Raw genomic sequence first — 57671 nt, forward strand, 5'->3', positions numbered from 1 at the left:
GATCTTCGCGAGGACTGGGAATGTAAGAACCTTTCCCCATTCGATAGCGTTCATTTTACAGTGCCATTGCCGCATTTGGAGTCTTTTGCCAGAGAGTCCGGGCGGGCTAATTTTGAAGGTCTGACTTGTCCTTGCGACGTAGTCGACAATGTGGTTCTGGGGCTGGCTCAGGCTTTGTTACCGGCGCTCCAAAATCCCGAGAAGTCAAGTAAGCTTTTCTTGGAGCAAATTGTCCTCGCGCTTCTGACGCACCTAATGCAGACTTATGGCGGCGTGTATTTTCCGACGCGGAAAAAAGGTTTGCTTGCTCCGTGGCAGCAACGCTGCTCGACGGAACTGCTAGCGACCCACATGGAATCCCAAGTCTCCATATCGGAGTTGGCACAGGCATGTGAATTGTCGCGAAGCTACTTCGTCAAGGCCTTCAAAGAGACATTTGGACGGACCCCGCATCGCTGGCTACTAGAACATCGAATATCGTGCGCCAAAGACCTTCTGCGGACGAATGCACCAATTGTTGAGGTCGCCATAAGCTGCGGTTTCGCCGATCAAAGCCATTTGACCAGAGTGTTTTCCGATTTCACCGGAGTATCACCAGGAACCTGGCGTCGCCGACACAATGGGCGCTCGTAGCGGCATTGCGATGTGATCGCGAAATTTGGATACGTGGCCGAAGATGGGGTGATTGCCATCGAGCCTTCTCGGGTCTCCTGGCGTTGGGGCCGTTACTGCATTTACCGTCTGCACCACCAATTCGGCCCACGTCGAATGATCTCGGGTTGCCGCGCACATTTTGGACTCACGCTGAAAAAATTGCGTCCGGCGAACCTCCAGAATGACGCTATCTCCCAAGTGCGGGACGTTGCGATGCGGGCGATGCGTTACCAAGTTGGCCTTGTCGACAAGAGCGAGCTTCGCGGGCTTCAAATCGCCTCCACTCTGGAAAGCACCATCAGCGAAGTCCAAAGTTGCGCAACGCGCGGCCTCCGGAAGATCATTTAGATGTCGGCAGATGACGTGAAAATGGGCATGGAAGGCGTGCTGGCAACCGGCTGCACCAACATTCCTACCAATGAATGTCCTGCTAGATAAGACCGAACCAATGGAGTGCAGACGAGCAGTCCATGGCGAACGGGCCGACGTACCGCTGAGTCTGGGCATACCTATACCTTGATCTGGTTTCGCCCCGATCGAGGTTGGCCTAACCTCCTCATCGCCGATGTCGTCGGCACAACAGACAAGCTAAAGCCACAGCATGCAATTTTTGAACGGCCGTCGCTACGCCGAACGATGCCGCGTGCCAAGAAGATTTGCATGATTTTGTAATGCTAAACTCGATTCAAATCGGATCGGCGACAGCCTTTCGAAAGCAGCAACAAAGGAACCTTGATCATGCGATACGTGACTGCATGTTTGGCTCTTGCCGCACTCCTTCCACTCACGTCACTGGCCAACCGCGCCGCCGCTGAGCCCGTTGAAAACTTCGTTCCTGTGCACGGCCCGTGGGTCGGCGGTCCCCGATGGAAGGCGATCTTTCGGCTCCAGACGGAGGAAGGGTTCCACGTTTCTATGGTGCAGGAACCCGAGAGTTCCTTCACCCACTACGTGGCTGCAACCAAGCGCGTTCTAGACATGCAGGACGACCCACGCTCCTGGTCGGCCAAAGTTATGGAGGCTCCATTGTGACGGAAGCCGGTGTCTATCCATCCGTGGTTGGTTTGGTCAACGTCGCCGCCCACGCGCCGGATGTCGGAGAAGACGAGGGATCGATCGGCAAGAAGACACCCAGCGTGCTCGCCAAGACCCCGGGCGCGATCAAGGAGACGCCTGATGGTTACACCTACCTGGACCCGGAGCAGTTTCCCAAGTTGTTCGTTCCTGATCTGCCCCGCGAACAGGCACTCTTCGGCGCACACTCCCGGGTCCTTGCTTCAGCCGAAGTATTCACCCCACCACTGATGGCGACCGCGTGGAAGACCAAGCTCAGCCGGGTCATCGTCGCCGCTAACGACACGATCATCAAGCCTGACCTTGAGCGGCGGTACTACAAATACGCCAAGAGCCAATGGCAAAGGCATTCACCAGGGGGATATCTTGAAAACGTCTAGCGCTCTCGCTGCAGCAACTCTGCGCCTCGAACCTCATCCTGGTTCGAGGATCGATCCAACGCTCGCCGCTCCGGCGACGGGCAATTATAGTTTCGCCGACGATTTTGAGGGTGGCAACTTTTCCCTGTGGAATACGGACCGACTAAAAGGTCCATGGTCGGCTACTTTGGTGCCCTCACCAGGCCGAAGTGGGTCTACGGCCGCCCGCTTTGAACTACGTCCCGGCGATTTCCTTCACGATGGGTATCGCTCCGAACTCAAGGAGAAATTCTATCCGGTGCTCGAGAGCGTGCAACACTACGAGATCACTTCAATGATATCACCGGACTATCCGCTGGACGAAGGCTCGGTAAGTTTGATTCACCAATGGCACAACGTTCAGGACGAAACCAAGCCCGTCGGCTTCCAGTATGCGCGTGAACCCGTGTTTGCGAGCTACTATCGCTGTGGTTCACTGGAAGTTTATATCAAGGTTCTGAAAGACCCGAGCCAGTATGGCTCGCCTGCAGAATTCATCGAAGCCAACTACCGCGCTAACGATCAGACGGATAGAGGTGATCTAGTCGGACGCATTCCGGATTTCAGGCAAGGCGTCTGGCACGACTTCGTTTACCAAGCAAAGTACTCGCTCACCGATGGTTGGTTGAAGGGCTGGATCGACGGAGTGCCGTTTGTCGATTACACGGGTCCGCTGGGCTATTATGACGAGCCCACCGGTCCGTATCTGAAGATCGGCATCTACTGTAAGCAAGAACCGCGCAAGCCGCATATCATCTTCCACGACCGCTATCAGCACCAGCAGCTTGCGCCGGGAAAGAGTTTTTCACCAAACGCCAGCGGCAAGGTCAGTGTGGTCGGCCCCCGACGTTCAATTTTTGTCGGATGAGGCATTTACCCTGGTGCAGACAACGCTGGTTGCCTGCCCCGCAACCAAATAATTCAAAAGCCCGCAGCTCGAAAGGTCCGCGGGCTTTCTTGCGTCCGGATGAGTGGGAGGCCCGACGTGCGTCGGCTGATGATGCAAGGCCTGAACAACCAACCGATCAAGCGTCACCGGCCGTCTTGCGATCGCCCTTACGGTTGCTTGACGATCCAGCGTTAGCTTTTGCCATCCACAGTGCCTCCCGGTGCGCTGGTCAGCATCGACTTCTATCGGCCCCGAAATATTTGTGCATACATATCGGCCATGAGTGACGCTGCCAACACATCGACCATCCGCAATCCTCCGGCCGCGTTCGGCGCGGGAGCAATCATTGGCGCTCTCGGAGGCTTGATCGGCCTGGGAGGGGCGGAGTTCCGCCTTCCACTGCTGATCGGTGTTTTTAACTTTGCAGCTCTGGAAGCCGTTATCCTCAACAAGGCTATGAGCCTCGTCGTCGTCGCGACTGCACTGCCATTCCGCGCCGCAACCATTTCCTTTGGCACTCTTGCCGACAACTGGGCAATCGTCGTTAACCTGCTCGCCGGAAGCCTACTCGGTGCGTGGTTTGGTGCTGGCTGGGCAACGCGTCTCAAATCGGAGACTCTCTACAAAGTTATCGCGGTCGTGCTCGTTGCAATCGCCGTCGTGCTGCTTCTCGGGCATAACGCGACTGCAGGACAGCCATTGTTGGCGGGATTGGCGCAACTCGTCGCGGGCGTGGTCGCGGGCTTCATCATTGGCATCGTGGCCGCGTTACTTGGCGTGGCGGGTGGGGAATTGTTAATTCCAACCTTGGTGCTTTTGTTTGGTGCCGACATCAAACTTGCGGGAAGCCTGTCCCTCGCGATTAGTCTGCCTACAATGCTGGTCGGCTTCACCCGCTACAGCCGCGATCAGAGCTTTTCCGTGCTGGGGCGCAACAAGGCATTCCTTCTCGTGATGGCGGCCGGATCAGCTGTCGGGACGTTTATCGGCGGCTTGCTTCTCGACCTTGTCCCGAACGGGGTCCTCCTACCTGCGCTGGCCATGATTTTGCTGATCTCGGCGGTGAAGGTTTGGCGACACTCGTGAGTTGGGTGAGGTCTTGAATAACGGTTGCAGGACCCGTCACAATCAGAGCAGTTTGCCCCGGTGTGTATGCCCCAAGGGTCGATCAAAGATAAAGGGCCGCTCCCTCGGACAAAGGAGCGGCCTTAGCGGACCATGAAGATCCGCCACTTCGGCGGAGGGTAGGGCACCGAAGCTATGTAGCATGAAGATGCTCGCCTCACGCAGCGAGGCGATTGGATAAAACTACAGCTCGCGAGTCTCGTTTGTAACTATACTTAAGTGTCACCCTTACTAGACAACGATTGAATTCTCACGCGGTCGGCCTGCCACTATCCTTCATCGCAGTGAAACTGAATGGAGCGCCGAATTATGCGAACGATAAAAATCGGACTGATCGCTGCAACAGCCTTCGCAATTCGAATTTTGAAAAACGCAACGAACCAATCACGTTCGATTGCGTACGCCTGCTCTATGACGTGCTCGGTGCCAGTGCCCGTAAGGGTGCCAATCCGCGTTTCCCGCCGATTTTAAACTCCACCTCACCTGGAATTTTGACAAATCACCTTGAAAAAATTCGGGCGGATCCGCCTGAACTTTAATAAACGGAGAACCTGATGACGAATACGTCGCCCACCTTTCGACAATCGCAATTGGCCACACCGACAGACTTGGAAACCAATGCCACCAGAGACATTGCCGCAGCGCTCACCGCGCTACTGGCAGACACATTTGCGCTGTATCTGAAAACGAAGAACTTTCACTGGCACATGTCAGGGCCGCATTTTCGCGACTATCATCTCATGCTCGACGATCAGGGAGCACAAATCTTTGCTACCACTGACGACATCGCTGAACGCGCTCGCAAGATCGGGGGCACAACATTGCGTTCCATCGGCCATATTAGCCGCCTGCAGCGTCTGCTGGATAACGATGCCGAATACGTAACGCCAATGGACATGCTCGCGGAGCTCAGGGACGACAACAAACAGCTGGTCGCCATCCTCCGGGAGGTCCACGAGCTTGCGTCTAGCTACAATGACTACGCCACGACCAGTGTTATTGAGGTTTGGATCGACGAAGCCGAACGCCGTACGTGGTTTCTTTTCGAGGCTTCGCGACGTTCCGAGTAAGGCCTGAACTCGGGCCGCCTCTCATCACTTTAAGAATACCGCACTTGTCCAAAAGGAATTCCAGAATGCGTAAGCTTCTTATACTCACCACGTTTTCGATCGTCGCTCTGATGGGCCTCCGCAACGCTGATGCTGCTCGTAGTGAGGTCGGCACCCTAAATTGCGACATATCTGCAGGTCTGGGTGTGATCATCGGAGCAAAGCAGGATGTCAGTTGTATATTCAAGCCGTCGGCTGGCGGCGCTTCCGAACGTTACGTCGGCAATATCACCGAGTTCGGATTGGACTTGGGGGAAGTCGACAAGGGAAAAATGACGTGGCTTGTCTACACGGCCACTGATCGGAATAAGGACGCATTAACGGGCTCGTATCGAGGCGCGACGGCAGAGGCCAGCCTTGGGCTTGGGGCTGGCGTGAATATCCTGGTGGGCGGCAATGACAATAGTTTGTCCCTGCAGCCGCTTTCGATACAAGGCGAGGAAGGCGTAAATCTGGCCATTGGTGTCGCCGCACTCACGCTTCGTCCCGCAGCTTAGTCATTGTCTGCTTGAGCCGACTGTAGCGGTGACCCAGTTCATTTTGCGGGGTCACTGCACCCGGTTCTGCCGTTCGAAGGATAATCGACATGGAGTTCGGGTTATTTACATTCGCCGAGCTATCCGCTGACCCGTTGACGGGGATAACCACATCGGCAGGGGTACGGTTGCAGGAACTTCTGGAGCAGGTCAGGCTGGCGGACGAAGTTGGTCTGGATGTGTTCGGTATCGGCGAGCATCATCGGTCTGATTTTGCGATCTCCTCACCCGCCGTCGTACTGGCAGCCGCGGCAGCTTTGACAAAAAGAATTAAGCTCACCAGCGCCGCAACCGTTCTCGGTTCAGACGACCCTGTGCGCGTATATGAACAGTTTGCGCTTCTTGACCTCGTCTCCAAGGGACGAGCGGAGATCATGGTTGGTAGAGGTACCTTTATCGAGTCATTTAGGCTTTTTGGTCCGGATCTCATAAATTACGAGGGATCATTTTCCGAAAAGCTCGATCTCCTCTTGCAGATCAGGGCAAAAAAGCAAGTTAGTTGGTCCGGGCGTCATCGGCATGACATCAACGATCTTGGAGTGTATCCGCGATCCGAGAAGCCAATACCGGTTTGGTTGGCGGCAGGCGGTTGTCCTCAGTCAGCCTTCAGAGCGGGTAGCCTTGGCCTCCCGCTCGCGCTAGCGGTTTTTAACGGTCGATCAAGCGACTATACCTATTTTGTCGAACGATATAAAGACGCTGGCTCGTCCTTCGGTTTCGAAAGCGCCAGGCTTGCCGTCAGCGTTAATTCCCATGGGTTTATCGGCGATAGCGAGTCAACGGCCACAGAGGCCTTCTTCCCTTACTATGCGCAGTGGATGAATCGTGATCGTCGCCACCGAGGATTAGACGAGTTCACGCTGGGGGAATTTGACCGGCTGGCTGAACTCAAAAACCCGCTGGTATTCGGAACCCCGGAACAGGTTGTCGACAAGATCCTTTATCAGCATGACCTCTTTGGCCATAAGCGCTTTCTCATGCAGATGAGCCTTGGTGCCATTCCCCATAGAGCTGTAATGCGCTCCATCGAGCTTCTGGGCACCAGAGTGGCGCCCAGTGTCCGTAAAGCCCTAAGGCAAACCACGGCAGTATCGATGCTAGGCAATGTTCTGGTCGATGAAGAAGAAATTCTCGTTTCCGCCGCATGAGGCGATCTTACTGCTGAAAATCAATGGTATCACTGGGCCCTCCGGATGAGCATTGCAACGCCCTCTGCCGTCTAACAACAATAACTGATGGACCGATCGAGATCGGGCCAAAATTAGCTCCCTGATTTCGGATTATGGCGTGATCAGGGGCGCGACAAGCTTGAGGGATGTGGCCGACCAGAGCGTCCAACTTGTCCATATTAATGGCGAATTCGACCTCTTTCCCGAGAGGCCGAGAAGTTCCTCGGTTGCCGTTCTCCTGTTGCTCCCTGCAAACAACGCGGACAAAGCCTCGGCCATTAACAAAAAGGATACGGAACTGTGGTCGTTCTTGCTTTGGACACTAGCTCTGCGGCTACCGCACTTGAGTTCGGCGGGTCGGATCAGCGATCCAAAGGTTGCCGAGCTTTTCGCAGAGAGTCGCAACCGTGTCCGATCAATGGCGTTGGTTCACGAGAATCTTTACCGCGCCGGTGCGTTTGCGCGGATTTGCTTGGGGAACCACATTCACACGCTTTGTGAGCATCTACTAAGAGCGTACGCAACAAGCGAGCAAAAGATCTCTGTCGAGGTTAGAATCCTCAACGTCGATATGGATCTGGACGGCGCTGTATCGTGTGGCGTCATTGTAAATGAGTTTGCCCGACACGTCTGAAAATATTGATACTTTAGGTCTTCAGCCTGTTCGCGATTTGGTTGATCAGCTGTGAGGGAATCTTGAGATTTCTGTCAACGAAGGAAGCCAGTACAATGCCCTATTCTAGATCCAGACGTTTGGAGAACAAGTGTCAATGACTTCAACGTCTGTTCTTGTGGTCGAAGATGACAGCGTCGTCTCCCGCGCCATCCAACAGCAGCTGCAGCGGATTGGTTACACGATTGCGGGCACGGCCACGAGCGGGGAGGAGGCCGTGGAATTAGCAACGAAACGCAAGCCTAATATTGTGCTGATGGACATCCGGCTTGAGGGAACATTAGATGGAATTGAGGCGGCAGATATCATACGAGAGCGGTGGCGGATCCCAGTCGTATTTCTCACGGCTTATGCCGACAACGAGACCATCAGCCGTGCCAACCACGCCGAACCGTTTGGTTTTCTACCTAAGCCTTTTGAAGAACTGCAGCTCCGAACCTCGATCGAAATGGCACTCTACAAGCATTCGGTGGAAAAGCGATTGTTCGAGAGTGAGCGGCGGTATGCAACGACGCTGGCGAGCATAGGGGATGCCGTAATTGCGACCGACGCTCTGGGGCAGATCACTTTTATGAATCCTGTTGCGGAGACGCTGACAAGGTGGTCGATGGGAGACGCAAACGGCAAGGCTGTGACGGCCGTTTTTAAAATAGTAAATGAAGACAGTCGACAGCCTGTTGAAGACCCGGTCGCGAAAGTTCTTAGGTTGGGGACAATCGTTGGCCTCGCAAATCACACGCTGTTAATTGCCAAGGACGGAACCGAAATCCCCATAGATGATTCGGGAGCGCCCATTGTCGATGATGAGGGTGAAATCACCGGCGCCGTATTGGTCTTTCGGGATGTTGTCCACCGGAGGCATATGGATGAGGCCTTACGCCAAGCACAGGCAGACCTGGCGCTCGTTGCTCGGCTCACTCGGTTGGGCGAATTAGCGGCGTCCATAGCGCACGAGGTTACACAGCCGCTCACTGCCATAGTTTCCAACGCCGAGACGTGTCTAATGTTTCTCGCGCAGGCCAAAGAAGCTGCCGTTCGAATGGCTGAAAATAGTCACCGGGCGGGAGACGTCGTCAAGAGCATTCGGGGCTTGGCAACCCAATCTAGTGGTAAGATCACGCTGGTCGACGTTAACCGAGTAGTACACGAAGTTGTAGAACTACTTCGTGGCGACATCAGGCGACATTCGGCTGCCATCGAAGTGAATTTGTCGCCTGAACTATCCAAGGTCGCTGGCGACCGAGTTCGACTGCAGCAAGTGGTGTGCAACTTGCTAATGAACGCCCTTGAAGCGCTGGAGGGTGTACCTGTCGACAATCGTAAAATAGTCATAGGCTCAGCGCCGGAGGGTAATGACGGAAGATTGATTTGGGTGGCGGATAATGGTGTTGGGCTCGGTCTTCTTGATACAGAGAAGCTTTTTGAGGCGATGTTTACGACCAAAAGAGGAGGCATGGGATTGGGGTTATCTATATGCCGATCGATTGTAGAAGCTCATGGCGGAAGAATCTGGGCGTCGTCCGCTGAAGGCGGGAATGGCGCAATTTTTAGGTTTACGGTACCGAGATCAGAGAATGAAGATTAGTCTGTCCGACAGAACGCGTGATCAGACGAAGAATGTCCTTATCGTTGACGATGATGACGATATCCGTGTCGCACTTGAGGTTTTACTTTCGTCATTGGGGTTCAATGTCAACTCCTATCCGACAGTTGAGGAACTCATCGCGAATGCTGATCTGAGCGGACCGGGCTGTCTCGTTCTAGACGTACGGTTACCTGGTCAGAGCGGCATCGCTTTTCAGAACCATCTCTTGAAGATCGGCTGTCAATTGCCGATCATTTTTGTAAGCGGGCATGCTGATATCCCGATGGCAGTTCGCGCCATACAGGCTGGCGCAGTTGAGTTCCTGACAAAGCCGATTCGGCCACAAGATCTAATCGACGCCATTCAGCTAGGCCTACAGCGCGACAGTGAGAGGCGTTCGCGAGACGCAGCAGGCGCTAAAACAATACAGCTATTTGAAAAGCTCACTCCGCGAGAAAAGGACGTGATGATGTTGATCGTAGCGGGGCACGGAAACAAACAAGTCGCACACCTTCTCGGCATAAGCGAACCGACTGTGAAGGCTCATCGTGGCCAGGTAATGCGGAAGATGTACGTCCAGACCTTGCCAGATCTTGTTCGTCTTGCCGCCGAAGTCGAAGATCTCTCCAAATAGCGACATCGTTTCTACCCCCGCCAATGGTAGGGGGTCGTCCTACAACAGTTCAATAGATAGTTGGGCGGGATTTTCGCAATCATGACCAAGTCGCTTGTCCATGGAAAGTGCGAATGGCCGGAGTCTGAGGTAGAGGATTCGACGGCTGACCGCCAACTTCGAAATGGAGTAATGAATTTCGCAACATCTAGAGGTCCTGGAATCGATCATAATCCGACCATCGTCGACCTGATCAATGCTCTTTTTTCCGGTCTACAAGCCCTACGTCAGAAAGTTGCCTCAGTTTCTCTCGGCGATAAAGCGCATGAATAGTTCGTTTACCAGTGCGATATGGCTTCGAAAATATTCAAGACAGTCGCTTATTCTACAAGACTGAGACCAGAGGAGATTTACGATGGTTTCGAATGCAAAGCCTCCCCAGCGGACGTTGCTGGCTAAAAAGCTGATAAAACCTAAATGTGGATGGTCCGCTCGCTAGCGACCCAAGGATCGAACCATGACGTTGGAAGCAACCAACCCGGACAGGCAGTCACAATCAACCAAAGCAGGTGTAGTGTCAGGGACCACAGCATTCGTATTGTGTGCAGTAATCTTCGCCGCGGATACCTTTGGCGTGGTTGGCGGGCCGCTTGCCGGGTTCTACGTTATAGCACTCATCTTAGCTGCGCAGGTTTTGGCCGATCGAAAAATTCTATGGGCGGCTGCAACAGTCGCGGCCCTAACAATGATTGCGGCAGCGTACAATGACGCATTTTCTTCGATTGCAGGGACTATTCAGATTTCGGCTGCCTTAACTGCAATCGCGGTTACCGCGGGTCTCGTCGCTAAAAACAATTCGACCGAACCGCGCAGGCCTGTTTCTCATGAAAATTTCAAGTTACCTCGACGTGACACCGACGTTTCGACAGGGAGTGCAGATCCTCAATCTCCGAGCGAACTCGCTTCGGTCTTGGAGGCTTTGTACATCAGTGCTCACGCAAACGTCCGGTGGCTGGACCGAGCAAATCCGAATATTGAAGCTGCTAAGGCGACCGCTGAGCGACTAGTACGCGACGCCCGCCGCGCTAGCGAGTTGGCGCTGACCGAAGACCAAGGTCCCCACAATTAGTTCTACCGTCACGCCATCGCACGCGTTGTGGAATTGGTTCACTGAGGTCGTGGTGACCTGGCCAACACAAGGTCCAGCAAGTCAATACCAAAAACGCAACTATTTAAGCCAATTACAATGCAATAATACAATCGCTAATCATTGATTTCTCTACATATACTTACGATGGCTACAGCATCTCTTTAACACGAGGTCTTCGGAGTCTGACCAATAAGATATGCTCAAACATTTCTAGGAGGCATGACTATGGTAAATTCACGCACCGCCCCCGTGGCGTCATTGGGGATCGACCATAGTGGTCTTGAAATCACCAGGGGATTGGAACAGGATGCCGATCTACGACGACTGCGTCATCTTGGGTTTCGACGTGTAACGCTGCCGGGAGGCACGGAACACCACTCAATTGGCCCTTCGTACCTCCATCAACTTGGCTATTGCGCACAAGGGAGCGTGGTTTTCACCGTTTACCGTGATTTTCATCAGCGACAGCACTTCGATTTGAAGGCGGGAGATCTTTTCTTTTTGCCTGCAGGTTCGCAATTTGTGTTCGAAAATATCTTTTCTGAACAAACGACAATCCTGTTCTGCAGCGCCCGCGACAACTTCGACATTCTCGACGAAAACCGATACGTGACGCTAGTCGCGTCGCCTGATCGTCCCGATACCGGTCTCTTGCTTCAGGCACGATCGTTGCAGGCATGCGGGCCAACTGGTCCGAGCCCGGACATAGAGGACGGCGACGAGTCCCATATTGTTCTTTTTTTCGACCCGCCGGGGGCCGAGATTCGAGAGGTCGGTACCATCGCCGGGCTATTTTCGCATACTGTCGTCGCCCGAGAGTTCGGTCTTAGCGAGATTGAATTGCCACTCCTGGAATTCAGTCTTCACGACGCTCTTGTTATCGCACCGATCGACCGTGAGGTCCCACTACAAAGTTGAAGCTTTCGACGAGTAAATTCGCGACGAATCCGCGACGGCAAAGCCGAAAGCGCGGCAATAGTGTCGGCCGCGCCGGTCTGTCCAAAAATAGACTCCGAGAAGGCAAAAATAGGCCCTGTCACTGTGTTTTGGCTCACTTCACCCTGCAAACCTCTCAAAACCTCAACCGCTTTTAGCTGAGGTCGGCGCAGAGCTTTAGGTATGACACTGATAAGTTAAGCGGATTTGCGCACCCGGACCGGAGCTCCTTTATAGGCAGGGGTGCCCGATTGGGTGTCGTAATCTGACAGCGCTATTACCTTGTTCATTTCGGGGTAATACCCAGCGATCATCCCCATCGGCAAGTCATATTCCACGGCAGTAAAACCGCAGACGGAGCGCTCGACGTCGCTGCCTAGTTCAATACCGAGAACGTCGATGCGATCGCCTTCCGCCAAGCCTCGAGAGGCTAGGTCCCCCTTGCTCATGAAGATGATATCGCGTCGTCCGAAAACGCCCCGGTACCTATCATCAAGATTATATATCGTCGTGTTGTACTGGCTGTGGCTTCGGAGGGTAGTAAGGATGAGGGCATCAGGCGCTGCCATGCGCTGGTCCTCCTCTAGACCCCGAGCAACCAAAAAATTGGCTTTGCCGGTCGCTGTGTGCCATTCGCACCTTGAGGCTGGTACATCCAACCTAAACCCACCAGGTTTCCTCACCCGTCCATTGAAATCATAAAAGTCAGGAAACACAATTTCGATTTTGTCACGAATCCGATCGTAATTGCCAATGAGTTCGTCCCAGTCAATCGCGTATTTGTCCCTCAGGGTTGCCTTCGCTATTGAGGCTATGATGGCGGGTTCTGACATGAGCTTTTCGCTGGGCGGCTTCAGAAATCCCCGCGATGCATGGACCATCGACATGGAGTCTTCCACGGTAACGGACTGAGGACCAGATTTTTGCAAGTCCTGGTCAGTACGACCAAGAACAGGCAGGATGATTGTCGTTTTGGCCGTGAGCAAATGCGACCGGTTCGGCTTGGTCGCAAGGTAAACCGCAAGGTCTAGCCTTCGAATGCCTGCAAACGTTGCATCGGAATCTGACATGGCGACGGCCAAATTGCCGCCGAGGCATATAAGAGCCTTCGACCGGCCATCGATTATCGCCTTGACTGCCTCGACCGCGTTATGCCCTTTCTTCCCAGACGGACGAAATGCAAATGCCCGTTCCATCCCTTCCAGCAATGCAGCGTTCGGGATCTCGGTGATGCCAACAGTTCTGTCGCCTTGGACGTTGGAGTGTCCCCTCAGTGGGCAGATCCCCGCGCCTTCGCGCCCCATGTTCCCGCGAAGTAGCAAGAGATTGACAAGCTGCTGTACAATGTCTGTTCCGACAGAGTGCTGAGTGATGCCCATTCCGTAACAAGCGATAACGTTTTTCGCTTTCAGGTAAGCGTCTGTAGCGATCTCAAGTGCCTGCCGCTGAAGTCCAGATTTGCGATAGATTTGCGCCCAATCAGTAGCAAGGATATCGGCCTTTAACGCATCTAGGCCAACACAATGAGCCGCGATGAATTCCCGGTCGAGCACGCCAGTTCCCCCTGCTACTAGGTCAGCTTCGTCGCGTTCGAAGATCAACTTCATCATGCCCTTCAAGGCCGCGAGATCTCCGCCTGCCTTCACCTGAAGGTACAATGATGCGATAGGCGTAGATGAAATTGTCGCCATTTCAATCGGGTTTTGTGGTGCGGCAAATCGCTCAAGCGCACGTTCTTTCAGCGGATTGAAAACAACGATTGGAACCCCACGCTTGGATGCATCATGGAGGGTCGTCATCATTCTGGGATGATTAGTTCCCGGATTATGCCCAACACTCAAGATCATGTCGGCATGGTCAAAATCCTTGAGCGTTACGGTCCCCTTTCCAACACCGATTGAAAGTGGCAGTCCAACTGATGTTGCTTCGTGACACATGTTGGAGCAGTCGGGAAAATTATTTGTACCGAAAGCTCGTACAAACGTCTGATACAGGAATGCAGCTTCGTTTGAAGCTCTTCCCGACGTGTAAAATTCTGCTTGGTCGGGATCGGGCAGGTTTCGCAGCTCCGCGCCGATGCGATCAAACGCTTCCTGCCATTCAATGGGTACAAATTGGTCGACACCCGCGTCGTAGATCATTGGATGGGTCAAGCGGCCGGTGTCTTCAAGGCTATAATCGCTCCAAGTCCACAGTTCCGCGACTTTATGCTGCGCAAAAAAGTCTGGGCCCGCCCGCTTTGATGTGGACTCCCATGTGATCGCCTTGGCACCGTTCTCGCAAAATTCGAATGCGGAGGTATGGTCAGGATCCGGCCATGCACATCCGGGACAATCGAACCCATGGGGCTGATTTGCCTTCAAAAGGGTAAGCGGACCTTGCAGCACCACTTGCTCGTGCTTAAGGGTCACCGCCACTGCCTTAAGTGCGCCCCAGCCACCGGCTGGCTCATCATAATTCTCAATACCGTCGGGGCGCTTCTTAGTCATCTCATGCTCCACTTTGAAAACGGAGTTCGCAGTAACTTTAGCTATAGAATTCAAATCTTGACCGCAGAGAGAGTCGTCTCACGGGATTGGCCCTTGAGGCGTGCTGTCATTCGGTTGCGAGTTTAATTATCCGCTCCGCCCCGTATACCATACATAGGTGTAGGCCGACACGTTGGGTGGCTTGCCGCAACGTGTCATTTGCCGCCCGAAAGCACTTACGTATTGTCTGATGCTATGCAATTTGTCTGAAACCTCTCATATTGTCATAAGAATATCTTTTTCAGTAAGAAAGAAAAACTGCCATTTTCAAAAGGTTTCGACAATAAGTTATCAATATATACTGCGAAGGTTGCTTTCGTTGAGCAGCCTCGATTTAGCAATCACGGATGCTCTCAATTCGGGCTATTCAAACCGCCGAGGCGGTGTCGACACCCTATCAAAGAGGACCATCATCATGACCGACCAAGCAAGCATCGAGCCAATTCGAGGAACCCGAGGTGCAGATGATCTCGGCCCAAGAAATCTGGCCCTTGACCTGCAAAATCCCGATGTCTTTCTACCACCAGAGACCGATAACGGTTCGATTCCGAACCTGAAGTTTCCATTTGGAATGGCCCATAATCGCCTAGAGGACGGTGGCTGGGCACGCGAGGTGACTCTTCGCGAGTTTCCCGTTTCCAAGTCGATGGCTGGCGTGAATATGCGGCTTGGACCAGGCGTTGTCCGCGAATTGCACTGGCACAAAGAAGCCGAGTGGGCCTACATCCTTCAAGGAACCGCGCGACTGAATGTCGTCGATCCGGAGGGCAATCTGTCGATCGACGATCTCAATCCAGGGGACGTTTGGCTTATTCCGGCTGGAATACCACATGCCATCCAGGGGTTAGGCGAGGGAACCGAGTTTCTTCTGGTATTCGATGACGGCAATTTCTCGGAAAACGAAACGCTACTGATCACGGAATATATGGCTCACACGCCGCCGAGCGTCCTGGCAAAGAACTTTGGCATCGATAGCTCGCATTTCGCAAACATCCCTAAGGCGGAGAAATACATCTTCCGCCAGCCGGTACCTCAGCCACTCGAAGTTGTCCGAGGCCAGTTACCATATAGCCCACCGCCGCTTCCATACGTCCTGCAAGCATCCAAGATCGAGCCGAAAAGCTATTCGGGGGGAACGGTGAAGTCGATCGACTCGCGGAATTTCCCTATGACGACGCTGTCTGCCCTGATCATTGAAATCGAACCGGGAGCAATGCGAGAGATGCACTGGCACCCAGATGCGGACGAATGGCAGTATTATATCGAAGGCGAGGCACGGATGACTGTGTTCGACGCGACGTCGAAGGCGCGTACGTTCAATTACCGAGCCGGTGATGTTGGCTTCGTGCCCAGAACCCTTGGACATTACATTGAAAATACGGGTACCACGCCGGTGAAAGTGATCAATGTCTTCAACAGCAGGTTCTGCACCGACATTTCGCTCAATCAATGGATGGCACTTACCCCACCGGACCTCATTCGAGGCCACCTGAATCTAGATGACACCGCAATGAGTGCGCTTCGTCAGAGCCACCAGGCGGTCGTTCGCTAGCCAAACCGCCCGCTGCTGTATCCAAAGCGGCGGGCGTTCCTCCGCGAGAGCGAAAAATAATGTCCAGCAATCCCCTAACGACACCCGCCGCACACATTTCGTTCCTCGGAGCAAGGACCACTCTGCTTTTTGCAGGGCTTGCTACAGCATTGGCCGGTTTCCTTGATGCCGTCGGATACGCCCAACTGGACCATCTTTACGTGTCATTTATGAGTGGAAACAGCACGCACTTAGGAATGACCTTGGCAGTTGGTGAGTGGGGCCAGATGATTCATGCTGGCTACATTATTGGAATTTTTGTGCTCGGCTCATTTGTCGGGACGGTAATTTTCGATGCCGCCCGAAAACCCCTAATTGCATTGCTTGTCGGCGAAGCTGTGCTGTGTTCCATCGCAATCGGCTTAGCAATCCGCGGCTTTCCAACTGCCGCATTGACCCTTACAGCCCTTATGATGGGAATGCAAAATGTCATGCATCAGAATATATCTGGCACGGACGCTGGAAAGGGTTTCATAACCGGCTCACTTTTCGGCCTCGGTCAGTCGCTCGCGCATGCCCTGAGGAAGCCAGGAGAATTCGCGCATGCGTTCGTCCATGGGACATCTTGGCTCTCGTTCATTTTCGGGGTCATTTGTGGTACCCTTTGCTTCACGCATTGGGGCGTAGTTTCCTCGCTGGTGATAGCATTTTTTGGTCTGATCTTGATGATCTTGATCTCCCTCAAGCTCACTATCTGACATTGCTACGCGGCTGGCGGGTAGGGTGGTCGTCTAACTTTAGAGAGAGGCCATGGCCGTAGCAGCTTCGCCATCATTCTCTTGTTGCCGCAACACCTCCCGTAGAAGTGAGTGTTATCCAAGTTGCAGTTCTTTGCGGGAAGAATGAAACGTCTACGCAATCCTGCGGATGTCAGAAAAGGGCAAACGGGCGAATTCCAAGTTCGCTCTTTCACGCTGGGAACTTGCCGCATCAAGCCGATATAAACGGAAGAGAACAGTTTCCGCTACCCTCCGACATCGCTAAAAAAGCACCACTTCAACGTCCAAGAACGCGAGGAATCGACAATAGCAGGGTTCATCTCGCGGTTATGTTTGACACGAGGGCCAAGCCGAAAATCCGGCGTAATTTCGAGATGGAGCCTGTAGTGACCAGTGAATTTTCCCTCCCCCTTTCTCGGCGTCAGACCCTGATAGCTGGAGCAACCGTTTCGCTTGCCATGGCCGCCCCGGCCTTTGCAGCGAGAGCAAAGCCCACCGATACGTTCAAAGGAGCGAGCCCTATGGCCGAAGAGTTTGTCACAACAAAAGATGGTGTTGAAATCTATTTCAAGGACTGGGGCCCGCGGGATGCCCAGGTGATCCATTTCCATCATGGCTGGCCACTATCCTCCGACGATTGGGATAACCAGATGCTGTTTTTCCTTAGCCACGGCTATCGAGTTGTCGCCCACGACCGTCGCGGTCACGGTCGTTCCTCTCAGGTGAGTGAGGGTAACGACATGGACCACTACGCAGCAGACGCAAACGCCGTGGTTGAACACCTTGACCTCCGCAACGCTGTTCACATTGGCCATTCCACCGGCGGTGGCGAGGTGGCCCGATATGTTGCCCGATATGGCCAGCCCCAAGGACGCGTTGCCAAAGCAATCCTTGTTAGCTCCGTGCCCCCGATAATGGTCAAAACGGAAAGCAACCCAGACGGCACCCCGATCGCGGTTTTCAATGGTTATCGGGAAGCGCTTGCCGCCAATCGTGCACAGTTCTACCTCGACGTTGCTTCAGGCCCGTTCTATGGCTTCAATCGACCTGGTGCCAAGATTTCGCAGGGCGTGATCGACAATTGGTGGCGTCAGGGGATGGAGGGTGGGGCCAAGAACCACTACGACGGCATTAAGGCATTCTCCGAGACAGATCAGACAGACGACCTCAAGGCGTTCAGGGTTCCCACGTTGGTAACGCAAGGGACCGACGACCAGGTCGTACCGTACAAGGATGCCAGCTTGCTTCAACACAAGCTCATTAAGGATAGCGTCTTGAAGCTCTACGATGGCTATCCCCATGGTATGCTGACAGTCCATGCGGATGTCATTAATCCGGATCTGCTTGCTTTTATCAAAGGCTGATCCGCGGCTACTTAGATGCATCAATGCGGCGATCGAGAATGGTCGCCGCATTTTCGGCTATCCGGATTGCGGTTGGAAGGCGGCTAAGGGCACACGCCTTCGTTGAACCTGCAAATCCCGCACTATTCCATCCGCCTTCGGAGGCGGCAGCCGAAACACTAGTCTCGGTCTATGACGTCTGCCAAGGCGGACGACCGCAGGCCCGTGAGAACGTCACCGTCTTGTGGACATTGGAATTGCCTTGAGCGGGCGTCGGCGGCAAAGCTTCGCCGCTTTGATTGACCGATGGCTGTCTGTCCAGGTTCTGGCTTCAACAGGCGGTGGCAGATCCTTCCGTAGGCTTGTCGACGACCTTTCGCCAAAACCGGAAGGGCGTCCTCAATTCCAGCCAGGCGGGCAATGCGTCTGGCAATTTCTGTGGCCGACGCCCATGCATCGGGTGCCTTTAAGGTGAGCTTGACAATGGTGGAAGAACTTCCACCCCAGACCTCAAGCGTTTCAATCGCGGCATGGCGGGCGCAGCGCGTCAGCACCGCGACGAAGATCGTACTTGCCCGCGAGTTCAGGAGCTGGGTCGCAGCGGCCGTCGGCCAACCGATAGGGATAAGTCATTAAAGAGCCTGCTAAGATGATACGGGCGACGATGCTTGGCATAATCAATCGAGAAGCTTTGCTTGCGGCTCGAGCGTCCAAGAGTGGGGCGCTATCGTCTATACAGGCTTCGGCTCATAAACTTTTCGTTGCAAGCGACACATCCTCTCGGGGCCCACCATCCATGACGATGCTTAGAGCTCCCTTCCCAAGCAAGCCGGTTTCGAAATCAGCCTCCGAGCAAGCCAATTTTGTAATTGCTGACTTTTGCAAAGCCATGTTCGTGGTCACTCAAGCCTAACAACGGTTTCAAACCGTCGGAGGCAGCGCAATCGGTAAGTGAAACGACCACCTTGTCAAACATCAAGGTATTCTCGGGGAAATTAATGCGCATTCGTAACCGCCGATCCAAGGCGCCAGCTGTGGAAGCCGCGTCTTCGAAATGAGTTCTTTGCGTGAAAATGGTCTCCAGCAGATCTAGGAAGGTGGACTCATTCAGAGCAATCCCTTCGAACTGACAGGCAGCGCTCTGATTGATCGCTCTCGTTCTAATTTGACTGATGGCTCGGCTGACTAGTTCCGGGTGCGATCGCTCATATGCAAGGAGATCAGTCACCCCCTCTGATTTCAGTGCCATGAGATAACGCCGCACGGCGGAAAAGTCCTGCAGCCAGAGAGCCGTTTCACTTTCCCTGAACATTCCCATAAAACTGGCTTCGCTGCGCACCAGCCTTACAGTCGAGCTCGCAAGTCGGCTCCCCAGGGCCTTGCTGTACGAAATCATTGCACACACCGTGAACAAGACACCCAACGATAGGGCCAGCTTGAATATCGCTGGTAGATCACCCACGTTCTCGTGGCTGTGGCCGTACGAGGCCAGTATTTGGATGCAGATGACGGTAGCTAAGAGCAATGTGCCATGCTGGGTGGTTACTTGGGCAAAAACAATGAGACATGCAATGTAAAGCAGTGGTGCGATCCCTTGCATCGGGATATTCAAATCAAGGACGAAAACGATGGCAACAGATGCAATCCCAGTCCCGAGCATCAGCGCTTTTTTTCCGTGCACCACCATCGATTTCCTTGGCCCCTCTGCCGGGCTGCCGCGTGTCAAATCAGGGGTTTCCATGCCTTGTTTTTCGGGCGAAGCACATTCCTCGTAAGAGCGTCCATATTCCAACTCGTTCATCAGTGAACCCCCGTTTCGAGTTGGGGTTTTGTCACGGTCGGCATGGCATACGTCTGCTGTTGCCTGTAACGTTTTGGCGTCTGAGGAGTTACAAAAAGCATGATGATTTCCGGACGTTCACGATGAAACCTGTCCTCAATTGCTGTGATAGCCTCTTCTATTTCTCCACTTCTCATATCCTCCCGAAACCATACGCTCAGCGCGACAAGAAGCTGCTCCGGCGCCAGATGCACCGTTGTTGCTCCATTGACGGCCAATACCGCTGGACTGCTGGCGACATCGGCCATTATTGCGGCGGCGACGGCTGGGTCCGCTGGAACTCCGATCAGTAGAGACTTGCTCTCTGCTGCCAACTTTACTGCAGCAATTGCCAAAATTACGGAAATGGCGATGGAAGCGGCACCATCGTAGATCGGATTGTTCTGCGTTATTGAAAGTGCCGTACCGATCGCTGTTATCGCTAATCCGAGGATGGACGCTTCTCCGCCGAAAACCACTGTCAGGGATGTCGGATCGCGGCGAACATAGAGGTACCGGTGGAAGCTTTGATGACCGCGCTTCCTGTCAATCGATCGGATTGTGTACGTGAGCGAGGCGACTTCTACTACTGCCGAGATTGCTAGGATTGCAAAATTGATGGCAACGTTGGAAAGTTGGACCGGATGCAGCATTTGATGGATTCCGTCCACGAAGGCGACTCCGGCGCCGAGCGAAAAGATAAGGATCGCGACAGCAAAATTCCAAAAATATAACTCTCGACCATAACCAAGCTGGTGCTCGAGCGTAGGGGGCCGTCTAGAATTTGCGATTCCGTAAAGCAATATCAATCCGGTCGAAACATCTATCAGGGAGTGAACTCCCTCGCTCATCATTGACGAACTTGAAGAGAGGTACGCTGCTGCAAATTTTATCAGTGCAACTGAAAAGTCGGCAAATAGGCCTACGACCACCAACCTGGTGGTCATTTGACTTATATTGATATGATGCTGTCGCACTGTTGATATCACCATTGTTTTGAGTGTCCTGCTCTGGTGAGCGGATGCAGCGTTTGATGAATGGCTGACTGTCACATCGGAAAAAGGGCTTTGATCCCGGTTCATTTGGTATGCAACATATGTCTTTGACTTGCCGGTTTTCCGACTAGTGGACCGAAAGAGTCAGAACGGGATTTGCAGGATCCGGATCAATGTATTTCAGGCTCTCCTGGTAATCATCTATACTTTGGTTTGGTATCATCCGGAGCTTGATAGCAATGCAAATGGCCCGCAGGCGCAACAAAGCAATTTGAGCGTCAGTGAAGGCGGGAGGACTTTGGTCGCGCTGGCTGAAATCTATCGGAAATGAGGCGGGCGCTACGTTGGTGGGTGATAAAGCTCCAGCCCCAGTTGAACGTCACGGATAGTTTGCTCCGGAAATCGATCAGAAAAAGTATGTGAACGAGGCACCAAAATATCCAAGCGGGGAAACCCGAAAGTTTGACCCCTTTTATTGAAACGACGGCGGACTTCCTGCCAATAACGGCTAGCTTGCCCGGATCCTTATACACAAAAGGTGGGGGAGGGGGCCGGTCTCTCACCCTTGCTGTAATGACCTTTGCAACATAAGCGCCCATCTGCTTTGCGGCAGAGGCGACTCCTGGGACAGGATTTTTCGCAACGCTGAGATGGCTGGTATCGCCGATCACGAACACGTCCGGATGGCCCGGCACCGATAGATCTTCACTGATAAGAACCCTGTTTGCCCGATCGTGATTGACCTTGAGCCACTGGGCTGCCGCGGATGCCTGAACGCCAGCGGCCCAAACAATAGTTGCGGCATCGATGTGCTCGTCTAATAGGCCCACACCGTCGCTGCTGCAGCTGGTGACTGCGCTCCCGAGCTTTACCTCAACCCCCATTGTTCGAAGCGATCGAACGCAGCGGTCAGATTGGCTTAAGGGGAAGGCCGATAGAAGGCGGGGTCCGGCCTCGATCAATACAATGCGCATTTCACTTGGGTCGATTCCACGAAACTCGCCCTTAAGCGTTCGATGCGATAGGTCTGCAAGCGCTCCAGCAAGCTCAACGCCCGTCGCCCCTCCACCAATGATAACAGTGGTTAGGTATTTGCGGCGCTCAGTTTCATTGGAAGAGAGCTCCGCGTGTTCAAAGGCTGATAGCAGCTTATCGCGTAGTGATCGGGCGTCTTCCATCGTCTTGAGGCCGGGCGCAAACTGCGCCCAATCGTCATGGCCAAAGTAGGCATGCGTCGCCCCGGTGGCAACTATCAGATAGTCATATGGGATCGAATTGGTCCCATCGCCGACAGTGCGCAAATCAATGTCGACGGAATTTATGTCCATCATCAGGACTTCGACATTATCACTATTCGAAAATACGGAGCGTATCGGCCAAGCGATGTCCCCGGGCGAGAGCGCGGCGGTCGCGACCTGGTAGAGAAGGGGTTGAAACAAATGGAAGTTTCTTCTGTCTATGACAGTGATATCAACCGCTTCTTTCTCAAGTGCTCTGGCCGCGGAGAGGCCGCCGAACCCAGCGCCAATGATTACGACTTTTGGTCTGGAGTGCGCACCATCGCCAGTTTTTGAAGGTTGGTTCATGTTCGCCTCGAAAGTTAAGTGCGATCGTGACGGATCGCCAAGGACCCGCTCCGTTGCATGTATTTTTGACCGCCACGAGAATCTCCGGGTGATGTGCGACGGTGCGGATGCCGGAATGCCAAGTTCGTGGAGATCGGGCCATAGGTTGCCGCCGACATTTTGACGGCCACCCCAAGCGGCTCAGGCAAGCTTGTAAGAGGCAGCTCCGGTGCCCGCGAGACTACCGGCGTCGACGATGAGATATTCCGGGCGAATGGGTCTTTTCTCAAAAAAGTCCTCTAGGATCTCAAGGGTCCCAGCGGCGTATCTGGCCTGTCCGGAGAGAGAAGTGCCTGACATATGTGGCGTCATGCCTTGATGAGGCATTGTCCGCCAAGGGTGATCGGCGGGCGCTGGCTGCGGGAACCAAACGTCACCTGCGTATCCGGCAAGCCTTCCGCTTTCAAGCGCACGCACGACCGCGTCACGATCGCAAAGCTTTCCGCGTGCGGTATTGATGAGATAAGTGCCCCTTTTCATGAGCGCGAACATCTTGTCGTCAAACATGTGCTCGGTCGACGGATAGAGCGGCGTTTGCAGATTGATGACGTCGCATACCTTAACCATCGACTGGGGCGTGTCGTGGTACGTAAGGTTGAGTTCTCTCTCTACGTCGGCCGACAACCGGTGGGGATCGTAGTAGTGCAGATGGACGTCGAATGGCTTGAGGCGACGCAGCACAGCGAGCCCGATACGTCCAGCTGCGATCGTACCGAAGTGCATGCCCTCCAGGTCGTAACTGCGGGAGACGCAATCGGCGATATCCCAGCCACCCTTGTTCGCAATCTCGTGCGCAGGAAGGTAATCGCGGACAAGCGACAGCACCATCATCACTACGTGTTCTGCAACGCTCACACTGTTGGAAAATGTCACCTCGGCCACTGTAATCCCATGCTCTGCCGCAGCCTTGAGATCGACGTGATCCGACCCAATGCCCGCTGTGAGCGCTAGCTTGAGCTTTTTGGCCTTGGATATGCGGTCGGCGGTCAAATACGCAGGCCAGAACGGCTGTGAGATGACGACATCAGCGTCGGGAAGGTGATGATCAAACTCGGAGTTCGAGCCGTCCTTGTCGCTGATGACGATCAGTTCGTGACCGTTGGCCTCCAGATAGGGCCGAAGCCCAAGTTCACCTGAGACGCAGCCTACAAGTTCGCCAGGAATGAACCCCAGTTTTCCTTGTGGAGATGGCACCGTCTGGCCGTTGGCATAACCCGTGATAACCGGGATGTCGTCTCGGGCATATTTTGGCGGGTAGCCAGTTGTTGGGTCGGGATAAAGGACGCAGAGAATCATTGCCACGAATTGGCACTCCTTCCAGATTTGTTGGATCGTGTTTAAGTCAAACTATGGACCGTGACATTCGGCGTGCTGTTCGTTTGCGCCATGTAGGGTTCAATAGCTTTGGCGACTGCCTACGCCGTTTTTCGTCGCCAGACGGCGGGTAGTGAGCCGCTGGATGTACGAACGGCTATGGGATTGCATCATCGACCGTCTTTGCGATCCACTCCTCGACAGTCAACCCACTTTTCTCCGCCTCAACCTTCGCCGCCTCGGCGAGGTTCGCGTTCAGCGGAACGTCATAGATAATGTCCTGCTCCCGGTTCATTGATAGTGCGAGGCTCGTGGCCCGGCGTGCGAACTGACGCATGCGGTCGGCTTTTTCATAGTCTGAAAGACTCGCGTCTGACGCGATCGCCGGGCAGTACAAGGTGACAATATGATTGATTGTGTTGTCAGTGGACATTTTGTGCTCTCGCAGGAGCGTGATTGCCGATGACAATTCGTTGGGCTGCTCAAGGAGAAGCCCCTTCGGCAAGACATTTTCGATTTCCATGGCAAGCGGCGGCGTGTGAAGATCGTTAAGTTGAGGACATTCAAAGCCTGTTGCTCTTGAGGAAGCAGGTGCGAGAACTAAGACGCCGAGGGCGCAAATGATTACGAACGTCTTTTCTGTCATGACATCTTACTCGACACGAGGATCACCACCAAATTGTTCGAACACGTATTGGAGACCTGAAAGGTCCGGCCACTGTTCCGTCGGTTCGAAGGGGAACACAGGTCAAGCTATGCGCACTGAGACCCAATCCGTCCCAAACTTCGATTTGTCGTTTGGCCCTTTCGGCGAAGGCGATCAAGCGGGCGGTATCGCCAACCTGGTCGTCACCACCCCAATCCTGGTCCGTTAAGCCCATTGTAGCCCGCACGCCATGGCCCCCAGTCTCCCCAGTTCCATGAGCTGTCGGAATATATTTCGGCAGCGAGCAGATTGCGGTTCGCAACCTTCGCCTGCTGTGAGGCGAATTGGTACTGGTCATAGGCAGCCTGCGACCCAACATAAAGGCACTTGCAACCCACCGGATCTGCATAAATGTAAGTGACGCTGTCACCGTGAACGCTTTTCAGAAATTTATTTGCTGGAGCTCGTTTCAGCATTGCCACTCGTTTTGGCGTATTGGCCGGACCTATGATGAATCCCGCAGCGGCCAGGCGGTCTTCTTTGGTAGCGACCTTGTCTTCAGTCGTCGCGCAGGCCGAAAGGGCGATCGCACTCGCAACCGCGTAACACAACGACAATTTTCGCAGGGGATTTTTTGCCGACCGGTTTTCCACGTTTCGTATCTCCTCTTGCTGGCCCTTAATTGACCGAGACACAAAAGCTAGCGCTGTCGCCCCCTTTCCAAAATCATACTCAAGTAGCGCGGCGTCTGGACCTTGGTTTAACACATCAGCGGTTCATTTCATTCGGCCAGGTCTTTCTAGCGTTGGATGGAGTGAAATGGCTCAAGCGAGAATTTTTTCGTACCCCCCTTTAGGGGGTGGACCTGGCAAATTCTGGCCGTAAGCTGCATCCAAAGACGGACTACGTGAAAACCGCAAACGGATCCTGGTATTCGTGTCGGTGTGTCTAGGCAGCCGAAAGTTGGATTGACAATGAACACGTTACAGCCATTCTTTCATCGTCGCGAAGGTCAGCTCTGTTCACCGTTGGGAGAGCGTCACAACTACTCTGACGCAATTGAATCAGGCGCGGGGAGCTTGGAAAAGTGTTCAGCTGATATTGTGGTCCATGAAATTGAAGGGTTGATTGGCCTGATCGCTATCGGCGTGCATGCAAACATGCGTTGGCTGGACAGCAGCGGTGAGCCGAACGTGGAACGAGCTCGGCAAACCACCCGAAAGCTGGTTCGCCAAACCGAACAGCTGATGGCACTCATCGAGGCGATAAGGAAGCCTTTGACTTGATCGATGTTTCAAATGTTGGCGCTTCGGAAATCCAGGGCGAAACAGCACGATTGAGCTTGAACACTCACTTGAGTTCTGCGCGTGATTAACCAGCAATCTAATGAAGTGCTCGTCGACCGGCAATTCGCTTGTGCATTGTCGGCGTTAATCGTTTTGGTCTTCAGTTTGGTTGGGATGAGCGACGTATGGGCAGCATCCGATCGCCCGACAGTGGTCGAAGCCATCGTTGAGCCCGCGTTTCAACGTGTACACGTTGAGGACAGGGCCGATATCAGGTTTCGCAAGCTTTCGCTGTCTCAGGGGCTTTCACAGACGCGCGTTTCCCAAATTGTGCAGGATGACGACGGCTTTCTCTGGTTCGGTACCCAACACGGTGTCAACCGATACGACGGCTATGGATTTAAGGTTTTCAAGCATGAACCCGGCGAGCCCGGAAGTTTGAGTGGCGTCTTCATTTGGGCGCTCTTCAAGGACCATTCCGGAACAATATGGGTTGGCAGCGATCAATTTCTTGACGCTTTTGATAAGTCCACGAGCACTTTCAAGCACTACTCATTCGACCCCTCAAACCCCACCGTGATCCATATTAGCGAGGATAGGATAGGAAACCTCTGGCTTTCGACAAGCCAAGGTCTGTTCCGTCTTGATCCGAAGACAGGTGTATCGACCAGATTTGTTCATGACGAGTCAGACCCAACCTCTCTTGCAAGCAGCGACGTCAAATCCACCGGAGAAGACGCCGAGGGAACATTCTGGGTTGCAGACAGCGCTGGACTGGAGGCTTTCGATCGCGATACCGGTCGTGTCACAGTTCGGATACCTCTGAGACAAGAAGTGCGTGAGTTCTCATTTCACGAAGACAAGCATGGGATATTCTGGATAATCTACGGCTCCGGCAACGGATTGGCGACCTATGACCGCAAGACGAACAAGGTAGTTCGATATTCGTTTGAGGACGATGTTTCCGATGGAAGTCTTACTGGCGTTTATTCCATGCTGGAAACGGCTGGGGGTGACATATGGCTCGCGACAATGGGGGGCGGCCTTTTGCGGTTCGACCGCGATGAGTTCAAGTTTATCCGCTATACTCACGATCCCAATGATCCGCAAAGTCTCGCTGAAAATCGTGTAATCACCCTTTTCGAGGACGCTGAAGGGAACATCTGGACAGGTTTACACGCTAGCCCGCCCAACACTTTTCCAAGAGAAGCCCCTCCCTTCAAAAAGCTCTGGCCTTTTCCAGGACACGTCGACAAGCTCGGAGAAAGCCTGGTCAATGCCATTTTCGAGGACAGCACTGGGGCGGTTTGGCTTGGAGCGGGGGGAGCCCTGAACCGCCTAGATCCGGCCGGTCAAAGCATTTCAGTGCTAACGCCAGCCGGACCAGGATCTACGCTGGAGGTGCTTTCGATTGCCGAAGACAAGGCTGGCACGATATGGATAGGGACCCTCGGACGCGGGTTATTTGCTTACGATCCTCACACCCACAGTTTTAAATCCTATCGCTACGACGCGAACCGTAAGGATGGATTGAGCAGCGACATCGTTTCGAGGATTCATTTCGATAATTTCGGCAAGATCTGGCTGAGCACCTGGAATGGTATCGTCCGATTTGATCCCGCAACGGAGCATTTCGAGACGTTCAAGCGTGATCCGAATGCGAGTGCAGAATTGTACTTTTCGATTGTGGTAGACGCGGATGGCATTTATTGGCTTGGCACCACGAACGGGCTTGTACGTTTTGACCCCGAGACGCACGGCTTCCGGGAGTTCAAGCATAATCCAGTTGATCCGACTTCGCTCAGCAACAATACCATCAACAGTATCTATGTTGGTGAACGTGGGTTGCTTTGGATAGGGACGCAGAACGGGCTCAATCGATTCCACACCGAGACTGGAAAGTCCGACAAATTTTTTGATACCGCCGGATTGGCTGGCAACGCCGTCAGCTGCCTGGTGAGCGATGGAGATGGCGTCCTTTGGATGAGCACAAATCGTGGCGTATCGAAGCTCAATATTGATGACCTAACATTCGATAACTATTCGACGGCCAACGGCCTCCCCGGAGATGACTTGACTGGATGGAATGCCTGTGCGTCTGGCAAGAACGGCGCTGTATACTTCGGAGGATTTGGCGGTGGTACAGTCAATCGTCATACGGAACATGGTCACGAGACGTACGTCCCGCCTCTTGTGTTTACTGATATTCAACTGGCGAATGGGACTGATGGCGCTTTGCTGGATCCGTCTCTCTCCAGACCGTCAGTACGGTTGCCCTTCGACAAAAGCAATATAGCCGTGTCGTTCTCAGCCTTGAGTTACCGGAGCCCAGAAACAACTCGATACAGATATAAATTGGTGGGCTTTGACATGGACTGGCACGCGGTCACCAGCCAGCAAAGATCTATCAGTTACGCTGCTTTACCAGCAGGCGACTTTTCTCTCCGGGTCCAAGCGGCAACAACGAGAGGGGTGTGGAACATGCCCGGGGCGGTACTCGCTTTAACAGTGATGCCGCCATGGTGGACAACCTGGTGGTTCAGAACGATTTCCGCGGGCGCCATAATTAGCTTGCTTGCCGCAATCTATCGCTATCAGGTCTCCAAAGTAGCTGCCCATTATCGGGTTCGTCTTGAGGAACGGATAAACGAACGAAATCGATTGGCACGTGATCTTCACGATACACTGCTGCAGAGTTTTCAAGGATTGACCATCAGGCTTCAGGCAGCTCGCCATCTTCTTCCTGCAAAGGCTGCCGAGGCGGCAACGATGCTGGACATTGTGCTGCAAAAAAGTGACGACGCCATCATCGAAGGAAGAAATGCCGTTCAAGCGTTGAGAGAATCTACGCGTGACGACATAGCGGAGGCGGTTCGAAAGGTCGGAATCGAACTCGCGCATACACCGCTCGCGGCGGCCTTCGATCTAAAAATAGATGGGCAAGTGTATCCATTGGATCCTTCCGTAAACGAGCAGATCTATCGCATTGTTAGCGAGGCCATTCGAAACGCTTTTAAGCACTCTGGCGCAAAACTCATCGAATGCGAATTTCGTTATCTGAAAGACGAATTGAGGGTGGTTGTCAGAGATGACGGATCGGGCATTCGTTCGAATACTGACCGGAAAAAACCGCTTGGCGGCGGATGGGGCATTGCCGGGATGAAAGAGAGAGCCGAAAATATTGGGGCTCATCTGATGATCCAAAGTGCCGGGGACGGAACTACTGTGGAATTGATATTGAAAGTGGCTGCGCATCGGGGTCGGGGTCTAAAGATATGACCAAGGGTCCCGCTATACGCGTTGTAATGGCTGATGACCATCCGCTAATCCGTGAAGGCATTGGAGCGCTACTCTCTGGCCACCGCGATATCGACGTCGTGGGCGAGGCGTCTGACGGCCTTCAGGCTGTGGCTCTATATTCGTCGTTAATGCCAGATATACTTTTACTTGACCTTCAAATGCCGGGGCTTGGCGGGCTTGAGGCGATTGGTGTCATTAAAAGCCGCTTCCCATCAGCTCGGATCATCGTGCTCACCACCTACGAGGGTGACCAGCTTGCCAGCAAGGCGATAAGTGCCGGGGCCCAGGCCTATCTCTTGAAAAGTTCGGTTCGTACCGAGCTGCCTGACACCATAAGGGCTGTTCACCGTGGCCAGAAGCACATCCATGCGAAAGTCGCCCAAAATCTTGCTCAACATGCGTCGGATGATGTTCTCACACCTCGCGAAGTTGACGTGCTTTCTCTAATTGCTCGGGGAAATTCAAACAGGGCTGTGGGAAACAGCCTTTCCATTACAGAAGAAACAGTAAAGGGGTACGTGAAAAATATCCTGTCGAAACTTGGTGCAAAAGATCGAACGCACGCTGTCGCTCTCGCGCTAAAACGTGGGATAATCGAACTTTGAATAGCCATTGTGCAACCCCGCTCGTTTCTCCTGTATCACTGCGTTGCAAGATTGCTGCCGAAGAGAGACACGCCATACCTAGATACTCCTGTGCTCTCGGGCAATTTCTCCGCCGGTAGGCGGTCAGGCGAAGCGAAGGATCAGAGGCCGATCGGTCACTTCAGAGCTTCGATTGTTCGCGGCACATGCAGTACCGCAATTGCGCGGTCAACTAGTCCAAAATTTCGCTTTTCCGCGATTCGCAAACAATTTGTCCAAGTCTCCGGCAATCATCCAATATCTCCAGGCACGTTAAGCTTACGCTTGCTAAATCAAGCGAAATAACTACCTACGGAGACGACTATGCGAAAGCAGCAGAAATATCCGGATAGTGCGGAGTACAAGGCCTCCGTCGGCCTCCCGGCGTCGGTCATTGTCTTGTCGATGTTTGGCATCGCAGGGTGCCTGATTTACTCAGGCGACTTCAACCACGACTCTCGTTACTCGCGTGCATATATGCCAGCCCGAACGGCTATCGCTATCAACACATTACCTACCAATCTTCATCCATCTATTCACCCATTACCCGTAGCATAGTGGAATCTGTCACCGATTTTCACATCGCGTCATTTTCAAAACTTTGGCCCGATGAAAACGTGGTCCGAAAGGTTAGACTACGTAATCCGGATCACATAATAAACGATCGACGACAACACCGTTGGATTGAAGATCGCCAAACTCCTGGAGGCGAAATGAGACAGCTCGTGGTCATGATTACGGGGTCGGCAGGAAATCTCGGCCGGGCGGTCGTCCAGGAGCTTTCCTTGTCGCCAGCACGCCTTGTCTGCGTCGAGCGGTCTCCGGAGAAGCTTTCGCAGGCGTTGGCAAGCCTCCCTCCTGAGATGGACGTTCTTGGACTAGACAACGTCGACCTGACCGACATTGTCTCGTGTCAAGACGGCGTGCGGAGAGCGCATGATCGTTTTGGTCATATTGACGCGTTGGTAAATACGGTCGGCGGGTTCAAGATGGGGCCTGTCGATCAGTTCGGCATCGATCAATGGGACGCCTTGATGACCCTGAACGCGCGATCGGCCTACGCGATTAGTGCTGCCGTCTTGCCAAGAATGCAGGAGCGCAAGCATGGCCGTATCGTACATGTCGCTGCGGCACCAGGATTGAAGGCAGGTAGCCATCAGTCCGCATATGCAGCTTCGAAAGCGGCGGTAATTCGCCTCACGGAGGCTATCGCCGCCGAAAATAGAATTAATCGGATAACCGCAAACTGCATCCTTCCTGGAACGATCGACACTCCACAAAATCGCGAGGCCATGCCTAACGCAGACACGGAAACCTGGGTTTCCGCGAGTGCGATCGCGCGTTTGATCGCGTTCTTGGTTTCGGACGAGGCAAGCGCTGTTACGGGCGGGGCGATCCAGGCGACCGGCTTTTGACGCTCTGAAGCGGCGCTGGCACCGGCGCTGCTCTCTAGCTGCGGCACGATCACGCGAGGCACGACCGAAAGTCTTTTCGGAAAGACGCAACCATAAGAACGTCCCCTGGACAGTATTGCCCGCGTTCGCCATGCACCTTCGAGGTCAAACGCAAGGACAAGTCTACCGCATTTGCCGACGCGCCAGGATATGAATACTGAAGTCACGAAGTCGGCACGAAAGTCGGTGGCAGTAGGGCTGCCGGAATGGCTGGAAATGTCCTGATCGCGTGCATCATCATTGGTTTGGGGGTGGATGCCGCGGCCGGTTCTTCACTAGATTACCTTCCAAACCCAGCCACTATCGTTCTTGAGAAGTCTGGGGGGAATCGACGCGAAACAGGACCAGCCTCCCGTTAGAAGCCGATCAAAGGCTACCGAAAAGCCTGCAGTCTAAAAACAGGTTAGGGTTATCGAAAACTGAGGCGGCCGTGGTTGACCCAAGGGCCGCGGCCTCATTTTCGGCGACAGCAGTCCGCAGAACAACCTGCCGCTGCCGATATCTGCTCCCGTGGCAACAACGATCCAGTAGCGACAGCGCTATTATTGGCTGTCGCTACGCGGTAAGCGTCGACTTTGACCGATGGGGTTAGATAAGCGAATCGATAACGCCGCCATCTACACGAAGAGCTGCGCCCGTCGTTCCTGACGCTTGCTCGGATGCAACGTAGATGATCATGTTCGCAACTTCTTCGACAGACGTCGGGCGTTGCAATATCGATGACGGTCGGTGAAGCTTCACAAAATCGATCCCTGCTTGTTCCAGAGTTTTACCGGCATCCACCTCCTGCTTTAGCATTTGGGCGACCCCCTCAGAAAGGGTTGGCCCCGGTAGGACCGAATTCACGGTTACTCCAGTCCCAGCCATCCGCTTTGCCAGTCCACGCGCCAATGAGACATCCGCCGTCTTCGTGACGCCGTAGTGGATCATGTCGGCCGGGATATTGAACGCCGACTCAGAACCCAGAAGGATAAGACGCCCCCATTTCTTTGCCGCCATCTTCGGCAGATAGGCTCGGGCCAGTCGAACACCGGCCATCACATTAATTTGCCAGTGAAGATCCCAGACAGCGTCGTCGGTCTCAAAGAAATCAACCGGTTGAAATATTCCGAGGTTGCTCACGAGGATATCGACGTCCTTTTCATGATCGGTGAGCGTTTTGCACCCGACTGAGGTCGACAAGTCCGCGGCAATGCCCCGAGCTGTACCCCCAAGTCGAGCGAGGCCTTCCGTAACATTTTGGGGAGTACGCCCGTTAATGACGACTTGAGCACCGGCTGCCTGCAGCCCCTGCGCCACCGCGAACCCGATGCCACTCGTTGAGCCGGTAATCAATGCTGTTTTTCCTGAAAGATCAATGTTCATGCGGCTTTTCCTAATTCTGTCCAAGAAGATGCAAAACGCCATTGGACTTCAGGAAGCCCGGTTGGTGTTTATAAGTCTACGCCCGGGGGTGCCATGCTGGAACCATACAAGGGTGTAGGTCGCTATGCGTACTTGACGTGCCGATAAGTCGCACTCGCCTCCCCAATTAACCCCGCCATATCAACCGCAAGCGTTGTGATGACCGAGGAGGTGAATGCGAAGGCTCAATTTGATACAGACGGACTGGGCGCCGTCGCAGGAAACCCGTTTGGCCAGCTGTTAGCGCTTAGCAGCTAACAACTCGAGCTGTTCTTCGCTCATCTCGTGTGGCTTTCCGAAGGAATGCCACATTTCCAGCATCTGACGATATCGAGGCAACATCACAGCGTGAGAGTTGTCCGGATGTCGGGAAAGTTCGCTCCACTTGCCCTGCCGCCTGCGCACGAAATACGCAAAGCCAAAGTGGTGATCCTCGTTATTACCATCGAAGCCTTCAAAAGCAAGTGAGAGCTCCTCGCTGGTCGTCCCTGCGCGGCTGGCGGACAGTTCCGCGGCCCGAAACATGTCGAGAATATTATAGACTTCCTCACTTGATTCGTGAGGCACAGATGCCGTGCTTATTGCCGCGTTGATCGTTTCGTACAGAAACTCATAGCCCTTTTCGACGATCTCTCGTGCTTGTTCGTAGTCGACCGCGTGGGACTGATCGACCTTCTCCAAGATTTGAAACTGGTTTGCTAAAATCGCTCTCTCGGCAAAGGTCAGTTTGACGTCACTCAATTTCGCATCCTCAATCGTTGCACAGACAAGCATATACCGCATCGCACATGATCGAATAGTCGATCCTCAGTGTTTTCTTGGCCATCGCGCCGACTGCGCATCCGGAAAGCTCGACGCCACTCTGTCTCTCATTTAACTCGCACCACTCGGTTGGGGTCTGCGTCGGTCTGCCAAACCGCGTGGCTGGCGAAATGAGCTTGTCTTGCATGTCGATGCGGGCTTCCGATGGTGGGACACGACTGTTCAATCTAGCGCGGAAAATAGACATGCGGTACTAAACCTAATGATCAAATACGCAACATCATTTGGTGATGCGTCAGTTTTTCGGGGACCTATCACCGCCAGGGGCTAACAATGCCATCTAACGTTCTCACTGTGGGAATGTATTGCACGACATACTCCTCGGGACTCAGCTGACTTCCCGATCTCCTTTGCAAGGTATATTCAAATTAAAGCCACTTCTTGATTGGGTATCTGATGGACAATAAACGCATCGAAACAGAAACCCGTGCGATCTGGAAATCCTTTTGCTCTGCACTCGGAGTGGAGCTTCGCGAGGGTCAAGAGATCCAGGGTCAAAGCGGCCTGACCCACAGCGTTCAGGCGATTGGAGTCGATGATAAGACCGATCGCGTGATCGTGGTATCCGCTGAGCACAACCCCCGCATTGCGGCTCTGATGCGAGTTGATATACAAGCCACAATGCCACGAGCAAAGGTCCTCCTGACCAGGCCAATAGCGGTCGATTTGGCCCATGCTGCTCGCACACTATTCACAACTCCTACCGGCGACATAGATATCCAAAAAGTTATCGAGATCGGAAGCCTTAGCGCACAAGGTGAAAAAGGGGGTGAGGCGCTTTCGAGCAGGTATGGGCCCCAGCTTGAAGCAATCATGTCCAACATTGCACGGAGCGGATTGCCAATTCGAACTCATATTCTGAGCGCTTTCGATCAAATTACCGAACTTGATTGGCAAAATATCGGCGGAGGTGGCCCCGCCTTATCTCTTCAGACCGCATTAAACGCTCTCAACCGATTGACTAATATCGACAATCTCGCTGCCGACCGTTCTCAAGGAATATGTCCATTTCCGACCTATGAACTAGACGGCGACGATTGGGAGCTATTCCTAAGCGGGAAACGAATTGATGATGTGCGAGCCAGGTTACAGGGTCTAGACGTCTATCAGTACTTCTATCCGCCTACCGATACGGTCGCTCTCGGATTGATCGACAATGGACTAGGCAGCGAGCAGCTGATCACTGAAGGGTTGAAAATTGCCGAGCAAGAGGGCCACATTCTCACCGACAACGAATTGGTCAGCGGTCTCACAGATGTGGCCAATATTATCGGCTCATTTAGAGACCGAGGTATCGTCGCCGACGTCGAATATAGCGCAGAAATCACCGAGCGGGGGAAAGCAATCCGGCTTGGCATGAAACTACGTCCCAAGGAGGCCTTGATTGCCCGGTTAGTAAGCAAGGTGAGCTTATCTGCTAGCTTGGCGGACATTCTTAAAATGGTTGGAGGAGGCAGTTGAGCCGGACGGCCGCTGATCGGCGGCAACGGCAGTTTTGAAAGCGAAGCCCGGTCAGAGATGAAGGTCGTTGCCGACCATCGCTTGTTGTCGTGAATTAGACAACGTTGTATCTGCAACAAGTGTTCAGGAGACTGCCGTACCCGTCAGCCATGAGCTCGCTGAAGCTGGCTTTCGCCATGCGCAACATAAGGCTCGGCGTTTTGCTCAAAAGGCAAATCTTGAACTGCTTTGCCTGTCCGTTCGGCGGTTGCGTGCGTTAGGTAACCGCGTCAGCCTCGACCTACATCTGAGGGGTTTCACTCCAGGGAATGCGCTGTGCGAACTACTGGTACCTAAGGATGGGACGAGAAGCACCTATGTATGGTTGAGCGCAATGATGGGGCGGCTTACCCTTCACGAAGGTAGCGTTCTGTAAAGGTCCGATAGATAAGACGATTCCATGTCGATCGAAAAACTTATTGCTGCCGAAATCTGATGGTGGTCACAGGGTGGAAGACCAGCAAGGTTTGCTCAAAAATGATGAGATGAACGTGTCAATCGCTGCCAACATCGTGTGTCCTCACTGTCTGACCCTAAATCGTATGTCGTCAGATCGCGATTCTCTGAGCGCCAAGTGCGGGCACTGCCACAAAAAGCTGTTTGAAGGTCATCCATTTGCCGTCAACGAGCGTGCGTTCAATAAGCACATTCAGAGCAATGACATTCCGGTGGTTGTCGATTTTTGGGCAGCATGGTGCGGCCCGTGCAAGATGATAGAACCAATCTTCGCGGCCCTAAGTGGAGAGATGGAGCCTGGCTGGAGATTTTTGCGAGTAGATACCGAGGCCGAGCGAGCTCTTTCGGCAAGGTTTCAAATCAAAAGCATCCCGATGCTTATGACCTTTACTAAGGGCGCAGTTGTGGGACAGCGAGCCGGAGCAATGGACAAAGCTTCACTTCGTGCGTGGCTTGCGGCGTTCTAGCAGGAATCTGCGTTGACCCGTCGTGCAGTCGTTGGACGGTTGGCACCGGGGGTGCCTGAACCGTGACAGTTCGGGCAGGCCGAACAGCGACGGATGAAACGGATCATTATTCGGAGGGGCCATACAATTAAGTCCGCTTCTCCGATAAGCGTCCCGATATTTTCCAGTCATCGAAATGGACCTTCTTTTCACTCAACAATTCCCGCGAAGTATTTCGAATTTCGAAATATCTCATTTGTCGCCGCGTCAACGAATTTGTGTGAAAAGTTAGTGGATTGCGTTCAAAAGTTAGTGGATTTCTCGATTCAGCCCCGCCGTTTCACATGTCGAAACAATAGGTTACGATAGCTCCGAAATTCCGGAATCTATAGAAATTAGGAAGAGCCAGGATTTCCGCACCGGACGGGCTTTCTCCGTGTGCTGAACGGCTTCGTGGCTCACGCGCCTACGCCGTCTTCCTGGTGTCTTCGCCGCCTTTCGCTGTCGGAAGCCGTTCCGGCGATCGTGTCAAAGGCGTCGCCCGCTTCGTCTGCCAAGATAGGGTGGCACATGCCACGATGACCAGGCATGTGACTATCGCCTTTATCATGCGTCACATTGTAGTTATGTTCCTTCGCCACCCTTCAGCTGAATTCACCGTCACCCAGAGCAACAGTATGATTTTATCGCTATCCGGCGTTCGGAAATCATATTCCAGTGCCGAGGGTACCATCGAAATCTTAAAGGATATCGATCTCGACGTGGCCGCAGGCGAAAGCGTAGCGCTCACTGGAGAGTCGGGCAGTGGGAAAAGTACCCTCCTTCATCTAGCGGGCGGGCTAGACCAACCGGATGCAGGTTCAATCATCATGAATGGCCAGAAACTCGAGCGGTTCGGGGAGCGCGAACGAGCGAACTACCGCCGTACCGAGGTCGGCCTTGTATTTCAGCATTTCAACCTGATCCCTTCATTGAGCGTCGCCGCCAACGTTTCGTTCCATGCTAAACTTGCTGACAGGTACGATCCCGCGTGGGAGAAACGCTTGATAGAACGGCTCGGCTTGGAAGATTTTCTGGCGCGGTACCCAGAGCAACTTTCCGGGGGGCAGCAACAGCGCGTTGCAATCGGCCGTACCTTGGCAGCGCGACCGCCGCTTGTTCTGGCTGACGAGCCGACGGGGAACCTGGATGAAGCTACCGGCGACGCTGTCCTCGATCTGATGCTTTCGTTGGCAGGAAGCGCCGGTTCGGCATTGCTACTCGTGACACACTCGTCAAGGCTGGCAGATCGACTAGATCGAAAGGTCGTCCTTCGTGGTGGAAGAATCGCCGAATGAGATTGGTGGCTTTTTTAGCGCTCCTGTCCCATTGGCGTCGGAAGCCGGTGCAGCTTCTCACCCTGGTTACGGGCATCGCTCTAGCGACGGCGCTATGGTCAGGGGTCCAAGCTATCAATGCGGAAGCACGAGCAAGCTACGCGCGGGCAGCATCCGTCTTGGAGCAGGGCGCCCTTCGGCAGATCATGGCGAAGGATGGCGGCGGAATTTCTATTGAGACCTACGGCAGGCTGCGCCGAGCGGGGTGGAATGTATCGCCGGTAATCGAGGGTGTGCTCAAGTTCGGTAGCACGCGGTTACGACTTATCGGGGTCGACCCGTTGACGATGCCAGGAGACGGGCAAGGCTTTTCGATCGCGAACGGCTCCGACTTGTCCAGCTTCATTTCCGGCAGCGGCGAGCTGGTTGTTTCGGAAGCGACCGCCGACAAGATGCGCGGGGTCACCGATATGGCACTCAAGATTTCGGAGAAGATGCCCGATGATGCGGCGTTCGTCGATATTTCCATCGCCGACCGCCTGCTCGACGCGCATGGCAAGTTGAGCCGTCTCGTGGCGGCGTCAGAACAAGCAGCAGGACTAGAGCCGCTCGATAAGATTGCACCGGATCTCGCACTGCACGAAAACACCGATCGTCCGGACATTACTCGTCTCACAGATAGCTTTCATCTCAACCTCACGGCATTTGGTTTCCTGTCCTTTGTCGTTGGGCTATTCATCGTCTATTCTGCCACCGGTCTTTCGTTCGAACAAAGACGAGGGACCTTTCGGACACTTCGCTCCGTGGGGGTTTCTCTTCATACGCTGACTGCGATGCTGGTTATCGAACTTGCCTGCTTGGCACTTGTGTCGGGATTGATTGGCGTCGTCTTAGGCTACCTTGTCGCTTCTGCGCTCATGCCGGGGGTGGCTTCTACGCTCAGAGGTCTGTACGGCGCCAGTGTATCAGGCTCGGTGTCGCTGCGGCCGGAGTGGTGGTTGGCAGGACTGGGTATCGCTCTCGGGGGCACAGCCGTATCATCGACGCAAAGTTTGTCTCGGGTGTGGAAGTTGCCGATATTGGCGGCGGCGCAGCCAAGGGCTTGGGTAAGGGCGTCGGTCACGGCGCTTATCTACCAAGCCGGAACGGGAGCCGTGCTTCTCGGGCTCGCGGTCGCTCTGGCTGTGGCTGGAACTGACCTCCTCACGGGCTTTGCTACTCTTGGATGCTTGTTCCTTGGCGCCGCTCTGGCGCTACCCGGTATTCTCGCTATCAGCCTTTTTTTGGCGGAACGGACGTCGAGCAGCGTGATGACACAGTGGTTTTGGGCGGACACGCGACTGCAGCTGCCAGGGCTCTCACTTGCTCTGATGGCGCTACTATTGGCGCTGTCCGCCAATATCGGTGTCGGCACAATGGTCTCAAGCTTTCGACTGACCTTTATCGGTTGGCTGGATCAACGATTGGCCGCGGAGCTCTATGTGACGGCCAAAGACGAAGATGAGGCAAAACGTCTGCGGGAATGGCTCCCGCATCATTCAACGGCTGTGTTACCAATCTGGAACGTTGACGGTGAAGTGCTCGGTGAACAGCTGCAGATCTTCGGCGTTGCTGACGATCCGACCTACAGAGATCACTGGCCATTGATCGTCGCCGACAACGACGCCTGGAATAAAGTTGCGGTAGGGCAGGGCGCTCTGATCAACGAACAGATGTGGCGGCGCGGCGCGGCAAAGCCCGGAGAAACCATCGCGATGCCGGGAGGATGGCAAGCCGTCGTGGTCGGGATCTACTCGGACTATGGCAATCCAAAGGGGCAGGTAATCGTCGGACTGAACGCTCTTGTTGAACATTACCCCGATGTTTCAAAGCTTCGTTATGGCATTCGCATTCCGCCTTCGCAAACAGGGGCGCTGAGGCGAGAGTTGGTCGATCAGTTCGGGCTGCCGGAAACGGCGATCGTCGATCAGGCCTCTCTCAAACAGCAGTCCAGATCCGTTTTCGAGCAGACTTTCAAGGTGACGGGCGCATTGAATGTTCTTACCCTCACCGTGGCTGGCTTTGCCATGTTTGCCAGTCTTCTCACACTCTCTGGAATTCGGCTTCCCCAGCTTGCGCCGGTCTGGGCGATGGGCGTCCGACGACGTGATCTCGCGCTGCTCGAGATTTTGAGGACCCTAGCCCTTTGGTTCGCAACATTCGCGGCCGCGATACCTTTGGGTCTCACGCTCGCGTGGGTGCTGTTGGAAATCGTCAACGTCGAAGCTTTTGGGTGGCGGCTACCAATGATGATCTTTCCGCTCGACTGGCTGTGGCTGGGGGCGATCGCCCTGGTTGCCGCTATCCTGTCAGTGCTGGTTCCTGTCAGGCGCCTGGCCTCAATCAACCCTGCGGACTTGCTTGGGATCTTCGCGAATGAACGCTAGGCGCTATGTTTTGGCCCTAATGGGTTTAGCGTTGACCTTTCCCGGGATGAGTGCCTTCTCACAGGGATTTGCAGGCATGGGGTCGGAAGCACAAGGCTTTGCAGTGCCTCAGCGCGACCACCCTTTGTCATTTCCCAGCGATCACGGTGCTCATCCCGATTACAGGATCGAATGGTGGTATGTGACGGCAAATCTTACGGGCGACGATGGAAAGCGATATGGAGCGCAGTGGACATTGTTTCGATCTGCGGTGGCTCCTGGCGATCGTGAGGGTTTTGCGGATCCGCAGATATGGATCGGCCATGCGGCGGTTACTACTGACAGCCACCAATACGTAGCGGAGCGTTTGGCCCGTGGAGGCGTCGGCCAGGCCAATGTAGTGGCCGCGCCTTTTCAGGCTTGGATAGATGATTGGCAGATCAAGGGGGCTGAGAATGCCGGATCTGACGCTCTGGAAAATATCTCGCTCAACGCTGCCGGGCCAGACTTTAGGTACAGGCTGAACTTGAACGCGACCGGCCCGCTCGTGCTGCAGGGAGATCGCGGGTTCTCCGTCAAATCTGCAGATGGTCAGGCGAGCTACTATTACTCGCAACCTTTTTACCAGGCTTCGGGCGCCCTGAAGATCAACGGGACAGACGTCAAAGTTAGTGGGAAGGCCTGGCTTGACCGGGAATGGTCTTCGCAGCCACTTGCCGCAAATCAGACTGGATGGGACTGGTTCTCGTTGCATTTTGATAGGGGCGAGAAGCTCATGGCGTTCCGGCTCCGTGATGACAAGGAAGGATATATTTCGGCGACCTGGATTGCCGCCGATGGGCGAACTACGCCGCTTCCTAGCAATGCCGTTCAAATGGAACCCGTCCGAAATGCAATGGTCAACGGCATAAAGATACCGGTGGCATGGCACATCCAGATTCCAGACAAATCACTGGATATCACCACGCAACCCTTAAACGATCAGTCATGGATGACGACGTCCACGCCATATTGGGAGGGGCCTATCTCATTCAAAGGTAGTTCTTCCGGCGTCGGTTACCTGGAAATGACAGGCTACGACAAATGAAGGTGTGTGCCGCCCCTTGAGTTAAATGTCGTCGGCAATAAGGGTGCTCCCTCCAAAAGTGAGCGCCCTTATTGTTGGCAGGATGGGTCAGGCCGCTTGGTAATATCGGCACTGATGCGAACACTGACCCCCCAAATCTTGGAATTGATCTTTTGGCTGCTCTGGTGGTTAATCGTTAAAGCTAGTCGGTCCGATGCGCATGCCAGTCCTTAAAGAGCTGGTGACCCCCTGCGTTGATGCCCGACTAGCATTTGCACGCGCTAATGTGATGCTCATGGACAGTTGGAACAGGCAGAGCTAGCGAACCTTCGCCTCAGCTTCAGTGGCAGCTTACACAACTCTTGTTCTCAAATTCCACCCGCGAAACAGGTACGCACGCCTTGAGGCCGGATCCGAGCGACCATGTGACGTGGATTTCACCATCAAGGACGGAACGACGCAACACTTAAGTCTCGAAGCCGGGCATACGGCCGTACGGTGGAAGTCGGAATCGAAGAGGTTCAACGGGATCCTAAATTCCCGTGGTACCTCCCTCAGCGTTCCCATGGCCCACCGCGGGGTGCGTCCGAGATCACGCTGACAGCCAGCATAGCTTCGATCGGGTGCGCTGTGTTGGGCCAGGTTTTATTCGACGGTTCCTTCGCGGGCCTGGTAAGCATGCAGGATCTTGGCCGTGAGATGGTGCCCTGCCTCAGCGGACCCCATTCGGCGCATGTAGCCTTTCATATATGTATGACGCCAAGAGACCTTGCTCGTTTCGGACGGCTTTGTCTGAACCGAGGGCGGTGAAAAAGAACCCAGCTGTTCCGGAACAATGAGTGCATGAAAGCGTGTCCGCACATTTGTTCAACAGGATGGCAGGTCACGGCTAGTTTGGTAAGCGACGTGATGTCTGTCGCTGATCCAAAAAGTCGCCCAGCTATCAACGCGCAACCCTTTCTGGTGTTTCTGTCGCGTAATTGCAACTTAGCTATATCACCAATGACGCATCTCGTGATAGAAGAAAACCCTGGCCATTGGGGAGTGGTGGTGTGGATTCATTGTTTAAATCCAGTTCGACGTTCGCGTCGCTGTCGCTCAAAGACCTGCTCGATGCCCGAGACCTTTTCCATTACCACTTGATGAACAAGAAGAATGTCGTGGCGACGGCCGTTGGCCTGTACAGGATAAGATCGCGTGATCCTTGGCCCAGCGAAGACAACCCTAAGCCCGAGCCCAAAAGCAGTAACAAGGACACGAAGAGGACGTTGGCCAACTCTGAGGTTCGACCGTACTCTTGGCCCTGTGTGTACGTGTTCGTTTCCAAATGGGAGTTTGAGGCGGAACTCGCTAAAGAAGATCCCTCCGATATGGTCCCGAAGACGCTGTATCTTCCCGATGGACGATCCGTCCCCGTTTGCGTTGTAGAAGCCCGTCGCGATACTTCCGCTCGTGGCGAAGCGTCAAATCCAGCTTTCTTGCCGCCTCGCAATCTTCTGTGCCCCGGAAGCATACTGGTCAACAGCGACGGCCAAGGTCTTACGCGTTTCGGAACGGCTGGGGCGATTGTGACCAATGGCGAACGCTACTACGTAGTCACAAATCGACATGTGACTGGGGCGGCCGGAACAAAGATTAAGGCGCTCCAAGGGCACCGCGATCCAATTATCGGTTCGACATCTTCGGCAGGACTGTCACGCGTCCCATTTGGCGAGGTCTATCCCAATTTCACCTCCCACAATCAGTCTTTGCAGCTCGACGTCGGATTGGTTGACATTGACGATATCTCCCAGTGGAAATCCCAGACGCCTGGGATCGGGACGGTTGGTTCACTTCTTGATTTATATGACAATAGCTTCACGCTGAAGCTGATAACCATGAAGGTCGTCGGGGTGGGAGGGGTGAGTGGCCCAATTCGCGCCGAAATTCATGCACTGTTTTATCGCTACCGATCTCTTGGTGGGTCAGAATACGTCAGCGACTTCCTCATTGGTCCAGAGACAATCGGAGTAAAGCGTAAGCACCAAAAAGAGGCGCTGGCGGTCCATCACGGGGATTCTGGAACCCTTCTCTTTATCGAGCATTTTGAAGATGAAGTTGGAAACGAGGAGTCCAAGGGGAAGCTTCCGGTGTACTATCCGTTTGCGCAGCTGTGGGGAAAAGAGGAGTTCTTGCAGGAAGGCAAATCTACCTCGCATCCATACGCCCTGGCGACCGCGCTCAGTCCTGCTTTGGACCGGCTCAACATGGAATTCGTCGCCGATTTGAACGCTGATCAGCGATACATTTGGGGATGGGTGGGCCACTACGCGATCGGACGGGCGTTGACCTTGCCGACGGATTCGCTTCATTCGTCAAAGCTCCGAACCTTTATCGCTAACAATATCGACTTGCTGTCGCTGACCCCGAGCCAAGCCTTGAAAAACGACCCCAAGGTATTGGTGGATGGAGGCGCCGAGCCGCAATTTGTTCCGCTTGCTGACGTTCCCGATAATGTATGGAAGAGCAATGTCAACTTCACCTTTGTCGATGCACCGAACGGCGGTAAAAAACGTCGGAAGCCTGGACCCGGGTCCAGAGGTCAAAACGATAATCCGAACCACTTCGCGGACCTGGACCTAAATTACAAAGGGCAGCTGTTTCTACAGTTGAATAAGGACAATCCAGACCAATACCTGAAGCCGACGGTGTGGGTCGATTATTTCGCCGAGTTGAAGCCAAGATTTGACGCTTGGGATGACGCCGTCGGTCATGGGAGGAGCAATCACTGGGGCGCCTTGCCCTTCCGTGTGCACCAGCTTTTCGACATCATGGTCGCTGCCGCGAAAGCATCCGATGCCGATCTTTTCCTTTGCGCGGGAGGCGTTCTGATCCACTACGTGGGCGATGCCTGTCAGCCGTTGCATACATCTTATCTCTCGCAAGGCGATCCAGATCAATTGGTCGACCGTCCCCGCTCTCCAGGCAAGAAGATGCAAGCCGATGGCGTTCACGGTGGATACGAGGACGACATGATTGCGTTCGGCTATCAGCAAAAGAACCTGGCTAATGCTCTAAAAGACAGGATCAACGCGTTGCCCACTGTTGCCGCCGAAACTATCAGTCCAATCAGGTCGGGCTACGATGCATCGAAGGCAATTATTGATCTCGTCTCCGCAACTCAGAACGAGATTGCTCCGAGAACCATTGTCAGCAAGTGGGTCGATTTGATCGGCAGCTCTAAGGCTGAAAAAGCAGAGGCAATGTGGGTCACGTTTGGTGATAAAACAGTCACCTGCATGGCGCGTGGAACGCGCTATCTCGCAGCTATCTGGCAGGCGGCTTGGGAACTCGGAGGCGGGGACGGTAACATTGGATCAGGAAGTTCGCTAAAGGAGGAAAATTTGATGGCCCTCTACAACAATCCGGACAAGATGCCGTCCGTGGCGCTTAACGTTTACCCGGACGACATAGCTGCGGACTGGGCGCTTATCAAGCGACAGACGTCAACATCCGGCTGATGACTCGTCCCCTCGACGGCTCTCGACTCCATCACGCTCCATTGTGCCAGATGACGCTTTTCGAGCAAGATCTAGAGTTCGGTCCAGAACATACTCGTTTTTCCCAAGGAGAAATGTGCCGCTATGTCCGTGATCAGTGACGTGAACAGGTATGAGCTCTGGCTGCGGAAACACTGCGATGTTGTGGAGCGCGGTCTAAAGAAAAAGCATAAGCGGATGGCCGATGATCCCTTGATGTTTTTCCGGTCTACCTGTTTTCGCTTTGCTCGCAAGATCAACGAGTTTGTCGCTCCCGAAAACGCCGGTCCAAAAACTTTGTCGGTGGGCGACGCCCATTTCGAAAACTGGGGTACATGGAGGGACGCGGAGGGGCGATTGGTGTGGGGAGTCAATGACTTCGACGAGGCAGCGGAGCTTCCATATACGTTCGACCTGGTTAGAATGGCGACCAGTCTGTCGTTAGCAAAAGATCTACCAAATCAACTGCCGAACCAATTAGGGGCATTGCTTAAAGGCTATACCGCTGGGCTGCAAAAACCGACGGCTCGCCTAATCAATGATGAGGTGCCATGGATGGAGCCTTTGCTGAAGAGACCCATCTCGCAGAAAAATGCCTTCGAACAGTCTCTACTGGAACTCTTAGACAAACACGAGGCTACACCTCCTCCCCAAGCGTTGGCTGGTTTGATAGCCGAGATGCCAGTGGGGACGAGCAATCTTCGTTTCGCCAGCCGTCAGAGGGGTGGGGGATCGCTCGGGCGACCGCGTTTCGTTGCCTTTGGGAGATGGCAGGGCGGCCTAATTGTTCGCGAGTGTAAAGCGATTGTGCCCTCCGCGTGGGCCTGGGCATCAGACCAAGGAGACCATGCACGTCTGTTTATTACTCTTGCCAGGGGAACTTACAGAGCGCCCGACCCGTTTTTAAAAAGCCATGACGGTTATCTAATTAGACGCATAGCGTCGGATTCAAATAAGATCGATTTGGCATCGCTAAATGCACGGGCCTTCAATTTAGGTTTGTTAAAGGCGATGGGCGCCGATCTCGCTTCCATCCATGCCGCAACGTCTGGCGCCTCGTCTGAGATTGAAGCCGACTTAACAAGTAAGAAACCGGAATGGCTCCTTGAGGCTTGTACTCTGGCTGACAAAGCGGTCCGTCAGGACTACGATAAGTGGAAGGCGCATTATCGATTGCATAAAGATGGGTAGCTGTCGAAACTACGGCGATATTCTCGTTGAGTTCCGGGTCTACGGTCTGTTGTCCCCCACGCGTATTCTATAATATTCAAGCTAGGATTTGTTCACGTTTTCAACATGCTTAGGGCAGATCTACCGGAAGAGGATTTAGACTGAAAATGTCTCGCGCAAGGGATCGAGAGTGCGGGGACGCGGTTTTTGCTTTATCCGCCGCCCGGTGTTGGGGCGATTTGTCGGAAGTCTGATGGTGGCTAGGATGAGTATTCAGAGGGCACCCCGATCCCCGTTGACTCCTGGCTAATAATGCTGGCTTCTTGACTATGAGATGTCCGCACATCTTCGTGCAGAGAGGGGTGCTTTTGAAACCGATAGAAATCGCAGCACCAACCCATTCTGACATGAGTGTTGATCGAAGTGACGAGTGTCAGGCGGCAATCAGAGAGGCGTTTCAGTCGTTCCTGTCACAGGCTCAGGAGCAGGGCTGGGTGAGAGCGGAGGTATTGCTTGCCGTCGCCGATTTCTCTCGGCGCGAGCTTGTGATCCTCGTCAAAGAGGATGTGCTGGGCGTGCAGAAAAGCGCTCCTTAGCTTTTCCTTGCGTCCGATTAGCTAACAGCGACATTTGGCCGTTCGACCGGATCAATGGAGTCGCAGAATTTTTTCCGGCCCGTCAGTATGAGCGGCAGCCTGATCCGAGGTACTCGGCTTGGATTTCGGGCGAGCACAAGTTTGCGTCGGCATGGCTACTTAAACTCAGCGGTCGCCGTGCTGTTCGAGCTGTCCTGCTCGCTAATCGGTTTCGGACGAAACGTGTCTCCAGAGTTTCATGACGCCGATCGCCGCTTCGAAAAGCTCATGGGACGCATCACTCGGTGCAAACAGCAGTCTTGCCGCCTCGCGCGGTTCGAGTTTCAACATCCCGCCGCCCAGCGGATGGCCGTCAAGTTCACAGCTCAGCTTCGTCAGGACTGACGACCATCGTGGAATCGCGCTGCTTGCTTTGATCCGGTCGGTGATATGCATTGCAAGGATGCTGTTCGTGCAAGCGGCACCGGCGTCGTTCCTCGCCAATTTCACAACCGATCCAGACATGCATTGCAGGAAATAGTCCGGCCGCGTGATACTGGGCACAGAGTACCAAAACGGTCGGATCCGACACTTGTATCGCTGTCGAGCTTCGCGCCCACGTTCGCTGTCGAGATAACGGGAAATATTATCGGGCAGCTCGTGTGCTGGCGGAAGCTTCAGGAGATAGCATGCTTCGTCCGCAGCTTCCCACGACCTTACCGTTTGATGATCAATGACTTCGCTTTTGAGACATCGACCACGTCGCACAGTTGGCGTCAGCATCTCCGGCGGGATCTGATGCCGCTGAATCTCGGAAGGCGACAGGTGAAAGAAATCATTGTCGCCGGTGATATAGCCAATTCCGACTTTGGCGAAATCACCCAGTCGGACGGTATCTGGACGCCGAGCGGTCGCCAAGTAGGCGCTTCTGGCTTCTCTAGGCAAAAGAAATGGCCGCAATCGTCCTGTCCAGCTGGTCTTCAGATCGGCCCAGTCGATGGATTCGTCTGAGGCGGGCGGCGCGACAGACGGCACAAAGCTATCGATCTTGGAGAAATGGATTTCACGACTACGACCGTTGCGATCCTCGCAATAAAGAAGCCAGCAGTCCTCTGACAGGCGCGGGAACAGCTTCTCTCGAACAGCGATGACATGAACGTTGGAGAAGCTGTTCAAAAGAAATTCGAGGACCGGAACAGCGTAGGGGGCGTGCCCGATCTCGGCTGGCACAACGAAAGCCATACGCCCTCCGGACTTGATTAGTGAAGCGGTTGCGACAAGAAAGGCCGCCCATGCGGAGCTCACACCAGATAGATGCACGCCGTTCACCGCGCATATTGACATGGCGGCTGCCTTCGAAAGGCCTTTGAAGTATGTCCCGCTGGAACCTTCGAGAAAGCAAGCGGAACGACATCTCCGATCGAGTGTCTTCATATCTATCTGCCTCCAAATCTTTTGGAACGGAGTGCAGTAACGGATTTCGACATAGATCCTTCCAAGGTAGAGCTCAGTTATACAGGGGCCGTAAAAGATGCAAAGCTTTATTCATTTGCGACGGCGTTAAATAGTCTTCTTGACAAGAAGATTATCGGCGCAGCAACGATCGAGAGGCCATTAGACTTGCTTTGAGCGATCATTGATGTTGCTAAGGGCTGACCACCTCGTCTTTCCCTAAATCGACAGGAGCGAACTGCACAAGCGGATCCAGGAAACTGTTGCCCAGCGCCTTGAACCACGTTTCCAAGTCCGTATTTGAGTTATCCGTGAACCCGGTTAGAGCAGACAAAAACATTTTGTCGCCTACATGTTCACCAAGGGCGCGATAAGCCTCGAATTGGACTTCCGTGAAGAACTGGTTTGCGGTCGACTGGTGCGGAAACGAAGGTTCGTCCAGTTTGTAGCGTCGGATGAATTCGCCCTCGTTGCCGGTCAGTGAAAGCTTTAGGTAGATGAGGTATCCGATTTCCTCTCCTGTTCTGTCTTTGTCGGCGGGATAGCGGATTCTGCAAAAGCGAAAGTGTGATCGGCTCAGACCTGTTTCCCCAAGCCGGAGGTCTGCAAGGTTGGCGTCAATAACGATACCGAAGTCGATATAAGCGAGGCGCTGCAGGTTCGTCAGCGCGTGAAATGTCATTTTTCCATCGTGTTCGCCATCTACCGCGACAATGAAACGGCAGCGACGGCGTAGAAGTTCGTAGACCCCAAGATTCTCGATGTGGCCGCCGTCGGATATTTGGAGGAACGGATCCTCTTCTGTCGCGGTCGCCGCCAGTTCCTTAAATAGATAGCTCACATTCGGAAATGCTGGTGCTACCTTTTTCAAACTCGGCTCGCGCAACCAGGCTCCCAGCCTGATATTTAGGAGTGTCAGCCAAAAGCTTCCGAAACGCGTTGTATTGAGGCCCATTAGTGGAGATACGGCAGCGCCAGAGAGCGCCATCGCTGTGGCGAGGTTGAGCTCTGTGTTTGCGTTTTCCCAGTCACTCATCCGGGACTGGCCGATGAGATTTGCCCCCGCAGACACGGGCGTGAACGAAAAAAGGTCCGAGTGGCGACCTCGCATTTTTGGGTTCTTGGAGCCGGGAACGTTCAGAGCGCAGTTTATGATGGGAAACATTGCACGGGTGGCATCGAATTCGCTGAGCTTGATTGGAACCGCTTCCTTCAGCGATGTATTGACCAGGAAAGACGCTGCCAGCTTTTTGCGATAATAGTCATGCAGCGATGTCGAGTTTACATCGAGAAAAAACCAAAGGATCAGGGCCAGCCCCAGGCTGCATGAAAGAACACCGAACCCCATCCAAAGATCCGATTTGCAGAAAATCTGATAGGCGAGTGCCTCGGCGAGGATGACCAGTCCCGTCGTAATCCCCAAAAGTAGTAACGGTTTGATCGGGCTGAATGAAAATGCAAGGACAGTTGCAACAACAATTAGACCGAGGCATGCGGTTCCTATTTCAGCAAGATGAACATTTGACAAACCGATCGTCAACTTAAACGACAGCTGGTGTAGGGCGCCCAAGATGGACCAGATCAAGGGCAGAATGGAGATCACGCCGAAAGTGGTCATCCAGCGCTTTACCCCACCCAATGACAAGTTGAACGATCGACGGAAAATTGCGCCGAGGAGGAGCGCGGAACCAAAGATGACGAATGGCAAGACAAAAGCATTGGCGAGATAATCGGGAAGGGCGCGTCTAAGCCTCAATTCGCCGTAAGCAATTGTTGATATAGCCGTCAACATAAGAAAAAGGTTTATAAGTACGCCTTGGATCTGCGCGAGCGCTACCACAAGCCGTTCCCCGGCTGACGCAGAAAGATAACTGGCACCCTGTCGTATTCGTTGTAGAACCAGTGACTCGTTTTCGTCGCGTCGGAAAGGCAGATGGTGACTGGCCAAGCTGAAATCTGTGTTCGAAGTGCTCCCCAAGAGTTGGGTCAGAAAGGATCCCGCGTAGCCGCCGCCGGATACGGTGGAAAGATAGTCGAACTGGCGAAGTAGATTCCGCCGCGATAGCGATACCAGTACGCCCATGGCAAAAGTAGCGCTACGGATACCGCCACCAGACAAAGCTATTCCGGAGGCCCAATCGCACTCTCCCGCGCGTTTGACCGCATAAAATTTCCTTCGTTCTTCAACCTGTGTCCGCTCTTCATTACTCAAATTTGCCAGCAGGATGTTTTCGCAGGTTAATCGGCCCTCTCGATCGGTCGTGCTACTTGGTTCGCCCATAGGGCGCCACTTCACATCTCCCGACATCTCGTCACCGATTAATTTGTTTGCAGGCCGCTCAAGCGATTGCAAGCCATAACCGTCTTGCTGCGTCATACCGTTCAAGATACTATCAAGCGCCACAAGTCGCGATTGCACTTGCTCGAGTTCAGCGCGGAAGATGTCGCTACTGTCTAAAGCATGCAGTTCCCCAGATTGGCTTTTGGGGTGCCATTTCGCGGTGAATGGGCGAACGAACGAATTGAATATGTGCCAGACGATTACCTCAAACGTTTTGCAGTCCGCTCGCGCCTTTGACAGACTCCTGGCAATCGCGAAGAGATCGAAAATGCTCGTCAGGGCACTGTCCTCAATCCCCTCGCTATATCCCAATGGCTGTGTCGCGATCCGCGATATGAGTTCGACGTGGAAAGAGTGTGCGGCCTTTTGGTCGGCAACTGTAGGGTCCCACAGGCGGTCGCCGTACCGAGCGAAAAAATCCTCTCCGAACAATCCGTTTGGCTCTTCGGCCCACTTTGATAAGTGTCCGCGCCAAGTGTTGCCCTTCGGAACGCCGGTCATTGAAGTAAACTCCACTCTGTTTCGATGGTTTGGAAATGGAGAGGTAAATCAGCAGATGAGATTCTCAACGTCGAGCATCCGGGGTCGGTTATATGGGCCACCCATCAGCACTTCATAATCTCTTGCTTATCGGATAACGTGTGAATATCAAATCCAAAATCGTTTTGATCGCAACTATCCCTTGCTGTTGCTGACGGTTGTGTGATGCTTGCGGATATTCAACCCGCGAGTCGATATCGATGGTCAAACACGTAAAGAACGTTTTCATCAGCCATATCCATGAGGACGACAAAGGTCTTGGGAAACTGAAGGACATCCTGGCTGAGAACGGGATGGACATTCGCGACTCTTCTATCAACTCGAGCAATTCGAACGACGCGAAGAGCCCAGAATACATCAAGAGCGAGATTCTCGCTCCCCAGATCCAGTGGGCGGGGACCATGCTGGTATACGTTTCCGAGAAAACCAAGGACAGCGACTGGGTCAACTGGGAAATCGAATACGCGGCCAAGATGGACAAGCGTATCGTGGGCGTCTGGGAAGAGGGCGCGGAGGACTGCGAACTGCCTTGGGCCCTGAAAGAATACGGGGACGCAATGGTCGGGTGGCACGGCAATTCTATCGTCGATGCGATCGTGGATGAGAAGGACGAATGGGAAAAGCCTGATGGCACTCCGACGCCACCGGTCACCCTGAAGCGTCACCCCTGCTAGGAAATCCAAAATGGCAATTCATTCTTACGTCGTTCGCTACGATAGCGGTTTTGCGCCGAACCCGTTTTACGGCTTTTGTAGCCTGGCGACATGCAAGCCAGATATCCGGAAGCATGCGAAAATTGGGGACTGGATACTCGGCTCCGGAAGCGGCAACGTGGCGGTCAATCGTGGCGGGTATATGGTGTTCGCCATGTGTGTCACCGAGGCGATGAGTTTCGACCAATATGACGCTGACCTAAGATTTGAGGGCAAAAAACCATTTCGGCTCGGAAGCCGGAAGCAGAGCTGCGGTGACAATATCTATTTCAGAGAAAGTGCCGCCAGCCCCTGGGGGCAGAGGGACTCGTTTCACAGCGATGCGGATGGCACACTCCACCGCGAACATGTGGAGATTGATACTGCCGTAAATCGGGTCTTGATCAGTGGCGACTTTGTCTATTTCGGAGGTTCTGGCCCCAAAATCCCCGAAGCGCTGCGCGACGCAGATGGTCGTAACCTTGTTTGCACTGGCATTGGCCGCTCCAAGTTCGACGACTTTGAGCTTGTCCAAGATTTTGTGGCATGGATCAGATCGCTAGACGTCACGGGATACCAGGGTCCGCCATTTGAGTGGCTGAGCTTGCGGAAAAGGACAACGCAAAAATTTCCGTAACGGGGGGCTACATGTGGACGCGACGTCATCGCTTGGGCTGGACGAGTATCAGAAGCAGGCAAAGCGCACCGACAAGACCAAAGACAAAGGCAACGATTTTGACCTACCTGTCCTTGGCTTGGTCGGGGAAGTCGGCAGCTTACTGAGTGAACTAAAGAAGAAACAACGGGACTCGGCCGCTTACGTCAATTACGAGAATACGGTTCTTGAAGAGTTGGGCGATGCATTGTGGTATTTGGCCATTATCGCAGAGCACGCGGGTATAATTTTGTCCGATGTTGCCAATGAAGCGTTCCCCGGCCACGGAAACGGATTTTTCTTGGGGTTCCAGCCGCAGCATGTCCTTCCCCTAAATAGCCCTACCGCTCGCTTCGAAAAGACGTTGTTGCGGCTCGCGGCCGCAACTGGTGGACTGGCCTCGGGGATCGTTGATGGCAAGCCACCGAATTCCGGGAGCCTCCAATCTGATTTGGCCGCCGTCTTCTCACTTCTGGTGGAGACTGCGAACGAGGCGGGAGTGACGCTCGAGACCGCTGCCCGCGAGAATCTGATTAAGGCAGATGACCGGTGGCCGATAGAACGAAGTTATCCGCCACTACACGATGACGACTTCCCGGAGGACGAGCAACTTCCAAGAGAGTTGGAGGTCAAGATTTATGAACGTCCGGTCGACGGAGGGAAGAGCTACGTCTTGCAGCGTTGCAATGGCATATTCATCGGGGACCGGCTTACGGACAACATCATGAAACCAGATGACTATCGGTTTCATGATGTCTTCCATTACGCCTACGCCGCCGTTCTAGGGTGGTCTCCCGTTACCCGGGCATTGTTTAAACGCAAGAGAAAGAGCCAGGCCAACGTTGACGAGGGGCAGGATGGCGCTAGGGCCGGATTGATCGAAGAGGGATTGGCAACCTACGTCTTTGGGATCGCAAAGGACTTTGATTTTTTTCACGGCCAGAAATCCGGCGATTTGAGCATAACGTTTCTCAAGAACGTGAGACAGTTTGTGCGCGGCTACGAAGTCGAGAAGGCGCCATTATGGCTTTGGGAGGAAGCGATCCTGCAAGGCAATCACGCTTTCCGTTTTCTGCAAGAAAATCGTCGCGGGTTGTTGAAGCTTGATATACAAACGCGCTCGTTGACCATCGAGGATCTTCCATTATGAACCCCACATCATTCGTGGATGCGCTATCCGAGATGCAGTTCAAAAGCGCCTTCAATCCATATTCGGAGGCGTGTAGTGATTTCGACTACGAGGACGCGCCAGCCATAAGGCGCGAAAATCTCAGGCTGGTTCTCGAAGCTGCCCTAGAGCGTTCAGCTGACTCACTTTGGATCGCTCGTGACCTTGGGTATCGCGGAGGGAGGCGTACCGGTCTCGCCTTGACCGACGAGGCACATTTGGCCGCTCACTCCGAACTATATGGCGACCTGCCTCTGTCGCGAGCCACCAAAGGTCCAGCCGTCGCCGAGCGAACCGCAGGCGTGATCTGGCAGACACTGCACAGGATCAATCGGCCAGTGTTCTTGTGGAATGTGTTTCCACTTCACCCGCATGAACCCGATGACCCCCAGTCCAATCGTTGCCATACTAGAAACGAACGGGAAGCAAGCAAACCGCTCTTAATGTGGCTGCTTGAGGCGCTGAAGCCGAAGATCGTTGTGGCAATCGGGCGTGATGCACAGATGGCGTTGGCCGATATGGGCATTGATGCCCAGCAAGTGAGACACCCGAGTTACGGTGGCCAGAGAGAATTCATCGAAGGTATTCAAAATCTCTACGGACTGCCCGGGGAAACCTTTGGCAGGTCCGACACGCCGACGCTTCCCGGACTTTTTTGATCCTTACGACGACAAGTACGATGGCCCGCAACTCTCCGTCAGCAAAAATCTATGCTCCGGTTCGACCGATTGGTGTGCGGTTGCGCGGAAATTGACGAATATTCGTGAGCCGAGACGACGCAATGAGCTCCCCGAGTATCCGATCACATAGTATGCTTGATAAGCTTGTTGAAACTGGCGTGAAATGTTTGGTTGCCAAAGTCCACGAACATCCATTCTCTATTTCACAGAATTATCGGATTTTTGGACAATGTGGCGAACGCCGAATGATCTTGCTGCAAAGAAGTGACGGAATTTCGCATGAAGATTTTTATAATTGGCGGCACGACGCTTTCCGAAAACGACGAACGTTTCGCTGAGGAAATGGCCACCCTGGATGCGGCAATGGGTCATATCGGTCGAGATATCGTCCAACGTGGGCATGACCTTGTTGCCTGCAGCCCATTTGAGGGATCCGCAGATTTTTATGCGATCGGAAGCGCCGCGAAATTTCTAAGCGGTTCAGATGGTGCTTGTCCTGTCATTGAAATGCACAGCCCTAATGACGCTGGTGTTACAGACGAAGTCCGACGCCTAATGGGGAGAACAACGGCTCGTTGTTTTCAGCCGTATGCTCATCCTGTGGCAAAGGGCCCGAACGGCGAGATCAATTGGAACAACAGTTGGTTGTTGTCGCAGCTTGCTGCGTTAGATAGCTGTCACGCAGTAGTCGCTATAGGTGGAAAAATGTCCGGATCAGCTAACCTGCTTCTGACTTTGGCCACGAGCAAGTCGAAGCCCATCGTTCCGCTGCCGTTTCTTGGTGGTGCAGCCGAAACCTCCTGGATTGATCTGCGATTTGGACTAGACGACTTTTTGAAAGAACGGATGGCCTCTCTTTCCGTGCTTGAAGGTATAGGGACGGTTGTCCAATCTGTGGAAGAACTAGCCAATAATAGCATGAAGCGTGCTGACGGGCAGCCGAAGCGAGTTTTTATCAGCTACGCCCGTTCCCGCCCAAAGGAGGCCGATTTCGTCGAAATGACACTACGTCGTAGGCACTTCGAAGTTTTTCGCGATGAGCGAGATTTCGGAGCGGGGCGAGAGCTGTCGAATGAAATAAAAGAGCATATGGAACGCTCGAACATCTTCATTGCGATATGGTGCAACGAATATGCCTGCAGCCCGTGGTGTTTTGATGAGCTCGACGCTGCCCTGCAACGCCAACGTGAAGACAAAACGCAAATTTGGATATTACGTGTTGATGACACGCGAGTAGTCCCTCCCGCAGCACGACAATTGGTCACGTATCCAAGTACAGACAGGGCGCAACTCGAAGGTAATATCCTGAGGCTGATCGAGTCTAGTAACCTATAACCGCAGGACGATATGAATCGCCAATTTCAAACGTATCGGTTCTCAGCTCTTCTGCAACGATAGGATTGAAGTGCCTGAAGTCAGGGTGGATATAGCTCGACCATCGGCAGCCTCACCTTCGTGGCCATGCCGTAAGCATGCGGGATTCCGATGTCCATAGACGGCAACGTCGCGCGGGCATGCGGTCATCCGGCTTCGCAGACGTCATAGACCGGGCTGTCGTTCCGCGTGTCAACTGCGAATCTGAATGGAGCAGTCCGGAATTTGCCGATTGAACGTCGGCGTGTGCAGATTGCTCACAGAACAACCGACAAATCCGGACAGCCGAAATTGGTGGCATCACGCGTAGTACGCGTGCCTAGTCCATTACTTTGCGCTCGATTGCATGGAACACGCATAAATTGATCGGGCATCATTGTGTTCCCGATTTTGATAAGCTGAATAATGACGGCCCGAGTGTGTCCAACAGTCAAATCTTGAGGCGGCAGATGACGGACTTTTCCTCGCAAGAAGCGCTTAGCGGAACTTTTTCGACAGAAAGTCATGAGCCAAAGTTTCAGCGTGTGTTCTTATGCCATAACAATGACGACAAGCGTCTTGTGCGCGATGTTGCTGAAGCCATCGAGCTTGAATATGGCCTACCTAATTTTCTAGACGTCTACAGCATTCCAGCCGGTGCCGAGTTTATGTCATTCCTTGAAAATGAGCTGAATGTTTGCAATTCGTGTGCGATATTTCTTGGAGGAAATGGTTGGGGGCCGACCCATCTATGGGAGGCGGAGCGAGCCGTCGCGCGATTCAAGAAGGATCCAAAATTCAAGCTTATCCCTGTGATGTTGCCGAGCATTAGGGGAGAAGATATTGACAGGCTTGCTTCGGGCAGCGTTTTTCGAGCCTTGAATTATGTGGATTTCCGCACGATTCCATTGGAAGCGGACAGCATGAGGAAGCTACACCTTGCGCTGACGGGATTGAATGATGAGCAGACTACGCGTGGCGGACTCACACCATTCATTCTTCGTCGGGATGCAAGGCGGTGGCTTGAACGGCAGGGAAAGGATAAGAGCCTACTTTATTCCGGGGCTAAGCTAACCGAGGCCCAGAATTTGCTGGAGACTGCTGGAGATCTTCTCGATGTGGGAGAAGTCGCGGCTTTTGTCAGAGCGGGGGCCGATCGCCAGCGTCAGTTCTGGCGGAATGTACTAATAGCAACTATGTTTGGAGCGCATCGGAGGTTCTTTATGTCACTCACCTATAACGGCAGGCCTTTCAACGCGGCCGACTTCGCTAAGGACATCGAAGATGCGGCACTAGAGCAGGTCAAAGAGCACTTCTTTGAGAGGATATCCTCCATTAGGGACCCAGGCACCGGAGAATTTCCAACAGTGCAGGTGCTGGGCGATCGCCTGGACGATATTCGCCTTTCTGTGGAAGGATCACCATCGCTGATCGAGATCGTAAAATGCCGTATGAGCGACGAAGAGATTCGTGCGACCACGTTCACATCCTCCCTGCAGTTGGCCGATCCAACGGCCTTTTTAAGCTATGCTAAGGAAGACGGTGCGCTGGCTCAACAGATCGCTGAAGCCCTCATGGCTAAAGGCATCAATGTCTGGTGGGACCAGTGGGAAATGGGAGCGGGCGCTAGCCTGCGTCAGCGTATAGACGAGGGACTGGGCGGCTGCACGCACTTCATCGTTTTGATTACTCCAATTTCGATTACCAAGCCTTGGGTCAATCACGAGATCGATGCCGGGTTGATGTTGCGGATTCACGGCCAAGCAGCCTTCATCCCGCTTCGCTCCAATTTTCCGGCGACACTACTTCCACCATTGATGTCCGGCTTGATGTCTCCAGAGATATCCATTTCGGCTTTCGAGAAGAGCATCGAAAACCTGGCGAACGATATTCACGGACTATCCCGCAGGCCGTCAGTCGGGCCGCGCCCTGCTACTGCCGAGATGCCTGCCATCGGGTATTCGAAAACTGCTACGGCGATTGCGAAGATATTCGTGGAATTGACCAAAACGGCGCTGTTCGGCGATCCTCAGATGGATACCGAAGAAATTTCCATAGCAGTCGGCGCTTCGGTCGAGGACGTGGAAGACGCACTGCACGAACTTCGGGACCTGGTTACGGTCAGCTTTGATCGGGTATTGCCTAAAACTGGCTTGTACGCGACCTTCGATAGCTACTTCAAGGATTGGTCGCCAGATAAGGATGCGTTGCGTATTGCCGCTGACCTGATCAATGATCCGTCTATGCCGCATTTGGCTGAAGATGTAGCGAGCCGTTACGGATGGCACGCTCGTCGGCTGAACCCGGCTTTGGCATACCTTCTTTCGCGACAGTTGATCGTCGATTATCAGGTACTCGCAAACGATTGGCTTTGTTTCCGGGTCGTGAAGACCGACTCGACCCGAAGGTTCGTTCGAAGCCGAAGTTGAGGTTTAGGCGGAAACTTTCATCTAGGGACCGTTGGATTGTAGTGGCCTATTCTCACGCGCTTACGGGCCGATCAATAATTGATCCGTCTCGCGGTGTTGTAGACTTTCCCGCGCTCGGCAAGAGTCACTATATCGCCTCACAACAGAATTTGGGTGGCGTGAAATTCGCACGGTGACGTAGATTGCCTGCAGGGGCGACGTCGTTTCGATTGTTTCGCCAGCAAGCCGCATTCGCGCGGGCCGAATTTCTCGATTTCTGTTTTGAGGCTTGATACAGCACCGGATAGATCGACTAATCAGCTAGCTTACAGCCTATTTCGAAGTGGCAGCGTTACCTCGGCGGCCTGTTGTCTTAGAGATAGTTTGACAGTATTCAATGGTTTTAGGAACAACAGTCGCGATAAGGCGATTACGGGTGTGACGTTAAGGCGGTATGAGATGTCTGATAAATCTTTGACGCTGGCTTACCACTCAACGATGGTGGGAAACTAACGCTTGCGGAATAGGATTGGATGTTCTACTTTTGTTC

Annotated in this window: 46 protein-coding genes (1 of these 46 cut by a window edge); 35 read left to right on the forward strand and 11 right to left on the reverse strand. The window is 53.7% G+C overall.

Translation table 11 applies throughout. The features are described 5' to 3' along the window. From CPY51_RS30300 to CPY51_RS30360, 14 genes are all read left to right on the forward strand, one after another. On the forward strand, positions 1-633 hold the 3' portion of the coding sequence (locus CPY51_RS30300; protein ID WP_146260205.1) for a helix-turn-helix domain-containing protein. It extends 249 nt beyond the left edge of the window; only the last 633 of its 882 coding nucleotides appear in the window; its start codon lies beyond the left edge, outside the window; its stop codon occupies positions 631-633. Between the two features lie 12 nt (positions 634-645). Beyond that, a complete protein-coding gene (locus CPY51_RS30305; protein WP_111164069.1) occupies positions 646-1002 on the forward strand; it encodes a hypothetical protein in 357 nt (118 codons plus the stop codon). A 518-nt stretch (positions 1003-1520) separates the two neighbouring features. Continuing rightward, entirely contained in the window at positions 1521-2108 is a 588-nt protein-coding gene (locus CPY51_RS30310; protein WP_244598838.1) for an alpha/beta hydrolase, read from the forward strand. Further along, positions 2095-2994: a heparin lyase I family protein gene (locus tag CPY51_RS30315; RefSeq protein ID WP_195909656.1), complete on the forward strand. Its 900-nt coding sequence runs from the start codon at positions 2095-2097 to the stop codon at positions 2992-2994. The genes CPY51_RS30310 and CPY51_RS30315 overlap by 14 nt, the downstream gene beginning before the upstream one ends. Before the next feature lie 300 nt (positions 2995-3294). After that, positions 3295-4101, forward strand: coding sequence for a sulfite exporter TauE/SafE family protein (locus CPY51_RS30320; RefSeq protein WP_111164071.1), 807 nt, complete (start codon positions 3295-3297; stop codon positions 4099-4101). A 593-nt stretch (positions 4102-4694) separates the two neighbouring features. Then, the gene (locus CPY51_RS30325) at positions 4695-5210 is read left to right on the forward strand and encodes a Dps family protein (RefSeq protein ID WP_111164072.1); all 516 of its coding nucleotides are present in this window, start codon (positions 4695-4697) and stop codon (positions 5208-5210) included. Between the two features lie 65 nt (positions 5211-5275). After that, positions 5276-5746, forward strand: a complete 471-nt coding sequence (locus tag CPY51_RS30330) for a DUF992 domain-containing protein (protein ID WP_111164073.1) — start codon at positions 5276-5278, stop codon at positions 5744-5746. A gap of 89 nt (positions 5747-5835) precedes the next feature. Next, the gene (locus CPY51_RS30335) at positions 5836-6933 is read left to right on the forward strand and encodes an LLM class flavin-dependent oxidoreductase (protein ID WP_111164074.1); all 1098 of its coding nucleotides are present in this window, start codon (positions 5836-5838) and stop codon (positions 6931-6933) included. Between the two features lie 169 nt (positions 6934-7102). Then, positions 7103-7588, forward strand: coding sequence for a histidine kinase dimerization/phosphoacceptor domain -containing protein (locus tag CPY51_RS34165; protein ID WP_420820764.1), 486 nt, complete (start codon positions 7103-7105; stop codon positions 7586-7588). Between the two features lie 136 nt (positions 7589-7724). After that, positions 7725-9212, forward strand: coding sequence for an ATP-binding response regulator (locus tag CPY51_RS30345; RefSeq protein WP_111164076.1), 1488 nt, complete (start codon positions 7725-7727; stop codon positions 9210-9212). Continuing rightward, entirely contained in the window at positions 9202-9846 is a 645-nt protein-coding gene (locus CPY51_RS30350) for a response regulator transcription factor (RefSeq protein WP_111164077.1), read from the forward strand. The genes CPY51_RS30345 and CPY51_RS30350 overlap by 11 nt, the downstream gene beginning before the upstream one ends. A gap of 81 nt (positions 9847-9927) precedes the next feature. Continuing rightward, complete coding sequence (locus CPY51_RS32410) at positions 9928-10158, forward strand: hypothetical protein (protein ID WP_146260206.1); 231 nt, start codon at positions 9928-9930, stop codon at positions 10156-10158. A 184-nt stretch (positions 10159-10342) separates the two neighbouring features. Further along, positions 10343-10954, forward strand: coding sequence for a hypothetical protein (locus tag CPY51_RS30355; protein ID WP_111164078.1), 612 nt, complete (start codon positions 10343-10345; stop codon positions 10952-10954). Between the two features lie 246 nt (positions 10955-11200). Next, positions 11201-11893: a cupin domain-containing protein gene (locus tag CPY51_RS30360; protein WP_195909658.1), complete on the forward strand. Its 693-nt coding sequence runs from the start codon at positions 11201-11203 to the stop codon at positions 11891-11893. A 215-nt stretch (positions 11894-12108) separates the two neighbouring features. Here the strand turns inward: CPY51_RS30360 and CPY51_RS30365 are convergent, their stop codons facing one another. Further along, positions 12109-14400, reverse strand: coding sequence for an FdhF/YdeP family oxidoreductase (locus tag CPY51_RS30365; protein WP_111164080.1), 2292 nt, complete (start codon positions 14398-14400; stop codon positions 12109-12111). A 454-nt stretch (positions 14401-14854) separates the two neighbouring features. On the opposite strand from CPY51_RS30365, the gene CPY51_RS30370 reads away from it, so the two are divergent. The 3 genes from CPY51_RS30370 to CPY51_RS30380 all read left to right on the forward strand — a co-directional run bounded on the left by CPY51_RS30370 (position 14855) and on the right by CPY51_RS30380 (position 18113). Next, positions 14855-15991 (forward strand): cupin domain-containing protein, encoded by a 1137-nt coding sequence (locus CPY51_RS30370; RefSeq protein ID WP_111164135.1) that lies wholly within the window; start codon positions 14855-14857, stop codon positions 15989-15991. Positions 15992-16050: 59 nt separating this feature from the next. Continuing rightward, positions 16051-16728: a YoaK family protein gene (locus CPY51_RS30375; protein WP_111164081.1), complete on the forward strand. Its 678-nt coding sequence runs from the start codon at positions 16051-16053 to the stop codon at positions 16726-16728. 395 nt (positions 16729-17123) lie between these two features. Continuing rightward, positions 17124-18113 carry an alpha/beta fold hydrolase gene (locus CPY51_RS30380; RefSeq protein WP_195909664.1) on the forward strand — a complete coding sequence of 330 codons (990 nt, stop codon included), beginning with the start codon at positions 17124-17126 and terminating at the stop codon, positions 18111-18113. A gap of 820 nt (positions 18114-18933) precedes the next feature. On the opposite strand, the gene CPY51_RS30390 is transcribed toward CPY51_RS30380, so the two are convergent. From CPY51_RS30390 to CPY51_RS30415, 6 genes are all read right to left on the reverse strand, one after another. Further along, positions 18934-19893, reverse strand: a complete 960-nt coding sequence (locus CPY51_RS30390; protein WP_146260207.1) for a hypothetical protein — start codon at positions 19891-19893, stop codon at positions 18934-18936. Then, a complete protein-coding gene (locus CPY51_RS30395) occupies positions 19893-20903 on the reverse strand; it encodes a cation diffusion facilitator family transporter (RefSeq protein WP_195909659.1) in 1011 nt (336 codons plus the stop codon). Before CPY51_RS30395 ends, CPY51_RS30390 begins: the two co-directional genes overlap by 1 nt. A gap of 281 nt (positions 20904-21184) precedes the next feature. Continuing rightward, positions 21185-22492: an NAD(P)/FAD-dependent oxidoreductase gene (locus CPY51_RS30400; RefSeq protein WP_111164085.1), complete on the reverse strand. Its 1308-nt coding sequence runs from the start codon at positions 22490-22492 to the stop codon at positions 21185-21187. 180 nt (positions 22493-22672) lie between these two features. Further along, positions 22673-23833 carry an NAD-dependent formate dehydrogenase gene (locus tag CPY51_RS30405; RefSeq protein ID WP_111164086.1) on the reverse strand — a complete coding sequence of 387 codons (1161 nt, stop codon included), beginning with the start codon at positions 23831-23833 and terminating at the stop codon, positions 22673-22675. A 169-nt stretch (positions 23834-24002) separates the two neighbouring features. Next, on the reverse strand, positions 24003-24491 hold the full coding sequence (locus tag CPY51_RS30410; protein WP_111164087.1) for a hypothetical protein: 489 nt from the start codon (positions 24489-24491) through the stop codon (positions 24003-24005). Between the two features lie 203 nt (positions 24492-24694). Beyond that, positions 24695-25144: a hypothetical protein gene (locus CPY51_RS30415; RefSeq protein ID WP_206607271.1), complete on the reverse strand. Its 450-nt coding sequence runs from the start codon at positions 25142-25144 to the stop codon at positions 24695-24697. A gap of 321 nt (positions 25145-25465) precedes the next feature. Between CPY51_RS30415 and CPY51_RS32415 the strand changes: the two genes are divergently transcribed. The 4 genes from CPY51_RS32415 (at position 25466) to CPY51_RS30435 (ending at position 31115) form a co-directional block, all read left to right on the forward strand. Beyond that, positions 25466-25777: a hypothetical protein gene (locus tag CPY51_RS32415; protein WP_146260208.1), complete on the forward strand. Its 312-nt coding sequence runs from the start codon at positions 25466-25468 to the stop codon at positions 25775-25777. 81 nt (positions 25778-25858) lie between these two features. Beyond that, positions 25859-29056: a ligand-binding sensor domain-containing protein gene (locus CPY51_RS30425; RefSeq protein ID WP_111164089.1), complete on the forward strand. Its 3198-nt coding sequence runs from the start codon at positions 25859-25861 to the stop codon at positions 29054-29056. Beyond that, positions 29053-29682 carry a response regulator gene (locus tag CPY51_RS30430; RefSeq protein WP_111164090.1) on the forward strand — a complete coding sequence of 210 codons (630 nt, stop codon included), beginning with the start codon at positions 29053-29055 and terminating at the stop codon, positions 29680-29682. Before CPY51_RS30425 ends, CPY51_RS30430 begins: the two co-directional genes overlap by 4 nt. Positions 29683-30413: 731 nt before the next feature. Then, the gene (locus CPY51_RS30435) at positions 30414-31115 is read left to right on the forward strand and encodes an SDR family NAD(P)-dependent oxidoreductase (RefSeq protein ID WP_111164091.1); all 702 of its coding nucleotides are present in this window, start codon (positions 30414-30416) and stop codon (positions 31113-31115) included. 627 nt (positions 31116-31742) lie between these two features. Here the strand turns inward: CPY51_RS30435 and CPY51_RS30445 are convergent. Together CPY51_RS30445 and CPY51_RS30450 are read right to left on the reverse strand one after the other, a co-directional pair. Continuing rightward, positions 31743-32519, reverse strand: a complete 777-nt coding sequence (locus CPY51_RS30445) for an SDR family NAD(P)-dependent oxidoreductase (RefSeq protein WP_111164092.1) — start codon at positions 32517-32519, stop codon at positions 31743-31745. Positions 32520-32798: 279 nt separating this feature from the next. Further along, on the reverse strand, positions 32799-33299 hold the full coding sequence (locus tag CPY51_RS30450) for a YfbU family protein (protein ID WP_195909660.1): 501 nt from the start codon (positions 33297-33299) through the stop codon (positions 32799-32801). A 477-nt stretch (positions 33300-33776) separates the two neighbouring features. Between CPY51_RS30450 and CPY51_RS30455 the strand changes: the two genes are divergently transcribed. The 8 genes from CPY51_RS30455 to CPY51_RS30495 all read left to right on the forward strand — a co-directional run bounded on the left by CPY51_RS30455 (position 33777) and on the right by CPY51_RS30495 (position 45853). Continuing rightward, positions 33777-34841: a hypothetical protein gene (locus tag CPY51_RS30455; RefSeq protein WP_146260209.1), complete on the forward strand. Its 1065-nt coding sequence runs from the start codon at positions 33777-33779 to the stop codon at positions 34839-34841. A gap of 458 nt (positions 34842-35299) precedes the next feature. After that, positions 35300-35803: a thioredoxin TrxC gene (gene trxC, locus CPY51_RS30460; RefSeq protein WP_244598839.1), complete on the forward strand. Its 504-nt coding sequence runs from the start codon at positions 35300-35302 to the stop codon at positions 35801-35803. 656 nt (positions 35804-36459) lie between these two features. After that, complete coding sequence (locus CPY51_RS30465) at positions 36460-37119, forward strand: ABC transporter ATP-binding protein (protein WP_111164139.1); 660 nt, start codon at positions 36460-36462, stop codon at positions 37117-37119. Continuing rightward, positions 37116-39524 (forward strand): FtsX-like permease family protein, encoded by a 2409-nt coding sequence (locus CPY51_RS30470; protein WP_111164095.1) that lies wholly within the window; start codon positions 37116-37118, stop codon positions 39522-39524. The genes CPY51_RS30465 and CPY51_RS30470 overlap by 4 nt, the downstream gene beginning before the upstream one ends. A gap of 19 nt (positions 39525-39543) precedes the next feature. Continuing rightward, positions 39544-40590: a lipocalin-like domain-containing protein gene (locus tag CPY51_RS30475; RefSeq protein WP_244598844.1), complete on the forward strand. Its 1047-nt coding sequence runs from the start codon at positions 39544-39546 to the stop codon at positions 40588-40590. A 1031-nt stretch (positions 40591-41621) separates the two neighbouring features. Next, a complete protein-coding gene (locus tag CPY51_RS30485) occupies positions 41622-44069 on the forward strand; it encodes a phospholipase C/P1 nuclease family protein (RefSeq protein ID WP_111164098.1) in 2448 nt (815 codons plus the stop codon). A 123-nt stretch (positions 44070-44192) separates the two neighbouring features. Next, positions 44193-45278 (forward strand): DUF2252 family protein, encoded by a 1086-nt coding sequence (locus CPY51_RS30490; protein WP_111164099.1) that lies wholly within the window; start codon positions 44193-44195, stop codon positions 45276-45278. A gap of 347 nt (positions 45279-45625) precedes the next feature. Continuing rightward, entirely contained in the window at positions 45626-45853 is a 228-nt protein-coding gene (locus CPY51_RS30495; RefSeq protein ID WP_146260210.1) for a hypothetical protein, read from the forward strand. A gap of 201 nt (positions 45854-46054) precedes the next feature. On the opposite strand, the gene CPY51_RS30500 is transcribed toward CPY51_RS30495, so the two are convergent. Both CPY51_RS30500 and CPY51_RS30505 read right to left on the reverse strand, forming a co-directional pair. Then, complete coding sequence (locus CPY51_RS30500) at positions 46055-47266, reverse strand: SAM-dependent DNA methyltransferase (protein WP_146260211.1); 1212 nt, start codon at positions 47264-47266, stop codon at positions 46055-46057. Between the two features lie 211 nt (positions 47267-47477). Next, positions 47478-50126, reverse strand: coding sequence for a patatin-like phospholipase domain-containing protein (locus CPY51_RS30505; protein WP_111164102.1), 2649 nt, complete (start codon positions 50124-50126; stop codon positions 47478-47480). Positions 50127-50365: 239 nt separating this feature from the next. Here CPY51_RS30505 and CPY51_RS30510 point away from each other — a divergent pair, with 239 nt between their 5' ends. The 6 genes from CPY51_RS30510 to CPY51_RS30535 all read left to right on the forward strand — a co-directional run bounded on the left by CPY51_RS30510 (position 50366) and on the right by CPY51_RS30535 (position 57142). Then, positions 50366-50839, forward strand: a complete 474-nt coding sequence (locus CPY51_RS30510; RefSeq protein WP_111164103.1) for a TIR domain-containing protein — start codon at positions 50366-50368, stop codon at positions 50837-50839. Between the two features lie 10 nt (positions 50840-50849). Then, on the forward strand, positions 50850-51494 hold the full coding sequence (locus CPY51_RS30515; RefSeq protein WP_111164104.1) for an Nmad2 family putative nucleotide modification protein: 645 nt from the start codon (positions 50850-50852) through the stop codon (positions 51492-51494). Positions 51495-51507: 13 nt separating this feature from the next. Continuing rightward, positions 51508-52662 carry a nucleoside triphosphate pyrophosphohydrolase family protein gene (locus CPY51_RS30520; protein WP_111164105.1) on the forward strand — a complete coding sequence of 385 codons (1155 nt, stop codon included), beginning with the start codon at positions 51508-51510 and terminating at the stop codon, positions 52660-52662. Positions 52663-52694: 32 nt separating this feature from the next. Further along, positions 52695-53339, forward strand: coding sequence for a uracil-DNA glycosylase (locus CPY51_RS30525; protein ID WP_244598840.1), 645 nt, complete (start codon positions 52695-52697; stop codon positions 53337-53339). A gap of 300 nt (positions 53340-53639) precedes the next feature. Then, positions 53640-54695 (forward strand): toll/interleukin-1 receptor domain-containing protein, encoded by a 1056-nt coding sequence (locus CPY51_RS30530; protein WP_111164107.1) that lies wholly within the window; start codon positions 53640-53642, stop codon positions 54693-54695. A gap of 488 nt (positions 54696-55183) precedes the next feature. After that, positions 55184-57142 (forward strand): toll/interleukin-1 receptor domain-containing protein, encoded by a 1959-nt coding sequence (locus CPY51_RS30535; RefSeq protein WP_146260212.1) that lies wholly within the window; start codon positions 55184-55186, stop codon positions 57140-57142. The last annotated feature ends 529 nt before the right edge of the window (positions 57143-57671 follow it).

The sequence above is a fragment of the Arminella tubonensis genome, from assembly GCF_003240585.1.
Taxonomy (GTDB): domain Bacteria; phylum Pseudomonadota; class Alphaproteobacteria; order Rhizobiales; family Rhizobiaceae; genus Rhizobium; species Rhizobium tubonense.

Excerpts from the sequence above, each read along its gene's own strand:
- CPY51_RS30310 (WP_244598838.1), top strand. The coding sequence starts at position 1,521 with ATGGAAGGCGATCTTTCGGCTCCAGACGGAGGAAGGGTTCCACGTTTC.
- CPY51_RS30320 (WP_111164071.1), top strand. The coding sequence starts at position 3,295 with ATGAGTGACGCTGCCAACACATCGACCATCCGCAATCCTCCGGCCGCG.
- CPY51_RS30325 (WP_111164072.1), top strand. The coding sequence starts at position 4,695 with ATGACGAATACGTCGCCCACCTTTCGACAATCGCAATTGGCCACACCG.
- CPY51_RS30330 (WP_111164073.1), top strand. The coding sequence starts at position 5,276 with ATGCGTAAGCTTCTTATACTCACCACGTTTTCGATCGTCGCTCTGATG.
- CPY51_RS30335 (WP_111164074.1), top strand. The coding sequence starts at position 5,836 with ATGGAGTTCGGGTTATTTACATTCGCCGAGCTATCCGCTGACCCGTTG.
- CPY51_RS30345 (WP_111164076.1), top strand. The coding sequence starts at position 7,725 with ATGACTTCAACGTCTGTTCTTGTGGTCGAAGATGACAGCGTCGTCTCC.
- CPY51_RS30350 (WP_111164077.1), top strand. The coding sequence starts at position 9,202 with ATGAAGATTAGTCTGTCCGACAGAACGCGTGATCAGACGAAGAATGTC.
- CPY51_RS32410 (WP_146260206.1), top strand. The coding sequence starts at position 9,928 with ATGACCAAGTCGCTTGTCCATGGAAAGTGCGAATGGCCGGAGTCTGAG.
- CPY51_RS30355 (WP_111164078.1), top strand. The coding sequence starts at position 10,343 with ATGACGTTGGAAGCAACCAACCCGGACAGGCAGTCACAATCAACCAAA.
- CPY51_RS30360 (WP_195909658.1), top strand. The coding sequence starts at position 11,201 with ATGGTAAATTCACGCACCGCCCCCGTGGCGTCATTGGGGATCGACCAT.
- CPY51_RS30365 (WP_111164080.1), bottom strand. The coding sequence starts at position 14,400 with ATGACTAAGAAGCGCCCCGACGGTATTGAGAATTATGATGAGCCAGCC.
- CPY51_RS30370 (WP_111164135.1), top strand. The coding sequence starts at position 14,855 with ATGACCGACCAAGCAAGCATCGAGCCAATTCGAGGAACCCGAGGTGCA.
- CPY51_RS30375 (WP_111164081.1), top strand. The coding sequence starts at position 16,051 with ATGTCCAGCAATCCCCTAACGACACCCGCCGCACACATTTCGTTCCTC.
- CPY51_RS30380 (WP_195909664.1), top strand. The coding sequence starts at position 17,124 with ATGGAGCCTGTAGTGACCAGTGAATTTTCCCTCCCCCTTTCTCGGCGT.
- CPY51_RS30390 (WP_146260207.1), bottom strand. The coding sequence starts at position 19,893 with ATGAACGAGTTGGAATATGGACGCTCTTACGAGGAATGTGCTTCGCCC.
- CPY51_RS30395 (WP_195909659.1), bottom strand. The coding sequence starts at position 20,903 with ATGGTGATATCAACAGTGCGACAGCATCATATCAATATAAGTCAAATG.
- CPY51_RS30400 (WP_111164085.1), bottom strand. The coding sequence starts at position 22,492 with ATGAACCAACCTTCAAAAACTGGCGATGGTGCGCACTCCAGACCAAAA.
- CPY51_RS30410 (WP_111164087.1), bottom strand. The coding sequence starts at position 24,491 with ATGACAGAAAAGACGTTCGTAATCATTTGCGCCCTCGGCGTCTTAGTT.
- CPY51_RS32415 (WP_146260208.1), top strand. The coding sequence starts at position 25,466 with ATGAACACGTTACAGCCATTCTTTCATCGTCGCGAAGGTCAGCTCTGT.
- CPY51_RS30430 (WP_111164090.1), top strand. The coding sequence starts at position 29,053 with ATGACCAAGGGTCCCGCTATACGCGTTGTAATGGCTGATGACCATCCG.
- CPY51_RS30435 (WP_111164091.1), top strand. The coding sequence starts at position 30,414 with ATGAGACAGCTCGTGGTCATGATTACGGGGTCGGCAGGAAATCTCGGC.
- CPY51_RS30445 (WP_111164092.1), bottom strand. The coding sequence starts at position 32,519 with ATGAACATTGATCTTTCAGGAAAAACAGCATTGATTACCGGCTCAACG.
- CPY51_RS30455 (WP_146260209.1), top strand. The coding sequence starts at position 33,777 with ATGGACAATAAACGCATCGAAACAGAAACCCGTGCGATCTGGAAATCC.
- CPY51_RS30465 (WP_111164139.1), top strand. The coding sequence starts at position 36,460 with ATGATTTTATCGCTATCCGGCGTTCGGAAATCATATTCCAGTGCCGAG.
- CPY51_RS30470 (WP_111164095.1), top strand. The coding sequence starts at position 37,116 with ATGAGATTGGTGGCTTTTTTAGCGCTCCTGTCCCATTGGCGTCGGAAG.
- CPY51_RS30475 (WP_244598844.1), top strand. The coding sequence starts at position 39,544 with ATGGGTTTAGCGTTGACCTTTCCCGGGATGAGTGCCTTCTCACAGGGA.
- CPY51_RS30490 (WP_111164099.1), top strand. The coding sequence starts at position 44,193 with ATGTCCGTGATCAGTGACGTGAACAGGTATGAGCTCTGGCTGCGGAAA.
- CPY51_RS30500 (WP_146260211.1), bottom strand. The coding sequence starts at position 47,266 with ATGAAGACACTCGATCGGAGATGTCGTTCCGCTTGCTTTCTCGAAGGT.
- CPY51_RS30505 (WP_111164102.1), bottom strand. The coding sequence starts at position 50,126 with ATGACCGGCGTTCCGAAGGGCAACACTTGGCGCGGACACTTATCAAAG.
- CPY51_RS30510 (WP_111164103.1), top strand. The coding sequence starts at position 50,366 with ATGGTCAAACACGTAAAGAACGTTTTCATCAGCCATATCCATGAGGAC.
- CPY51_RS30515 (WP_111164104.1), top strand. The coding sequence starts at position 50,850 with ATGGCAATTCATTCTTACGTCGTTCGCTACGATAGCGGTTTTGCGCCG.
- CPY51_RS30525 (WP_244598840.1), top strand. The coding sequence starts at position 52,695 with ATGCAGTTCAAAAGCGCCTTCAATCCATATTCGGAGGCGTGTAGTGAT.
- CPY51_RS30530 (WP_111164107.1), top strand. The coding sequence starts at position 53,640 with ATGAAGATTTTTATAATTGGCGGCACGACGCTTTCCGAAAACGACGAA.
- CPY51_RS30535 (WP_146260212.1), top strand. The coding sequence starts at position 55,184 with ATGACGGACTTTTCCTCGCAAGAAGCGCTTAGCGGAACTTTTTCGACA.